This window comes from Psychrobacter sp. ANT206 (genome assembly GCF_056880555.1).
Genome location: NZ_CP096271.1, coordinates 346,029 through 403,699, shown reverse-complemented (window position 1 = coordinate 403,699; position 57,671 = coordinate 346,029). Strand labels below are relative to the sequence as shown.

Sequence of the window (57,671 nt, the reverse complement as noted above, 5' to 3'; positions counted from 1 at the left end):
TAACAACCAGCCAAGACCAGTAATCATCCAATGGATATACAGCTCGCTACCGATACCGGTCTGCTCAAAGAGCACACCCCAGTTCCAGCTATAATTCATAATTGTCTCTCCGAGCAACGGTTAAAAAGCCCACGCTTTCAGACTGCTATCAAACTATTTGACAAACAATCTGAACGCGTAAGCATGCTATGTTGAGGGACAAGGAGCGTTATTGCGCAGTCGCTACTTTTGGCTGATCGCTATCATGTGGATTGGCAATCAACGCTTTTAAGTTATCTGACATCTCAAACTTTAGATTGACATTTTTTGGTGGAATTGGATTTAAGAACCATTTGTCATAGATGCTATTGATCTCGCCTGACTTAAAGACATTGGCTAATGCTTCATCGACCACCGCTTTAAATTCTGGATCGTCTTTACGCATCATACAACCATAGATCTCAAACGATTGTGGCTCACCAACAATGACCCATTCATCTGGATTTTTTGCTTTGGCTTTTTCGCCTGCTAGCAATACATCATCCATCATAAAGGCATCGGCACGACCGTTCTCTAGCATCAAGAAACCTTCGCCATGGTCTTTTGCTGAGATAACATTGATATCCATCTTTTTGTCATCGTTGTATTCACGAATATAACGCTCTGAAGTTGTACCTGCAGTCGTGACCAAGGTTTTACCCTTTAAATCATCGAAACCTTGGATACCTGAATCTTTTTTGGTCAGTAAACGCGTACCGATTTCAAAGAAGCCGTTAGAGAAAGCGACTTGTTTCTGACGCTCTTCATTATTGGTTGTTGAACCACACTCAAAATCCACTGTACCATTTTGTACTAATGGGATGCGTGTTTGTGAGGTAATAAGGTTATAGCGGATTTTTAGATCTGGCATATTCAGCTTTTGTTTGACAGCTTCTACCACTTTCATCTCTAAATCATGAGCATAGCCGATCGGCTGATTTGGATCATCAGCGATGTATGAGAACGGAATGGAAGAGTCACGGTGACCGACGACGATGGTGCCTGATTCTTTGATTTTATCTAAGGTACCGTTGGTATTTGCCGTCGCCTCAGTGGTTGCTCCATCTGCTGGCGTCGCCTCATTGCTGGTTTGGCTATTGTTGTTACAGCCTGCTAGAGCTAGTGCCATAAAGGCAACTAACGTTAATGGTTTGGATATAGAGGTAGAAAGAGAGTAAGTCATGAGATATGTCCTTTTATCACATTGCCACAAGATTGGAATGACATTTAAGTGCGATAGAAACCGTAGAAAAACGCTATAAATTTGCGTTTATGGGCCCTATTGCTATGCATCCGTGCTGTTGCTGTTGTTTATCACTATGCAACTTAATGTTACTGTACAACAAATTGACTGACGAGGGTAAACTTTTTTTACTCAGCTGACTATTTTTGGTTTTTAATTTGTTGGAGATGATAATCCCTAAATAAAACAAGCTCTAACGTCATTAATATAGGTACGTATTTGATAAGGCTAATAGAGAAATTCATTTTTTATAAACGGCATTCCTTACGTCAACAATCTACTATATTCAGTCATAAATAAAAGAAATACAAAAATTATAAGGTCTACTGGTATCAATTCTGCTTGCTGACCGTGCCTACGCAGAAAGAAGCTGCGAATAATTAATCCCAGTAGCACTGTATTTTTTTAAAAGTGTATCTACTATAGATACGATTGATAAATCCGAACCTATCCCCATAAAGCTAGCAACTTCTTAATCTTATAAATGACCTATGATCCAAGATACCCAAAATCCGAATGCCCCTGAACAAAATACTGATCTGATGCAAGATAACGACATTCGCCAACGCTTTTTTATTGAAGACTCTCCGGTGCGCGGTGATGTGGTGCGCCTATCGCGTAGCTATGCGACGACCATTGCGCAAAAGCCTTATCCTGAAGCACTAAAACGCTTACTCGGTGAGATGTTGACGGCTGCAAGTTTGCTGATTGGTACTGTTAAAATAAATGGTCGCTTGTCGATTCAATTGCAATCATCAGATAGCGATAGTTTGCTGAATTGGGCGATGGCTGAATGTGATCAAAACGGTATTATCCGCGCCCTTGCTAGCTGGAAAGATGATACTGACGAGCACGTACAAGCGTGGAATAATATGCTGCATGCTAAAGAAGCGTTTGCTGAACTGGGCGCTACTGGTCAAGGCGTATTATTTATCAATATCCAACCGGATGGCGGCGAGCCGTATCAAGGTATTGTTGAACGTAGCCATGACAATTTGGCAGATTGCTTGGCGCATTATCAAAAGCAATCGGCACAGATTCCAACGCTGATTAATTTGGCATCTGATGGTTTACAAGCGGGTGGCATCTTGGTGCAAATGCTGCCGCGTACCGCTCAAGAAACCTACGAAGTTGAGCAAAATGAAGATGCTGGTATTGATGATGACTTGTGGACACGCTTGTCTGTATTGACGCGTACACTGAAAGCAGAAGAATTGACCACGCTTGATACCAATGAGATTTTGTATCGCTTATATCATGAAGAAAAAGTCGTTGCTCCTGATCCTATCTCGTTATCGTTTGGTTGTACGTGTTCACGTGAAAAGTGTGAAATGGCAATCGAGCAAATTGGCGAAACAGAAGCATTGGATATCGTTGCAGAGCAAAACGGTACCTTTGAGATGGATTGCGGATTCTGCGGTGAGATTTATAAATTTAATAAAGACGATGTGGCAGCGATTTTTGCTGAGTAGTCTTTTATCTCATTTATTTAAGTATAGTCAATTCCAAATAAAACAGATACGTTATATTTCAACGCAGTACTGGTATAAATTTTTCTGGCGTGCTGTGCCTACGCCGACAGAGGCTGCGTAAAATTCATCCCAGTCCTACTGTATCGTTTTAATACTGAATTCACTATAGTCAGTCATAAAAAACCCTCAAGTATGATGCTTGAGGGTTTTTAGCATTAGTCTGATTATTTTGTATCTCTTATGCTAAACCTCATAGGTTTCTGGATAAGAATAAATACGCGGGTTCAGCGCATACTTTGCTTCATGTGCATCGCCTAATCTATCATCCAAGAGCCAAGCAATGATTTGCTGATGTACTCTATCGCTGTAGATTAAGTTCATATGGTTTATCCCATAAAAAATAGCTTTGTGTCCCTCTGGTACTGCCAGCGTATGCTCTTCGGTATGCTCACCCAGTGCTGACTCTACCGAAACTAGCCCATCGCCCAATAAACTTGTGGTCTTAAATTCAAAATGGGTCTCGACCATCACTGCTGCTACCAGATAGGTATTCACATGCAATGGCAAGTGAGTAGGATGCCGAAAATCTGCTGGTAGCACACTACGCCCCTCTAACGCTTGCCAGTCGGCATCTCGAATACTGCCGTAACGCAGATCAATGATACCCGCACTGCGCATATCACCAAGCTTTGCCAATGACCCAGCAAAGGGCAATTTAGCGATTTTATCTTGGACAAAATGCCCAATCTGCTCCAAACTTGCGCCATGATGCGGTGACCCTAAAGTCACCAGATTGCTCACCCTTTTGACCCAGCTAAAACCTTGCTCTTTGCCATAAAACAGCGCGCTACGGCTTACCAAACCGCCCATACTATGACCGACCAAATCAATCTGGGTGATGTCTGGGTTATTCTCAACCAAATCTTGCAACACTTGAGCAAAGCTACGTCCATTACTTGAGATACGTCGACCTGTATTATAGTTTAAGTACAAGACAGTCGATGATGGCAAGCTATACATAAGCACTTTTGCCAGATTATTCTCACCAGATACTTTCCAGCTTAAGTGGCTTAAACAAAGTCCATGGCATAGAATAATAACGCGCCCTGACAATACAGCGCTTTGCACCCGATTATTGGTATCATACAGCACCATCGATACTGCTAATGGATTTTGATGCGTAATCAGATGATCACCCATCACTCCGTTTAGGATATTGACCATGCGCCGCAAGTTCTTTGGTAATAGTCTGACCTTTTTGGGCTTTAAAACAGTATTATAAAGGTGCAGACCTGAGGCTAAATTATTACCAATCAGCTGCATCGCCTGACGTACCGTACCATAAATGCGTCCCGTGATACCCTGTTGCCAGCGCTCGACATTTCCTTTATTAAACCGCCCTAAAGGACGCAGTAATATCTCACGGTGGATGGCTTCTACAATATCAGTCACCTCGACCACACCCATAGTCGCAAGCTGTGCCAATCCTTCAAAAAAACCAACCAATGAGAGCGGTTGATACGGTTGAACATCACTATGATTCACGCTTTTTTCAGTCAGCTCATCCACATAGATATAGTCAAGCTTATCCAGTTCCTCATAGACATCGCCTTGAAATCCTATATCGATAGCAGATTGCTCATCAGAAGGACGCCGAGTCGTTGCAAATAAATCATGGATAGTTTCTAAAGGTTTTGGACTGAGCATAATGTTGACATATCAAACAGTTAAAGGGATTTTCCATACTATCCTGTAATGGTCATAAACAGAAGAGAATGATTTAACTATCAAGTATCTTTATTGTCAAAAAGCCATGTAATTATTCAATATCAAAAATTGCACACTAGTAACTACCGCCTAAAACACAAAAATCCCAAAGCCATGGCTTAGGATTTTTATGTTTGTTAAGACGCATCATTACTAATGCAAATGTTTAACTAGACAAATGACTCTGCCAGTATGACATCACCATCTTCGCGAGTAATCATGACGGTGGCTGAGCGTGGTGTACTACCTCCAGCAATAGCGCCCCACGTATTACCCGGATGCTGAATATTAATAAATAAGGTTTTAAAGTCTGGGGCCATCGTAATACCTGTGACTTCACAGCCCTCCGGACCGACGAAGAAACGTTTGATATTGTCATTAGTGGCAGGCATGCCGACTCGGGTTTGTTGCCCCGCTGACGTAGTAGTGAGGGTTCCATCGCTGACATTGCCCGGTAGCGCTGCTAGCAACATACAGCTGCTGGTATCGGTATAAGCACCGTCATCTGTTTGAATCCATAAGACGCCACGTGGATCAAAGTATAAGCCGTCGGGGGAAGAAAAGTCATTATTGTCATTTAATTGTGATAAGTTTTCTGCTGATAAATCACTCGGCGCAGCAAATAAATAAATATCCCATTCAAAACTGGTTGCCGCATGATCGCCCCCTGCTTCTGCCCAGCGAATAATATGACCATTGTCATTACCACGCGCTTTGCCGCCAGTATTATAGCTGCGCGGATTGGGCGCTGAAAGTGGCTGATCATCACGTACGCCGCGATATTTATTATTGGTCAATGTCACATATACATCGCCCGTTATAGGACTGACCGACACCCACTCTGGTCGATCCATTTTGGTGGCACCGACCACATCTGCTGCTGCACGAGCAAAGACCAACACCTCATCTTGTCCATGAAAAGGCAAGACCGTATTGGAGACATCCAGTCCATTTTGACCGTGAATCAACGCTTTCCATTCACCGCGGCCATTTTCATTAAAGATGGCAACATAGAGCGTACCCTCATTCAAATACTTATCACCTGCTTTTAATCCACCGCCGATATCAGCAATTGACCATGTGGCTTTGGAGACGAACTTATAGATATATTCGCCCCGAGCATCGTCACCCATATAAAAAACCACCGGTTTGCCTTGTTCAACAGGAGCATAGGCGCAATTTTCATGAGCAAAACGCCCTAGTGCCGTGCGCTTTTGCGGTATGGAATTCTGATCAAAAGGATCAATTTCGGTGATATAGCCAAAGGTATTAAAGCCATTTCTATAATCGTCAGCAGCGCTAGCACTAGCGGCGGTCATATCCCAGCGTGAAAACTCATCGCTTATCTTGGCATCTTTAGCATCAGGGGTATGCCATAAATATTCCCAACCAGGGAAGTTTTCCGTTGCCCCGTAGCGTTCGCGACCATAGTTATGCCCAGCGCTTAATTGGCTAGCATCTTGCCCACGGGCAAATACCCCTAAAAAGTTCTCTTCGGTGGTCAGATAAGTGCCCCAAGGTGATAAACCTGCACCGCAGTTATTATTGATACCGCGAGTCTGAAAGCCTGTCGGATCAAACTTAGTTTTGACCAAATCAGAGCCAGCAACGGGTCCTGTCAACTGCGCCGTACTACTACTCGTGAGACGGCGATTATATTTCGAATCAGCCACCATCTCATAGCCCATACCATCAGCGCGGCGTTTCATCTCGACCACCGCCACCCCATGACAATTAACCTCACGGCGCACGTCGCTAGCAAGTCGACGATTTTGAAAGATGGGCGCGGCGTTGTTATCTTGGATAACATGATAGCCAAACGGACTAAGCTCACTACTGTTTACGTATTCATGATTCATTACCAGCAGCCCATTCTCTGACGCTTTGGGGTCATAGGTACTGCCCTTTTTGCCAAAAAACCACATGCCATCATGATTATCACCCATGCGCCACTCGAATGACTCAGCCGACTGCTCTCGATTGTCTTTCCAGTCATCAATACCAGATATTAGCGGCGTACCAAGTGGTAATATCATCTCGGCTTTATAGCCTGCTGCCACGCTCATCGTTTCGGCAGTCGAATGCGCCACTGCGGTAAACTTCAAAGTTTCGGGACGTTTGAGATCACCTTGTGCAGGGACAGCAGCATCATTGCCATTATTTTTGGCAGGAATACTATCATCGTCATCGCTACAGCCGACTAAAGGTAGCGCGCCAAAAAACGCCGCCGCTGTTAATCCTGTGCCACCTTTTAGGATACTACGCCGATTTAAACGACGGCTAATAATGGTTTGAAAATCGATATTGTTGGTCGGATTAGAATCTTCAACGACTTCATGGGCAAGTGGTTGTTTGTTATTCAATAATGTCATTATCAGTCACCTTGCTGTTAGGCTTGATTGGCATGAGAGAGTTGATTACAGTCTTGTAATTGCAATCACCAAAATACGAATTATGCCTAAGTCTACTGAGTGTTTATGACAGTACGTTGAAAACCAAATGCCCATTTGATAATAAGGTGACGATAACCTCATGACAAATGGCTATTACTCCTGATAAACCAAAAAAATCCCAAGTATGAACTTGGGATTTTTTGATAGCGTTAATGCATTTAAAAACTTATATGATACTGCTGAGATAAAAAGTTATCGAACTTGCACCTGCCATTCATGAGTGCCAAGCTTGAATGTTAGCGTATCATCTGCTTGCAATATACCAACGCCGCTCGGCGTACCAGTCATAATCACATCGCCTGCTTGTAAGCTAAAGGCATGGCTAATCTCTGCCAGTAACTCATATACTGGAAATAGCATCAAGGCAGTATTACCATCTTGCTTCAGCTCATCATTAATATAAAGCTGATATTCAACATGGCAAAAATCACCAAACGCTTGCGGATCAATCCAATCGGCAAGCACACAAGCACCATCGAAACATTTAGCACGCTCCCATGGATGACCCTTATCTTTTAGCTTGCTTTGCAAGTCACGCAGGGTCAAATCAAGTCCCAAAGTCACGCCACCTATCGCTTGCTTTGCTTGTTCAATCGTTGCTGCCGATAAGTCGCCTACCAGCTGAATGCATAGCTCTGCTTCGTAATGAGTGTCGCCATACAGCGCTGGATTTGGACGGACAATCTCATTGTGTACGCTGACCACTGATGATGATGGCTTCATGAACAAGATAGGCGATTTTGGTATCTCATTGCCAAGCTCACGCGCGTGTTCTGCATAGTTACGGCCAACGCAAATGACCTTTCCGATGGACGCTCGTACGCTATCGTTAATGGTGGCAATACTCGCGTCATCCTTGACGCTGGCAGCAATTGTATCGACTAAGGATATAGATGGTGATTGGCTCATACTAGGCACTCACAACAGATGATTAATATTTTAAAAAGCGAAACATACTGCACTATTTATCATAACGTTAATGATAAGTTTTATTCATGATAATTCACTAGCCGACGGTATGCGTAGTCACATCTGGTGGCACATAGCTTGCGTGACGATTCATGCGCTTTTCAAACATTCTAAAGCTAAACAGAATCACCCACGATAACAACAGATAAACGATACCGGCAGCGAAGAACAACTCCATCAAGGTATAGGTCCGCGCACTAATGGTACGGGCAACGCCCGTGATATCCATCAAAGCAATCGTTGACGCTAGCGCACTACCTTTCAGCATAAAGATTACTTCGTTGCTGTATGCCGGAATCACAATACCAAAGGCACGCGGTAACGTAATACGGGTCAGTTTCTGCCACTTTGACATCCCAATTGCATCGGCAGCTTCAAGCTCACCGACCGGAATATTTTGAATCGCACCGCGGATAATCTCGGCTAAATAAGCACTGGTATTTAGGGTAAAGGCAATGATAGCACACCAGTAAGCTTGGCTAAGAACTGGCTCCCACAAGAACGAATTACGTACCGCTTCGAACTGCCCAAGACCATAGTAAATCAAAAATATCTGTACCAGTAGCGGTGTGCCACGGAAAAAGAAGATATACAGAAAAGGGAGTATCTGTACCACCCAATTTTTGGACAGACGTAACAGCGCTAAAACCAAACCAAAAAATAAGCCAATAATACCCGAGAACAAAACCAACTGTACGGTCAATACCGCGCCACTGAGTAAGTCTGGGATATGATCAAAAATAACCTGCCAATTCCAATCCATAGTATCTTCCCCTTTATCCTATGGTCGATTGACGGTGAGTGGTTTGACGGCTGAGCTTTTTAGCATAACGCGCCGCCGGATTGGCACGCCATTCAAGCCACATCATAAAGCCAGTAATCAGCATGGTCAAACCTAAATAAATTATTGCCGCTGCCATATAAAAGGTAAATGGCTGCTGTGTTGATTGCGCGGCACGCGAGGACTGATACATGATATCTTTGAGACCTACGACCGACACCAGTGCCGTATCTTTAAGCAAAACCAAAAATAGATTACCCAAACCTGGCAATGCAATCTGCCATACTTGAGGTAAGGTTATGCGATAAAAAGTCTGAAAAGGACGCATACCAATCGCTTGCGCCGCTTCTCGCTGTCCTATAGGAATCTCTTGAATCGACATACGGAAGATTTCAGTCGCATAAGCACCAAAAGCAATAGAAAGTGCCATCACGCCGCCCCAAAAAGCGCTAATCTCGACATAGTCGTTATAGCCGAACTTTTTGAGAATGCTCATTAGCAATATAGAGCCGCCATAGTAGATAAACAGTACCAATAGCAGCTCAGGAATACCGCGCATCGTGGCGGTATAGACAGTCGCAATTTTGCGCAGCAGCCAGATATTAGATAGCTTTGCTGTGGCACCGAGCAAACCTAAGAACATGCCGATGATCAGACTGGTCATGGCAAGCTGTATGGTGACGGTAGCGCCGCTCAATAAAAGCGCGCCAAATCCTTGTAAGTCAAACACGATTATCCACTCAGTCTCTTTATATTAGCAAATTGCAAAATATGAGTTAAAAAAATCAGCATCAATAGCTGAATACAGTTAATAAACGTACTTTAGACCCAAGAAATATGAGCCATTTGCGTCATAGACTGACGCTAGATTAATACGATTACTGCCGCGATAATTGACACAGTAGAAATGAGCGCTGATTTTATCATATTCATTCGCCGCTATGTTAATACTGACGTGTAAAAGCACCGCCTAAATAGATATCTCTCTCCTTAAAAGGCCGATAATTTAGTTAAAGAACAGCAAATCTGTTGGTTAATAATGCCTACAATAATAGCGTGACTGTAAATAAGGACACAAGAAAAAGGACATCACTATAATGGTGATGTCCTCATGCTTATTAACACAATATGAATGCAGTCGTGAAAACAGTAATACTACTGAGCCTTTACTGTGTAGCACTATCTATAGCTGGTGCTTCTGTTAGTGTCGCACTTGCTGGCACAGCAAAGTATTTTTGATTGATCTTATCATAAGTGCCATTGGCTTTAATATTGCTCAATGAGGTATTAATTTTTGCTTGTAGAGCTTCATCATTCGGACGGACGGCAATCGCAAAGTTATCATTGATATCAATCTCCGCGCCCTTTAACACATAATTATTACCGGACGTCGAGCTGAGCCATTCAATCGCTGGCAGTTTATCCGATATCATGGCATCGACGCGACCAGCACCCAAATCTAAAAACGCATTACTTAATGTATCATATAGCTTCATATCCGCTTTTGGATAAGTGTTTTCTAGCCACTGTGATGAGATGGTGGAGCGCTGAGCGGCGATAGAGTGGGCATTAATATCAGTCACCTTAGCAGGGTCAAAGGTGCTATCTTTTTTGGCTAAAAACACTAGCGCATTGCTAAAATACGGATCCGTAAAAGCGACTTGTTGAGCGCGCTCAGGGGTGACTGACATCGCAGCGACGATAGCATCATATTTACCAGCCTTGAGACCGGGGATGATACCGTCCCAATCTTGCGCCACAATCTCACAAGTTACTTGCATATCAGCACAGATAGCATTGGCAATTTCGATATCAAAACCGCCGAGCGTGCCATCTGCATTGGTATAGTTAAAGGGCGCATAAGCACCCTCAGTACCGATACGCAGCACATTACCCTCTGTCGCATCTGATTTTTTCTGAGCTGTCTCCGCAGTATTATTAGCGTCTGAGTTAGTACTTTCAGCCCCTTTATCTTGACCGTTACTACAACCAACCAAGGCTAAAAATGCTGCCACTGCTAGCATAGGTTTTAAAAACCGCTGATTGGTCATTGAATTTGAGCCTATGAGAAGATAGTTACTCATAATCATCCTTGAAGTTATTACGTCGTGAAATTTTGACAAGTGCTGGCAAATATGCATTCCTCAAAACTTAGGATCAATACATATTTGTCATCACAGATATTAGTTTGCTGTCGCTTGCTCTTCTTTAGCAATCGCCGTATCAACATCGACACTAGCTTTATCCATGACTACTACTTCTTTGATATCACTAGTAGCGACTGCTTTTTGAGCAGCAGTGGTTGAGCTGGTACCAAAATAGCTACCCGTGATTTGATCATAAGTGCCATTGTCTTTTAGCTCAGCCAAGGCTTTATTGAATTTGGCAACCAATGGATCGCCTTTACGGAAAGCGATACCCATCGCATCATCATTGGTGCTGATTTCTTGACCTTTGACCTCATAGTCTTTACCAGCTTCTGTTTTTAGCCAGTCAATACCAGTCACTTTATCAGACATCATCGCCCGCACACGACCTGACGTTAGATCCAGATACGCATTGTCTTGGGTATCATAAAGTTTGATATCAGCATCAGCATGTTTATCTTGTAGATATTGCGAGGCAACAGTTGAACGCTGTGAGGCAATTGGCTGACCTTTTAGAGCGTCAACACTAACATCGTCGCCTTTTTTACCGATTAAGATAATGCCGCTATGAAAGTAAGGTTCGCTAAATTCGACCACTTCTTTGCGCTCAGGGGTGATTGACATACCAGCGATGGCAGCGTCAAACTTCTGCGCATTTAAGCCTGGAATCAAGCCATCCCAATCCTGGGAGATCACTTCGCATTTGGCTTTCATTTGCGCACATAGTGCGTCAACCAATTCAATCTCATAGCCGATTAACTTGCCATCAGCATCGGTATAACTAAAAGGTTTATAGCTTGATTCTGTCGCGATTTTGATATTTAAAGGCGTATCAGTTGCAGCAGCTGTTTCAGTGCTTTCTGTCGGTGTAGAGCTGTTGTTACAGCCAGCTAGCATCAGCATGGCAGCGCTTAATGGCGCTAACCACAAGGCTTTTTTGGTCATTGACGAGGTCATTGACGAGGTCATTGAAATGATCATAGTGTTTATTCCTTAATATATTTACTAGCCGTATATATATCCGCCACTTGAGAAGGATATAAACAATCGACGCTAATGATTACAGATTATTGACCAAAGTTTTGCTGCTCAAGACGGGCAAGCTCACCGTTACTGCGAATTTCACTCAGCGCTTTATTAAAGTCTTCTTTAATAGCATCGCCTTTACGAACAGCAATCGCAATATTGTCATCATTGTCAATCTCATCACCCACGATACCGAAGCCTTCAGGGTTGTCTGCTAACCATGATTTTGCTGATACTTTTTCAGCCAATACAACATCACTACGACCAGACTTTAGGTCCAAATAAGCATTGTCATAATTGTCATAAAGCTTAACGGTATTGCCGTCTTTGCCTTCATAATTGTCTTGTAAATAAGCACCCGGCGTCGTTGAACGTTGACCACCAAGCGTCAGATTTTTGATGACTTTAGGATCAAAACTGCCTTTGGTATCGGTCAGCCAAACCATCGTATTGGCAAAGTAAGGCTCGCTGAAATCAACTTTTTCTTGACGTTCAGCGGTAATAGACATACCAGCGATAACCGCATCGTATTTTTGCGCCAATAAACCCGGAATAATACCGTCCCAATCTTGAGCGACAATTTCACATTTGGCTTGCATCTGCTTACATAGAGCATTGGCAACGTCGATATCGAAACCCGCCAAACTGCCATCGGCATTGGTATAGTTAAAAGGAGGGTATGCGCCTTCAGTTGCAATACGAATGGTCTTGCCAGCGGTTCCTGCTGCCGGTGCATCTGCATTGGTATCAGCAGCGTCATTGGCAGGTTGGCTACAAGCCCCTAACATGAGCGCGGCAGTAACGGTCATCGATGACCACAATAGGCGAGAATTCGACATCATACGTTCCTTAAATTCTGATGGATTTTTAAGATGATTTTTAATCTCTAATTTTTGATACAGTGTTCTGGTATATTTTCTCTGACGTCCCTGCCAGATAAGTTACTCAGATTCAGGCAACTGGATATTCAGGCTGTGAGATATTTAGGTATATGGAGAAGTGCTATGCATACCCGCTCACAAGTCTTTTGATAATACCTGAGTGGAATATCAAAAACAAACGTTTTGCATACCGACTGTGATTATTGAGTAATAAAGGCACGAATAGACTTACTGATGTGCAATCTTAGCGTTTTAAACAATTATTGCTAAGATTGCGATTTTACTAAATTTAAGCAATGGATTAATTTTGACGATGTGAAGCCATAAAGTCTCTAACGCGCTCAGACTTAGGGTTATCAAAGACCTGCTCAGGCGTACCAATCTCTTCAATCACGCCTTGGTGTAAAAACACCACTTTACTAGAAACTTCACGTGCAAAACGCATCTCATGGGTCACAATCAACATCGTGCGTCCCTCGGCTGCTAGCTCTCGCATCACCGCAAGCACTTCATTGACCAGCTCAGGATCTAAAGCAGAAGTCGGTTCATCAAATAATAATACCTGTGGCTGCATAGCAAGGGCGCGTGCAATAGCAACACGCTGACGCTGACCACCAGACAGATTAGCAGGATAAGCGTCTTTTTTATCAAGCAAACCGACTTTATCGAGCAGCTTTTCAGCATCGCTAATGGCTTGGTCTTTTTTTATTTTTAAGACTTGTATTGGCCCTTCGATGATATTGTCAATAATCGTTTTATGTGGCCATAGATTGAAATTCTGAAAGACAAAGCCCACGCGTGCGCGCAAGTGTTCTAGCTGTTTGATATCAGCCGCTTGCAATTCGCCTGACTTAGCTGGCTTTAGCATCAGCTCATCTTTACCGATAATAATGCGACCGTGATTGGGCTTTTCGAGCAAATTGATACAGCGCAGCAGGGTCGACTTACCTGAGCCAGACGAGCCTAAAATAGAGATAACATCGCCGTCATAGGCAGTTAGAGATACGCCTTTCAGTACGGCCAATGAGCCGAAACTTTTATGGATATCTTGTAAATCTAAAGCGATAGGTCGAGTCGGATTATTTGCAGTATCAAGCATGGTTTAGCAGACTTCCAATAAATATGAATGAAAACATGACGTAAAAAGGCGCTTAGCATTAAAAAGGCGTTTGGCATTAAATTACCTTTATAAAATAAGGCCCATAATATACAGTCAATTATGGGCCTTATTTTATCATCTTAATAGCGTGAGCGCTGTTTTATCTGCCACATTAGTAGCTTGAGACGTGCTCTTCGCTTTCAGTACCGTCCATCATCTCTGCATCATCCGCAGTTGCTACGGCCACATCATCCGTGCTACTTACTGCCATATCATTGTCAGCAGTTGCTACCGCAACATCGTCAGCACTGCCGGCAGTAGCCATACCCGTTGATTCATCTTCTACCGCAGTCTGCGCATCGACTGCTGGCGCCGTCTCTACCGGTGGCTCATCTTTCTTACCACAGGCACTTAGCGTCAATGCCGCTGCAACCAATCCAACGCCCAACCAGTTTTTGTAAGCACCAGATTTTTGAATTTGTTGTTGGTCAATGGTCATATTTATTCTCCAATATTTTTATTTACTATCATTAATTTTACTATGAATAGCTATTATGTAGCCGAGCGAGTTTAAAAATAATGTGTTAAAGCTAAAATGAATCTCTTGTTGCTTAGCGCTCACTATACGGACGATTCATAGCGACTACCTTAGTAATTGCAGTCTATTTCTGTTAAAAATACGTAACCATCAATCCAATGCCCAATCATGACTATCATATAAAGACAAGTGACTTCTATTCACAAAATCGGCTTTACTATCGACCTAATCTCCTCTATGTTAAATAGCAGAGTGCCATTAGAGCGCTAAAGAACACTGATTGTTTTCTATTTATAACTATAAGGAAGAATATTTATGAGTCAAACCAATACCACAGACGTAACCGCTTATATGCAAAATGTTGGTAAAGAAGCGCGCGCTGCATCCAGAGCACTGGCTGCTGCCAATACGGGTGACAAAAATGCTGCACTGATGGCTATTCACGATGTATTAAAGAACGCTAAGCAAGATATCTTAGCCGCCAATACAGTCGATATGGACAATGGGGCAAAGAACGACCTAGATGCTGCTCTGCTTGATCGCTTGGAGTTAAATGACGCCCGTTTTGATGGCATGCTACAAGGTCTAAAAGACGTTGCGGCATTGCCTGACCCTATTGGTGAGGTTACAGACATGACGTATCGTCCGTCGGGTATTCATCTGGGCAAAATGCGCGTGCCACTTGGTGTAGTCGGTATGATCTATGAGTCGCGTCCCAATGTCACTTTGGAAGCAGCCTCGCTCGCACTAAAGTCAGGTAATGCCATCATTTTACGTGGCGGCTCTGAAGCATTTGAGTCTAATCAAGCGATTGCCAAATGTATTTTAGAAGGACTAAAAAACGTTGGTATGTCTGAGTATAGTGTCCAAGTACTAGAGACCACTGACCGTGCTGCCGTCGGTGAGCTTATCACTATGACAGAGTATGTTGATGTTATCGTACCACGCGGCGGTAAAGGGCTGATTGAACGTATCAGCCGCGATGCACGCGTGCCTGTTATTAAGCACTTAGATGGCAACTGTCATACCTTTATCGACAGTGATGCTGATCCTGAGATTGCCATTAACGTGAGTGTCAATGCCAAAACCCATCGCTATGGTACTTGTAATACCATGGAAACCTTGTTGGTCGATGAAGCCATCGCTGATGAGCTGTTACCAAAAATTGCCGAAGCCATCGTTGAGGCCGATAATGCGATGCAACTACGCCTTGATGATAAAGCGCAGGCTATTCTGAACGATAACACTACCCTTAAAGGCCATTTATCAGCCGCCACCGCTGAAGATTGGGATACCGAATATCTCGCCCCTATCCTCGCGATTAAAATCTTATCCGGCATTGATGAGGCGATTGAGCATATCAACACCCATGGCAGTCATCATACCGATGTCATCATTACGGATAACTATACCAAGTCACAGCGATTTATTCGCGAAGTCGACTCGGCAAGCGTGATGATTAACGCCTCTAGCCGTTTTGCCGATGGTTTTGAATATGGTCTTGGTGCCGAAATTGGTATCTCAACTGACAAGATTCATGCGCGTGGACCTGTCGGACTTGAAGGCTTAACTTCACAAAAGTGGATCGTTTATGGTCATGGCGAAACACGTGCCTAATTTATTACGTCTTCACTACAATCTATAATGTCGTCTGCAGTATAATTGTTACAGAACGTCAGCTTAATTGCTGGCGTTTTTTTATTATTAATAACTATATTATGTATGACATAAAGCCATTATTTTACGTGATAAAAATCTATCGATAGGACGAGGATGCCCATGCAAAGTGGCAAAATTAAGCATTGGAATTCTGATAAAGGCTATGGCTTTATCGATGTCGACAATCAGAGTGAAGATGTGTTTTTTCACATAAAATCCGTGCGAATGGCGCAGCCTATCAGCAAAGGGCAACGTGTCTATTTTAATAGTGAACGCAATGACAAAAACCAATTGCGCGCCACCGAAGTCACATCGGATGAATTGAGTATTTTAGAGACGCCAGCATCCAATTCAGTGGCAAATTCAATGCATCGTAGCTCAGATAATGTTAGTCAGAAAAACAATCGAAACCGCATTAGCAAAAATAATCGTAGCAGCCAAAATAAGAAAAGCAGCTTCTCTACCCTATTCAGTTTGATTGCCATTATCGCTGTTGCGGTCTATTTCTTTGCTGATTTGAAATCCAGTTTTTTTGCCGATAGCGCGCCATCTACTACTCTATCGCAAAATCATATTGAATCTGCCAGTAATTCAAATGCAGCGGCTATCACTGATGATGCGCAAATAGATCAGACGCTTATGCTTATTCAGCAAGGTGGACCCTTCCCTTATCCTAACAAAGACGGAACCACTTTCTATAATCGCGAAGGCAAGTTACCGGAGCAGTCGCAAGGCTACTATCGCGAATATACTGTACCCACACCTGCCGTTTCGCATCGCGGTGCACGACGTATTGTCACTGGCGGTCACCCACCAACCATTTATTATTTGACCCTTGATCATTACGACAGCTTTCAAGAACTGGAGGTGAAATAACATGACTCAAGCTATTTACTATGTAAATCCAAGCAGCATTGATCAAAACCTTGTTAAAGGTAAAAGCAGCAGAACGTCTGCTACTATTCCTAAACAAGCAATCGCTATACCTATAGAAGAGCGATTAGATAAAGAAACACTCTTAAGTAGCTTAGCGAAAGCATGCGATTTCCCAAGTTGGTTTGGTCATAACTGGGATGCAGCGTGGGACTGCTTAACAGACAGTGATATCGAGCATTTGGTACTTGATTTAACAGCGGTTAAAAATATTAACACCGAAGATTTTAATGTCTTCAAAAGTATTATAGAAGATGCTTTTAAAGAATTTGGCAAACCACAGCTGTGGATTGTCGTGGCGTCTGATGATTTGTCTTAGTCGCCAGTAAGAGAAGAATCTAAATTCGAGATAAAAACAGATTTATCCCGAATTCAGGTTAATTTATATCTATAGAAAGGATTAACATATGGAAATCACCCTAAACGGCTATTACACCCTGATATTAGCCACATTAGTACTTTTGCTTGGACGCTTCTTAGTCAAAAGAATTAAGTTTTTAGAAGATTTCAATATTCCAGAACCAGTCGCAGGCGGTTTGGTCGCAGCGATTGTCGTTTATATTCTTAATATTGTTTGGGGCTATAGCTTTAATTTCCATCAAGGACTGCAAACAGCAACTATGCTGATGTTTTTTGCCTCTATCGGGCTTAGCGCTGATTTTGGTCGGTTAAAAGCAGGTGGCTCACCCTTGCTGATTTTCACCATTATCGTGTCTGTTTTTATCATTTTGCAAGACATCCTTGGTGTTGCAATGGCAAGCGCACTTGGGCTTGATCCTTTGCTTGGCTTGGTGACCGGTTCAATCGCTTTGACTGGTGGTCATGGTACTGCTGGTGCTTGGGGCATTACTTTAGAGGAGCAGTATGGTGTGGTTGGCGCGACGACGCTGGGTATCGCAGTTGCCACTTATGGTTTAGTGGCAGGCGGTATTATCGGTGGTCCTGTTGCTCGTCGCTTGATTAAAAAGCTTGGTCTCAAGCCCACAGCAATCAATCCAAACCCAAGTGATGTTGAAAAACTGGCAAGTGAGCAGTCGCTCTATAGCACCAAGCATAGCGAAGAGGAAGTTCATAGCAATAAGGAGATGTTTGAAAAGCCGGATAATATCCGTCTGATTACGGCATCGTCTACCATTGAATCATTGGCACTGTTTGCCGCAGCATTGGCGTTCGCTGATCTCATGACTTTGGTAGCGCAGGATACATGGTTTGAGTTACCGACCTTTGTATGGGCATTAGCAGGTGGTGTGATTTTGCGTAATACCTTAACCATGGTATTTAACTTTGATATGTTTGACCGTGCGATTGACGTCATCGGTAACGCTTCTTTGAGTCTTTTCTTAGCGATGGCTTTATTGTCATTAAAGCTGTGGCAATTGACAGATTTGGCAGGTCCGGTATTGATCATCTTATTGTCACAAACTGTTCTAATGATTGGCTATGCTTACTTTGTGACCTTCAAACTCATGGGAAAAGACTATGATGCAGCTGTCTTGTCAGCAGGACACTGTGGTTTCGGTATGGGTGCAACTCCTACAGCGATTGCCAATATGCAGGCGGTCACCGATCGTTACTTACCATCACATAAGGCATTTTTGATTGTACCTATGGTTGGTGCATTCTTCGTTGATATCGTTAACGCCACTATCCTGCAGATATTTACCAAATTGCCGTTTATGTGATTTGATAAATTAAAAAACTGATTTATATACTCACAAAAAAACCGCCTAGCCAAAGCTAAGCGGTTTTTTTATATCTGACTTATAAAACCAATTAATCAGAAATTACTGGTTTTTAGCGTATACAGGAAGCTCTTTACAGATCGCTTCGACTTTGCCACGGACTTCAGCAGTTACTGCTTCATCGCCACGGCTGTCAAGAACATCACAAATCCAACCTGCCAAATCACCTGCTTGTGCTTCGTTGAAGCCGCGAGTGGTAATCGCTGGTGTACCAATACGGATACCAGAAGTCACAAACGGAGATTTTGGATCGTTTGGTACGGCGTTTTTATTGACCGTAATGTGTGCGTCACCCAACCATTTATCCGCTTCTTTACCGGTCATCTCTTGCTTAACTAAGCTGATAAGCATCAGATGGTTTTCAGTGCCACCAGAGATAATTTCATAGCCGCGATCTTGAATGACTTTTGCCATGGCTTGAGCGTTTTTAACCACTTGCTGCTGATAGGTTTTGAAGTTCTCTTCTAATGCTTCTTTAAAGCAAACTGCTTTTGCCGCGATGACATGCATCAACGGGCCACCTTGGTTGCCTGGGAATACGGCAGAATTGAGCTTTTTAGCAAGCTTCTCATCACGAGCAAGAATCATACCTGAACGTGGGCCACGTAAGGTTTTGTGCGTAGTCGTGGTCACCACATCAGCAAATGGTACTGGGCTTGGGTAAACACCGCCAGCGATAAGACCAGCAACGTGAGCCATATCGACTAGTAAGTAAGCGCCTACTTCGTCAGCGATTTCACGGAAACGCGCCCAATCAACTACTTGTGAGTATGCTGAGAAACCAGCGATGATCATTTTTGGCTTATGCTCTTTTGCTAAACTCTCAACTTGGTCATAATCGATAAGACCAGTGCCTTCGACCAAACCATACTGTACTGCGTTATAGTTCAGACCTGAGAAGTTGATGTGCGCGCCATGAGTCAAGTGACCGCCAGCATCTAAGCTCATGCCAAGTACGGTATCATTGGCTTCAAGCAATGCTAAAAAGACAGCAGAGTTTGCTTGGCTACCAGAGTGTGGCTGTACGTTCACATATTCTGCACCAAACAATTCTTTCGCACGGTCGATAGCTAGTTGCTCAACGACGTCAACATGCTCACAACCACCGTAATAGCGCTTACCAGGATAGCCTTCAGCGTATTTGTTGGTCAAATCAGTACCCTGCGCTTCCATCACTGCTTGTGAGCAGTAGTTTTCTGAAGCGATAAGCTCAATATGGTTCTCTTGACGAACGCTTTCAGCAGCCATAGCTTCAGCAAGTACTGGATCAAAATCTTTGATAGAGATATCTTTAAACATAGTAAAGTCCTAAGTGGTGACGTTTATTAGTAATAACGGTCGTTGAAAGAAGCGAGTAGCAAAAGAAGTTTGAAATAGGCAAGCAAAAGGCATGAGCTTATCATTAGCTTGCAGTTTTAAGGATAAATTCGATACTCTTTTGCATCGATATTCTCGCTAAAGTTTAAGTGTAACATGAAACTTTATGTTGCGAGCGCAAAAAAATATCAGCTTATTTTGAGTAGACGACAGGGCAAAATTCTCTATATTTAAATCTATTTTTTTCAGTAACTTATCAATATATCCTCTAAATAGAAGTAGTAAATTCATTAAAATTTATTCACTAAAAACTTATCTGAACAATAAAGTGGAAAATAGTTGGCTAATTAATTGGTTGTTTTAATTTTCTGATGAAGTACTTAAATATCCAATTGTTTTTCACAGAACCGTGGCAAAAAGTTCTCACTAATAAGTAAAGAACGACCGTACCAATCATAAAGCGTCTGCCGTTGCCAGCCATCTGCCGTATATTTGATACAGCGCTGATTGGGCAAGGTACGACTGCGATTAAACAATACATAACCTATGGGTGTGCTTTTTAGTTGCTGTAGACGTCTGGCACTGCCTTTTAGACTTGATAACGGAAACAGGCTTTGCGCCTGTACCCATGGTAGCTCGTCATTCCCGTATAAATATACCTCACGGACCCATGCCAGCCGTGGATGACTAAGCGCTGCCCCTTTGATACCCAGTTGTTTTTTTTGTGCTAAAGACAATAACCGATAGCCCTCAAATCTGCGTTCTACAAGTAACGGCCGCCCAGCTTTTACCTCTAGCAAGGCAGTAAGAGAGCCTTCGGTATTTAGCCAAGGCAATAGCTCAGTTGGAGGTAATGAATTGGTTACGCAAGAAAGATGAGAGGTCATAGTTTACGGCTAATATGTACTTTATTAAGTAGAAGATGGTTAAAAGATAAGGTTATTCATTGTTATTGAACATTGGCATATTATCAATATTAAACGGCAAAGCTTCAAATGCTTGCTCTCGATATTGCGACATCTGTAGCCGATCTTTGCGGCAAAAATCAGCAATCGCTGGCACAAAACGCGCATCATAAATACGGTGCAGTGAGTGGGTAGCTGTTGGAATAAAGCCACGAATCAGCTTATGCTCGCCTTGCGTTCCTGGGTCGAAATAATGCAAGCCTTGCTCGATGGCAAACTCAATACCTTGATAATAGCACAGCTCAAAATGCAAGCTATCATACTCACCAAGAGCGCCCCAATAACGACCGTACAAAGTTGCCGTTTTATTGTCAGGCTTATCACATAAAAACAGACTGCTCGCGATAATCTCATCGTTGGCATCAAGTGCTTGTGCAAGCATTAAATGCTCAGCCATATGTTGCGCTAATGCTTTAAAAAAATCCATGGTCAAATAAGGCTGCTGCCCACGTACCGCATAAGTCATTACATAGCAATGATAAAAAGTCTTCCAGTCAGACTCGGTAATGTCATCACCGCATTTTCGCTGGCACGTAATACCTTGCTCAGCAACTTTTCTGCGCTCAGCCCGAATGGTTTTGCGTTTTTTGGCTTTGAGCGTGGTCAAAAATGCTTCAAAATCTGTAAATGGCTGATCATCTTGAGTTAGATTTTTATTTTGCCATAAAAATTGGCAACCTTGACGCTCAAGTATCGGTAACTCAATCGGTTTTGCCGCTACACCATTTGCTTGGGTTTTAAGCGCCATTTCTATATCAATATCAGTCGGCAGCGATGCGTTAGCCATAGCAGCCATTTCAGGTGTGACAAATAGCCCATGCCAGCCAGATGCATCTACTTGCTGCGCAATATCATCCACCCCTGCAATAGCGGTCTTTATAATGTCAGCATCGAGCGTCTCACCTGCTGCCAGCCATAAACGCTGCCCAGTAATAGGCGTATAAGGGGCGCTCGTTACCAAACGCGGATAATAGTCGAGACCATACTGCGCATAAGCTTGCGCCCATGAATGGTCAAATACAAATTCCCCTTGATGATGACCTTTAATAAATACGGGCATCACGGCAACCGGCTGCTTCACCTTTATAGAAGCTTCTACAGAAGACAAATTTTGCTGTACTGCAAAATCGTCATCGGCATCTACACGGTGCACCAATATATAAATAGGTAACCAGCCAGCCTCTTCGCCAATCGCGCCAGTGTCACTAAGCGCTTGCCAAAAGGCAAATGACATAAAAGGGGTGTCTGGCGTTTGCCACTCGCTTAGGCTTTGCCAACTGGTATCGTTCAGTAACGCATATTGTAAATTCATAATCAGCACACTGTTTTTTTTGATGACTTTTCTTGATCATATAGCCTATCAAATTGGCATTTTTTTGCTGTCACAATTTGCAAGAATTTTATATAACCGTTATAGGATTATTGATACCGTTTAAGAAATGATGCCGTACTAGTGTGATAGAAACAAAACTTTGATGCCATACGTAATAAAAACTGCCATTAAAAACAGGCAAATTACATGGAAAAGATGATATCAATCTTGATGACTGATAGAATAAGAGTATTATTAGCTTAATATAATTCATATAGATGAGATATGAGCGAAATAGTATACTTAGTTCAACATACGAGATTGACATCATATCGGATTTATAGTGGATGAACTATAATATATCGACTGTCATGTATCGTCAGGCAGTGTTACCCAATCGTTCAACCCCTCTTTTGGCGGTAAGTTTGTCATAAAGGTTAAAACAGCTTCCAAAAGATAGTTTTGCAAAATAAGGTCAACAGGCAGTCTCAAAACTATTTAAATGCGTCAAACTGTTTAAATATATTTTTGTATGATTGCAAAAGTGACACTTGATGTGCTTAATTTAGCGCCATCACTCATTATGGTATGAAGGCTATATAAAGCGATTAAATAAGATCCAAGCCTTACTCCCCTTATTAATGACAACATAAAGGAATACTCTACTACAATGTCAAAAATTATTTATACAAAAACCGACGAAGCCCCAGCGCTTGCAACCGTATCATTCTTGCCTATTGTCAAAGCATTTACTCACACAGCAGGCATTGAAGTTGACACCAGTGATATCTCAGTTGCTGCCCGTGTATTGGCTGAATTCCCTGAGTTTTTAAGTGAAGAGCAACGCGTTCCTGATAATTTAGCTGAGCTAGGTCGTCTGACACAAGATCCAAACACCAACATCATCAAATTGCCAAATATCAGTGCTTCTGTTCAACAGTTGAAAGCAGCTATTAAAGAGCTACAAGGTAAAGGCTACGCTATTCCTGATTTTCCAGATGACCCAAAAACTGACGAAGAAAAATCGATTCGTCTGCGTTATGGCAAAAGTTTAGGCAGCTCGGTAAACCCTGTACTTCGTGAAGGTAACTCAGATCGCCGCGCACCAAAAGCGGTCAAAAACTACGCACGCAAACATCCGCATTCTATGGGTGAATGGAAACAATGGTCACAAACGCATGTATCACATATGCACAGCGGCGACTTCTATGATGGCGAGCAATCTATCACTTTAGATAAAGCACGTACTGTACGTATGGAACGCTTAGCGGACGATGGCACTGTAAATGTATTCAAAACAGGCATCGCTTTGCTTGATAAAGAAGTCATCGATCTTATGTTTATGAGCAAAAAATCACTGCTTGATTTTTATGAGCGTGAAATGGAAGACTGCCGTGAAGCTGGTATCTTATTCTCATTGCATGTAAAAGCGACCATGATGAAAGTATCACACCCTATCGTCTTCGGTCATGCGGTCAGAATCTACTATAAAGATGCTTTCCAAAAGCATGGCGCATTATTTGACGAGCTAGGTGTCAATGTTAATAACGGCATGGCAAGTTTGTATGAAAAAATTGCCGAGTTGCCAGCCAGTTTGCGTGAAGAGATTGAGCGTGATTTACATGCTTGCCAAGTCCACCGTCCACGTTTGGCGATGGTTGATTCATCAAAAGGCATCACCAACTTCCATTCGCCAAGTGACATCATCGTTGATGCATCCATGCCTGCTATGATACGTAATGGCGGCAAAATGTGGGGTGCTGATGGTAAACTATATGACTGTAAAGCCGTCATGCCAGAATCTACCTTTGCCCGCATTTATCAAGAAATGATCAATTTCTGCAAATGGCATGGCAACTTTGATCCAACAACGATGGGTACAGTACCTAACGTCGGTCTAATGGCTCAAAAAGCGGAAGAATATGGCTCACACGACAAGACTTTTGAAGCGAGCGATAACGGTATTGCTCGTATTGTTGACGAAGAAACAAATGAAATCTTGCTTGAGCAGCGTGTTGAAAAAGGTGATATCTGGCGCATGTGTCAGGTTAAAGATGAGCCTATCCAAGATTGGGTCAAGCTTGCAGTACGCCGTGCACGCGAATCGAATACACCAGTTATCTTTTGGTTAGACCCGTATCGTCCACACGAAAACGAGCTGATCAAAAAGGTAAAAATGTATCTAAAAGATCATGATACCACTGGTCTACATATCGAAACCATGTCACAAGTTCGTGCCATGCGTTATACCTTAGAGCGCGTTGCTCGTGGTCTTGATACGATTTCTGCTACTGGTAATATCTTACGTGATTATCTCACTGACTTATTCCCGATTTTAGAATTGGGCACCAGTGCTAAGATGTTGTCAGTGGTTCCATTAATGAAGGGCGGCGGTTTGTTTGAAACAGGCGCTGGCGGTTCAGCACCAAAGCATGTACAACAATTGGTTGAAGAAAACCACTTACGTTGGGATTCTTTGGGTGAGTTCTTGGCATTGACCGTGTCGTTAGAGCATTTAGCACAGAATGACAACAACCCTAAAGCTCAAGTATTGGCTGATACCTTAGATAGAGCAACTGAAAAGCTGTTATTGAATGACAAGTCTCCATCACGCAAAACCGGTGAGCTTGACAATCGTGGCAGTCATTTCTATCTTGCTATGTATTGGGCACAAGAGCTCGCTGCTCAAGATCAAGACAGCGAGCTAAAAGCGCAATTTACCGCACTTGCGCAGAACCTTGAGAGCAATGAAGCAGCTATTATCAAAGAGCTAAATGATGCTCAAGGTAAGCCTATGGATCTTAAAGGCTATTACCTAGCGGATGAAGCATTGGCTGAGCAAGCAATGCGTCCTAGCACTTTGTTCAATAACGCCATTGCTTCATTATAATTAACTCATCTTATAAAAGTTAATTTATAGAAGTGACATTAGCGCAAACAAAACACCCCAAATATCTTAGATTTTGGGGTGTTTTTTTGTCTTTTATTAATGAGTGATTTTTATGTCAGAAACTATTTACAAGACATTATGTAAAAGACATCATTTTCTTACGCATTCATATGTTTGATGATTGCTTTACCAAACTCAGAGGTATTTAATAAGATGGCATCCGGCATTAGGCGTTCAAAATCGTAGGTCACGGTCTTATTTTTGATAGCACCTTGGATACCTTCGATGACCAAGTCAGCGGCCTTTGTCCAGCCCATATCACGTAACATCATCTCAGCTGATAAAATAAGCGAACCCGGATTGACTTTGTTTTGTCCGGCGTACTTTGGCGCTGTACCATGTGTTGCTTCATATACGGCAATAGCAACTCCTTTATTAGCACCCGGAGCAATACCGATACCACCGACTTGCGCGGCTAGCGCGTCAGAGATGTAGTCGCCGTTTAGGTTTAATGTCGCAATCACTGAGTAGTCAGCTGGACGCATGAGGATTTGCTGCAAAAACGCATCCGCAATCACATCTTTAATCACAATCTTATGACCCGTCTTAGGATTTGTTATCGTCATCCAAGGGCCACCATCTAGTAATTGAGCACCAAAGCACTCAGTAGCAACTTCATATCCCCACTCTTTAAAAGCGCCTTCAGTGAACTTCATAATATTGCCTTTATGTACAAGCGTCACATTGGGCAAGTCATTGTCGATGGCGTGCTGAATCGCTTTACAAATCAAGCGCTGTGAGCCCTCTTTTGATACTGGCTTGATACCAATGCCACAATCTTCTGAAAAGCGAATCTGTGTCACGCCCATCTCTTCTTTTAAAAACTTAATGACTTTTTTGGCATCCTCACTGCCTGCTTTCCACTCGATACCGGCATAGATATCTTCTGAGTTTTCGCGGAAAATAATCATATCAGTCAACTCAGGATGCTGGACAGGACTTGGAACGCCTTCGAACCAACGTACAGGACGCTGACAAACGTACAAATCAAGCTCTTGTCGCATTGCCACGTTCAGCGAGCGCATACCGCCGCCAACTGGTGTGGTCAGCGGACCTTTTATACTGATGACATAATCACGCAACACATCAAGCGTCTCTTCTGGCATAAATTCGCCGTCATAAATTTTAGACGCTTTTTCACCGCAATAGGTCTCCATCCAAACGATGGACTTTTTGCCTTTATAAGCTTTTTCAACTGCCGCATCAATCACTTCAATCATGACAGGTGTGATATCAACGCCGATGCCATCGCCTTCGATAAAGGGAATGATCGGATGATTTGGAATATTGAAGGATAAATCAGCATTTACGGTTATTTTTTCGCCGTTTATTGGTACGATAACCTTGTTATATGACATGAGGTGATACTCCTTGATAGGTATTATGTGTTTTAAGCGTCCTTGGCATTCTGTTATGCTAGCTGTTTTATCATGGTGATGACAGCATTATAAATGTTTGTACAATACGATAAACTTAAGGTAAAACACGCCTCTACCTTTAGGCTTTACTCGTATATTAATTCTTATAGTATATGTCCTGCTATCCGCCATTTTATTTTTGGGAAACGCTATTTTATGTCCAGCTCTAGCCTGATTTTGTTTAATAAGCCTTACGGAGTACAAAGTCAATTCCGTGATGACAGCAATAATGACCATACTACTCTATCAGAATATTTCACGGACAAGTCACTCCGTATCGCTGGTCGGCTTGATGCTACCTCAGAGGGGCTGCTGATTTTGACCAGTGATGGACGTATCAATAAAGCCATTACGCAGCCACCATCTACAAAAGGTTTTGCGCAAAACAAACAAAAACAAGGTAAGACTTATTTGGTACAAGTAGAAGGCATGGTCACTTCTGTCCAATTAAAGGCGCTGGCGTCAGGCGTGGTCTTGAAAGACGGTAAGACATTGCCTGCCTCTGCAGTATTGGTGGATGAAGTCGACTTGCCGATTACATTATGGGAGCGTGATCCGCCTATTCGTGAGCGTAAAAATATCCCAACGTCATGGTTGATGCTGACTATTTATGAAGGCAAAAATCGCCAAGTGAGGCGTATGACTGCGCATGTAGGGCTGCCTTGCTTACGCTTGATACGCTGGTCAGTGGCAGGATTTGAGCTTGGAGAGTTGGGCGTTGGTGAGTTTGTACGCATTCATTTAAATAGTGAGCAATGCCGAAAACTTGGCGTCATAGGTTAGCTATAATAATACCTGAGTAAAGCTGTACTTAAGATAGCTTTTTTATTTAAGATCACTATATTACGACATCTTAAACATAGCGTCTCGAAAGAGTAAGATTTATCTGTTAACATTTAGCTATGTGCTCTATATGATTCATATGCTTTTTTGCTAAGCTTCTTGTTCAATTTATGGTAAGGATATGTCATGACTGCTTTTCATCGTTTTGCCTTGTTTGCTACTGGTGTGTCTGCTGCGCTATTAATAAGTGCTTGCCAGCCAGCATCAGATGATGTTGAGGTGAATGCAGTGCAAGACGATGCACCAGTCGTATCAGAGCAAGTTGACAGCCATGAAGATATGGATGCTCACGATATGATGACTGCTGATACTACGCCAGATGAGATGCCAATAACGGACATATTTAAAGACTATACGAAGTCTATGACTGATATGCATAATGAGATGATGGTAGGTATGGCTTATAACGATCCTGATACAGCCTTTGCAAAAAGTATGCTTGGGCATCATCATGGTGCAGTAGATATGGCAAAGATTGAGCTTAAATACGGTACTGATGAGACGATGCGTAAGCTGGCAAGAGATATCATTGACTCACAGCAGCTTGAGATTGATATTATAAATAAATGGCTTGCTAGCCACCCTGATGCGCCCAAGCCGAAGCCCAATACCCAAGTAATGCAACAAGCTTATACGGCAGGCATGCAAGCCATGCATGACGACATGATGACTGGCATCGCAAACCCTATACCAGACATGGCATTTGCACGTGGTATGCTGCCTCATCATCGCGGCGCGGTAGATATGGCAATGATACAGCTCCAATATGGTACTGATAAAGAAATGCGTAAATTGGCACAAGACATCATTGATGCCCAGCAGCCTGAAATTATATGGTTACAAGAGTGGATTGCAAAAACGTTAGTTAATTCAGAAAAAGATGCAAGCAATGCTACCGATCAAGATACTTCTGCAAACCAGAAAGAAGCCGTAGAGGTTGCCAAAACCACAAAACCTAATGCTTAAATTTTAAGCGTATAACATAAAGCCCATACTAAGCATCATTGTTTAGTATGGGCTTTTTAATAGCTGCTAATCTTATAGTATCCACTGTCTTTGTAGAGCACTCAACTACTTGTGATAGCCAAATCACTATGACTGGGCACCGTTCATCACATCTAACCAAGCACTTTCTGTTTTTAATTCATTTATCTTATTTTCATCATCTGTATTAGCCTTTGCTAAACGCAAGCTAATGCTATGTGGAAAGACTTTATCTAAACCATCACTCTCATCTGTATCGACTTTCGGTACAACCTTAACCGTCATCAGCTCATCACGGCGAAACAAATGGCATTCAATGTCGTGTGATGCATCATTGAATAGTGCTAGTTGTTTGTTATCTGCTTTGATACCATCAATTGCGATAATAACATCATGTGCTGAGAGTCCAGCTTTTGCCGCGGCGCTCGCGCGCGCTACCTTACTGACCTTAAGTCCCATTGGCGTTTCAGTACATCTCATGCCCCACGGTACATGTTTATCAGCGGTCTCTTTGGTATTGCTATGTAACTGAATACCGTTAGCGGCTAATAACGGTTTCAGAGGCAATTCTTTAACGCCATTAACATAGCAGCGCTCAAACTCTTCCCAATCCGCTACTGGCATAAACTGCCCAATGACAGTCCCCATATCGGCACTACTGATCCCGACGCGCTGATTATCATTTTGCTTCGCTTGTTCATAAAAAGCTTTGACCACATCAAATAAACGATAACGTCCCGCGCTCTTTTCTAGTAACGTTAAATCCAGACATAATGCCACTAAAGCTCCTTTATTGTAGTAACTGATACCCGCATTACCAGTATTTTCATCGTTGCGATACAGCTTAATCCACGCATCAAAGCTCGATTCTGCCACACTTTGCTGTGCGCGACCCGGCGTTTGGTGATAGCGATTAATTTGTTCTGCCAATAACTTTAGATAGCTTGCCTTATCAATAACCCCTGAGGCTTGCAGCATAAAATCATCAATATACGAGGTAAAGCCTTCAAATACCCATAGCAAAGGTGTAAAAGCTTCGCGGCGTAAATCCACATCTAGCATCACATCGGGACGAACTGTCTTGACCCACCACGCATGAAAATACTCATGACTACATAAGCCTAAAAATCGCTGATAATCACTACTTGGCATTGTTGGTTCATTGATACGAGGTAAATCACGGCGTGGGGTAATCAAACTGGTCGAATTGATGTGCTCCAAGCCGCCATAATCTTGCCCACTAGCATAAGTCATAAAAGTATAATCATTAAATGGCGCGTCACCCAACCAATTGAGATACGTCTGGCAGATCCGAGTTAGGTCTTGCTGCAATCGTCCCATATTGGCATTATGCTTACCTGCGAGGAAAAATTGATGGCTCAGCGTCTGATGCTGATTATCTTGAATAATAAAATCAAATTTCTCTTGTATCGCAATCTCAAACGGATAATCAATCAGTTCGTGATAGCTGTCCGCTTGCAAACTATATAAATTTTGCTCATCGCTTTGTAAGTATGTAGCTTTAAGTCCACACGCCAGTAATACTTCTTCTTTATTTTTATCAATAAAAAAGGCTTCGGGTACCATCAATCTAACTTGGATTGGTGATTGCTCTTGCCCAGCAACTGCCAATGCCAAAGACGTAAAATTACCGTACAAGCGCTGCTGATCGACATAAGCCGTGCGCACCGATAAATCATAACAATATACTTCGTAATATACGCTTATTGTTTGCCCTGCTTTTGCATGTGGCAATTGCCATGTGTGCTTATCAGTTTTTTGCGCGCGATAACACTTAGGATTTTTATTATTCGCAATCCGGTTATCCGATAACTCTTTATCCAATATCTCGTAATGTACAGCGGTGATATTTCGAGCAAATTCACGCATCAAATAACTACCCGGTATCCATGCCGGCAGCCATAAGCTTGGCGCGTCTGTATCTGCTGTAAACCTAAGCGTGACATCAACCAGATGCTCTAAAAAACGCTCAAAGTCGAATTGGTAGTTAATATTAGATGGTTGATTATCGGCAGCATGAGAGAGTGAAGTCATATTTTTTATCCTTATAATTATTGCTATGGTAGAAGTCATTGCTCAAAAACGCAACTGGCGAACCTAAAACCAGCAAAGCAGTATTTGGTTAATATGCTAAAAACATGGATTATTCTGCCCAATTACACGATTAATTGGCATTTTTTGTTGTTTTAACCTTGAAAGTGATGGGAGTTATCGCAATTAAAGAGGCTAACTGCTAAAGTTACCCTAATAAACTGATGATAATTAACTGATGACGTGGCTATTTGGCTGGCTGATTGGCTTTTTTAGGTTTATTGCAACCGTATTTAATTTTTAATATCAACATATTTAGGATAATTTATGACTACTATCGCAAAAGACACTGCCGTCAAGTTCAACTACACGCTAAAAGACGACGAAGGTAATATCCTTGACCAATCTCCAGAAGGTCAACCACTTGCTTATTTGCATGGTCACAGTAATATCATCCCAGGTCTAGAGCAACAACTAGAAGGTAAATCTGCTGGCGAAAGAGTTAATGCTGTTGTTGAGCCTGCTGACGGTTACGGCGAATACCAAGAACAAGCGGTACAGCATGTACCACGTGACAACTTCCAAGGCGTTGAAGATATCCAGCCTGGTATGCAGTTTCAGTCAGAAGCTGGTGGTCAAGTGATGCTAGTTACTGTGACTGCCGTCAGTGACAAAGAAGTGACTGTTGATGCAAACCATCCACTAGCTGGCAAGCGTTTGACTTTTGATGTTGAAATCCAAGAAGTACGTGCTGCTACTGAAGATGAACTAAACCACGGTCATGTACATGGCGCAGGTGGCGTTGAACACTAATCTCTTAGAGATTATTGTGCTAGATGCATAAGCAATGAGTGATGAAGCCCATCCTTTGTTGCAAGGGGTCAGTAGATTTTTCTATTGACCTTTTTTATGAGCAAATTTAAAGGTTTTCATCTGCACTTACTTGAAATTAAGACCTTTAAAATATCACAAAGCCCAGACGTAACAAAGCCGCATAATGACTAGCATTATGCGGCTTTTATTACCAACCATCCATGTTACTGTCATTCAATACTTAATCCCGAAGTATTTTATAACGGTCGGGCATCCAGCCCTATCATCCCTAATCAGCAAACTACCTATCCCTTATGCGACTTTCCAGATACCAATCCCTAGTACCTCTGAACCTTTCAGTTCAATCGTGCCGTAGATGTATAATCGCAGATTGACCCATACTAAGTAAGAGGTCTAAACGTCAATCCTTGTAAGCATATGCTTACGTACAATTTTCGTAGAGTTTGGGCAGCTGAATAAATAATAGTCTACAATAATTTTTATAGCTTTTCTTCAGGGCTGCTCAGCTTTGTTGGCTCAGCACTGAGCATAATATAAGCCGCTTCATTAATGAAAGCTTCATCTTCTGGTAGCTCTGGACGCTCAGCAGCCTTCATCTGACTACGCTCTTCAAACTTAGCATCCATTGCTGCTTGATAAGTATTCCAGTTGGCATAAGGACGCTCACCAGTTGCAATCTGACGCTTGTTCTCAGCCTGTAGAGAGCGTTTTTCTATTAGCTGCATTTTGGCACGGCGTTTATTGATATCGAGCGCAACTGGTTTTTTCTCATCTTCCATATTACGGATATCATTGAGCGTTGATAAATAAACGAACTGCGGATTTTTTTGTTGGCGGATTTTCGACTGTTGGTTGAGAGTCGCCAAGGTATTCGACGTGAATTTACCTTCGGGCTTATACGGTGCAGTCTTAATTGTATCCCAAGGCAGCGCCTTTTTCTGTGCGCGCTCGCCAAAGGTTGCATCGTCATAGATGTTGACCAATTCAATATCAGGGACCACGCCTTTATTCTGCGTACTACCACCGGTGATACGATAGAATTTACGCTGCGTTAACGTCGCAGAACCAAGCGCCAAGCTGTCTAATTGGATTTGCGCTGAGCCTTTACCTGTTGTAGTACTACCGACTATCAAGCCACGTCCATAATCCTGAATAGCGGCGGCAAAAATCTCACTTGCTGACGCAGAGGCAAGATTGGTCAAAACGACTACCTTACCATCATATAGCTGCTCACCACCGTCATCATCACGGTAAACTTGAATATTGCCACGATTATCACGAATCTGTACTAGCGGACCACTCTTAATAAAGAAGCCAAGCATCTTGGCAACTTCATCTAGTGAGCCACCTGGATTATTGCGCAAATCAACGACCAAGCCATCGATATTCTTTTTATTTAACTCTTTCAATGCTTTTTCGGTATCGATACTGACACTACGATAATCTTCACCATTACGGCGGGCTCGGTAGTTCAAATAAAAGCTTGGTATTTCAAGAACACCGATACGTTTTGGAGTTTTATCGATATTTGGACGCTGAACTTCAACGACACGCTGAGTGACGCCTGATTCTTCTTGTGCAATAATATCTCGAACCACAGTCACATTACGAGCACTGGCATCAGGGGTATTAGGCTGACGAACTTTAATCGTCACCGATGTACCGCGCTTACCACGAATCAGACTGACGATTTCTCGCGTTGACCAGCCAACCACATCAGTCATAGTCTCGCCATCTTTGGCAATACCAATAATTAAATCGTTGGGCTTAATTTGACCGGATTTAGCTGCCGGACCGCCATCGACTAAGGTCACAATACGGGTATAGTCTGGGTTTTTACGGTCAGGGCGGATAGATACCCCAATCCCTTCTAATTGTAGGCTAGATTGTATTTGCAGCTCATTGGCTTGAATTGGCGCGTAATAATTACTATGAGGATCGTAGGTCAGCATCGCCGTGTTTAAGATGGTTTCCATAATCTCATCATCTTTGAGACGGGTAAACTGCTCTTGCTGACGAGACAATCGGTTTAGTAAAATCTCACTTGGCGTGCGCTCATCATTACGGACCAAATCTTGACCGCGCGTGATATCTGGGTTGTCTAAAAAGACTTTTTCTTTTGCTTTTTCGTCTTCCTTACCCAAAGTAATACTCATCAACTGAAACTTTAACTGACTTGCCCAATAGTCGCGCTGCTCTTTTTTGGTTTTAAAATGATTGAGTTTTTCACGGTCAAGGACAATGTTATCCTTGCTGGTCAAATTAATATCCGTTTTTAGCATCTTTTTTGCCATGGCAAAATACTCATTTGAGCGTTTACGATAGCGCTCAAATACTTCTACCCCAGCAGACAAATCACCACGCTTTAAACGCGCACCGAACTCATCGGCATACTTTTTCTTAAACTCATCGACATCAGATTGCAAAAACAACGTATGGTTTGGATCGAGACTATCGATATACATAGACAAAATCTCGCGACCAGTCGCTGTATCCAGTGGCTGATTAAGATAATGACTGCGATCCAGCAATGCCGCTACTTGGCGCGTGGTAACCTGTTGCTCAGGCGTCTGTTTAAAACCTTCGGTATTGGTGTCAGCTACTGCGGTGCCGTAGCTCTGGGTAAGAATTAAACCTGCGATGCCCACTGACGCTGCACTGAGTAACCACTGTGCTGGTTGTTTTTTCATCATATCTACCTAATTGTTTTAAGTGAAAAGTATGCTCTGTTTTTAGCAAAATCAAAAAATATCTATAAATGGCTGTCCATAAAATCTAGCTATTTTTACTCTCTTATATTTAACACTAAACCATGCGTTACGCTAGCACTAAAAGCTTATATCTGCGTAAGGATTATGTTGGTTTTATCGTTAAAAAACCAATCAATACTAGCATGGGCATGAATATAGCTCTGTCTCAAACTGTATAAACAATCTTACACGCTGCGCGCGCTCATACCAAGTTTCCTACTACATAAACCAGACGTATCCATTTAACGAATATCGGTCAATGTATTAAAATGCCTTCAAATGAATTCCCGTGATACATTATGCTGGACTCGCAATTACTGTCATAATAAGCCCCTGATAGCGATGAATAATAGATGTCATTTCTTATGACTTTTTAGTTTACCGTAGCATATAACAATATATAACCTCATAAGGATCACGCAATGTATGGCGTTTTAATGATTGATATCGATAGTACCGCGCTGACGGCTGAAGATGTCAGCTTAATTAGACAAGCACAAGTTGGTGGGGTCATATTATTCGCCAGAAACGTCACCGATGCCGCCCAAGTGCGCGCGCTGTGTGACGACATACGTTGTCACAACGCTGACATTCTGATTGGGGTCGATCAAGAAGGCGGACGCGTTGCCAGATTGCGTAACGGTTTTACGCCACTGCCAGCGATGGGTAGGCTTGGTGAGTTATTTAACCAAGACCCCAATCGTGCTCTAGACTGTGCATATGATTGTGGTTATTTGATGGCATCAGAAGTATTAGCAGTGGGCATTGATTTGAGCTTTGCACCGGTGCTCGATAGAGATGGTATCAGCCAAGTGATCGGTGATCGCAGCTTCCACCATGAGACGCAAGCTATCACTGCTTTAGCAAGCCAGTTTATGCGTGGTATGAAAGCCGCTGGCATGGCAACGACGGGCAAGCATTTCCCTGGTCACGGTGCAATAGCCCCCGACTCGCATGTTGCAGAAGCCATCGATGATCGTAGCTTAGATGAGATTATGAACAGTGATATGCAGCCATTTGCGCAAACGTTGCCTTGGCTTGATGCTTTGATGCCAGCACATGTGATTTTTTCGCAAGTAGATAATAAACCAGCGGGTTTTTCTAAGATTTGGCTCAAAGACATTATTCGTGAGCAGCTGAATTTTGATGGGGTGTTATTTTCTGATGACTTGTCTATGGCAGGGGCAAAAGCTGCGGGTGATGTCAGTGCGCGCGTCAAAGCAGCGATTAACGCTGGCTGTGATATTGCTTTGGTCTGTAATGACCGTGTCGCGGCTCATGAAGCAGCAAAAGCGGCGCAAGAGCTACCCTATCCCAATCAAAAACGTATCAAAACCATGTGTGGACAGATACCCGCTTGGCAAGGCGACCTTGAATCGACTTGTCAGCAGTTTGATTATTGGCAACAAGCAAAAGAGAATATCTCACAGACGTTTTTTCCTACTCAATTAGACTCTAAGGCATCCGCTAATCTTGAGTTAAAAGACCCGACTAGCTATAGTCAGTGAAAAGTAATATCGACACATTATGTACTGCTGGTATCAATTTTTCTTGCTTGCTGTGCCCATGCAGACAGAGGCTGCAAAAAATTTGTACCAGCAGTACCGTAGCGTTTTTAGAGTATTTTGACTATACATCTAATAAATGGCAATCAAGTTAATTCGATATAGAAGAATAGATAAGACAAAAACCGCACCTTGATTAAGATGCGGTTTTTCTGATTTATAGTTTAATTCAATGTATCTTAACGCTTCGCTTAATTGGTTGAAGCTGGATCCAATGCCGTACCACGGCTAGCATCATCAGCATCTGGCATTAAATCATCGTTGTCGCTGTCTAATGGATTCAGGTCTGGATCAAGCGCATCACTATTAATCGCTAAGCCATCATTGGCTGTAGTCGTTTCGTCATAGACCACAAACTCGATACGGCGGTTAAGGAAACGACCTTGGTCTGTCGTATTGTCCGCTATTGGATCGGTCTCACCCATACCTTTGGTCATAAGCTTGCTAGGATCAACACCTTGCGCGACCAAATACGCCTTCATAGCCTGCGCACGCTCTTCTGATAGCTTTAGATTATAAGCAGCATCCGCTGTTTTATCGGTGTGACCAATAATCATCAGTGTCATATTGGGCAATTGCTCCATTAGCTTCACAGCGCGATCTAATAGCGCTTTATTGGCGTCAGGAATCACCGCTTTATCTACTTCAAAATTGACCACTTGTAGACTTAAGGCGCGAGCGACATCACGAGGATCGGGGTTCTGACCCAAGTTATCCATTGCCGCCTCAGACGCTGTTAAGCTATCAGCAATCTCAGTTTGCTCATTAAGGGGACCTTCAGCAATAACTGTCATCGCTGGCGCAGCAGCTTGTAAATCAGATACCAATTTGGTTAAAGCGGCAGTATCAGCAGCATTGACCGTAATCGTATCGCCTTTGACCAACATACTGGCATTTGGGACATTTTTAAAAATAGGTAAAATAGTGGCAAGCTGCGCAGTCGCTGGCATATCTATTGAGAAATTATCATCGACATCTGCACGGCAATTATTGGCGGCATCACCAAACACGCCAGTCAGCGCAGTCATGACATTGCTCTGTAGCGTGTCATTACCCACATCCATACGGCATGCATATAGCTCACTATTTTCACTAGTAGCAATACGCAAGGATGCTGGTGTAATATCACCTGCAACTACCTGCCCATCACTATCCGCTGCTTGTTGCTCTGTCACAACAGGCTTGCCGACTGGCTCAGGCTTATCTTGACAGCCTCTCAATAGCGCCCAAGCTAAAGCCCCTAAAATAATCAATCCAATAATAGGTAACAGCGCCTTCATAAAGCTGCCATCTTTTTCTGCTTCGCGCTGTAGCGGCGCGGTGCTCACAGTATCTGATATATGCGTACCAGTAGAAACAGGAGCAGCAGCAATCACGCCAACAGGCAATACAGCCGTTGCCCATACGGGAATATGGCGCTGATAACTGTCAATATTTTCGTTTAAAAATTGCGGTACTGGAGTCTTACCTGCCAAACTTTTGATTTCATGATAAGCAAGCGGGGCTGCCATGGCAATTAAGCCACGAGCAGCCGTAACATCGACGTTATGCTTACCGGCAAGCTCGCGAGCGATTTGATCGCGATGTGCGTCTTCTGTCCATACACGATCATAAAAACCTTGATCATCACGAGCAATCGTTTCATTGGCAAAACGGTCATGGGTCTGATTGTCTGCTAGACGCGCCGCAAAAATAGCATAGAACTGTTCAAGTAAGTTTTTCTTGGCAGGATTGTGATCGTCTCCAAGTACCGCTGGACTGACTGTCCGTGTCAAATGACTGATAATATCCATAGCATCCTTCCTCAATTCATCATTATTTTATGTGACTTGTTTTATATCGTTTACGCGCTCAAAAATTTAATCGTCTGAAATAACACCTAGCCACGCTATAAAGTGGGCAATGACCAGATTCAGCTTTCGTCATTATAAAAGTATTAAGAAGGCGTTCACAATCAACGCGCTGTTGTGCAAATGCTACAATAAGTAATATTTCAGTTGTTACTCGTAACTATGATGCCTATAAAGTAAAAATTGCGAATCTATATTCAGCTCAACGTTAAATTGCAATATTAGAACAGTATCAATCAAATATTGCCTAAAAAACTGCTTATTAGTGGAAACAAAAAAGTGCCTTATAAAATATAAGACACTTTTTAACGTTTTATAGTCTTTAAAAATGTTAGTGACTTATCTTCTGACTTGAGCAGGTTCAACCACAATGACATTGTTTGCCATGTCGTCAACTTCAGATAAAGAGATAGAGCCATTTGAACCTGAAGGCGCGTTATTAAAATTATTAGTATTATTATTTCTGACAGGTGCTGGCATCACACTATCGTTGGTCTCATCGTCTGGTGCTTGATATTCCACATTATTAGCGCTGTTGTTAGCATTGTTATTGACAGGCGCATTCTCAAATTGATTATTAAAATTATTGGTCGCCATACCTTGTTGCTCCACGATACCATTATTCATATCATTAGGGTTACTAGGTAATGGTAGTGGTGCAGTACTCTCAATCATCATCGATGGTAGCAATGTACGCATATCTGTCATTAAGCGCTGTAGCTGCATAGCATCTGGCGCCTCTACCGTGATGCGATCATTTTGCAATTGTAAGCGCGCAAACGGCGTTGCTTTCAATAATGTCAGCACATTCGGTAATACCTCTATTGGTATATTGGCAACGCTGCTTGCAACGCCTTCTTTGACAGTTAACTGACACATCCCTGCCTGCTCACCAAAGCTAGTATTGAGCGCCTGTTGTAATAGGCTTTGTAGCGCGACATCGCCCACTGACCCACTACAAGTATAAAGACTGCCATTGTTATCCACCCCAACTATGAGCTCAATTGGCGTTACCACTTGTACGGGCGGTTCAATCACAGGCGGCACGACAACTGGCGTTGTCACCGCAGTTTCTACTGGCGGCGTGTCATTTGGCTTGATTAATAATGCCCACACAAGTCCAATAGCGGTCACTGCCCCTAGTAATACAAATGTCCATAGCAACATATCATTACGTTGATTACGGGTACGTGTTTTTTCTCGGCGTAGGCTACTATTTTCTGCCAAATGATGCTCTGCTGGACTGACATGAATCGAATCAGTGCTGAGACGCTCATCTAAAGTTGGTATCGGCGATTCTGCTGTGAAAGTCGGTGAAGCGATAATATCGACAGTAGCGGGCTTGTAGTTATTTAAAGCAATAGCTGGTATCACAGTCCCTGCCAATACTCTCTGGCTCTGAAACAACTCGTCATCAGTATGCTGCGGCGCGCCAATGATAGGTGCGGACCATATCGGCAAATAAGGGCGCAATGAGGCTTGTTCACCTTGCAAAAAGGCTGGCAAAAATTGTCCATTTGCCAGTATTTTTAACTCTTGATAGGCCAGTGGCGCGGCATTCATCAGCAGCTGCATCGTCGTAAACTCGTCAATATGATGGGTCGATGCCAGCTCTTGAATCATCAACCGACGTAAGCTTGCGGTTTGCCAAAGTTGCTCAAATAATGGCGGTTGGGCGACATGTTCATTGATAACGGTGGCATCAATACGCAATAACTGTGAGTAGATATGTGGCAATGCCAAACGCGATGCCAAAATCGCATAAAATTGTTCCAATAAGCTGACATGGGAGACGCTACCATTGTTACCCAATATAGCTGGGGTCACCGTTTGCTCTAGTTGATCGATGATACTCATAAGTTACTGCCTCTGTCAGTGTTAATGTTACATATATAGTCGATATATTTTGATTGGTCATAGCATCAGTCGTTACTGTCAGTATACGAAGCATTACTCACTGTCACTCGTACGATGTTATATTATTCAATATAACCAAGCATTAAAGCACAATTTTGTCGCATATTGGTTTTTGTATGATAATCGCTGCTACTATTATTAAGATGAATACGTAACTGTTTATTATTCATATTTGGATGACAATAACCGACACAACCTATGTTATAAGTATTGCCTTACTTATCACTGCTATCTATCAGACCCAACCTAAGGACTATCCTTTGTTTAACCAGACGACGCTTATCATTATTATTACGGTTATTGTCAGTCTATTGGCGTGGCAAAACAAAGCAGTGTTTAATCGACTGATTTTTTATCCCCCAGCAGTGAACAATGGGCAATGGGATCGCTTTGTGACTCATGGATTTATCCATGCTGATAGCATGCACTTACTCTTTAATATGTTCACTTTATACTTTTTTGGTCGTGCCATTGAAGGCTTATACCAGAAGTTTTTGTTCGGTTATGGCTTTCTGCTTTTCTATGTACTGGCTATTATTGTCGCGATGATTCCAAGTTATATTAAGCACAAGCAAAGTGCCAGCTATTTAAGCCTTGGCGCATCAGGCGGTGTCTCTGCTGTATTGTTTGCGTTTATATTGCTTGCTCCTTGGGAAAAAATCTATCTGTTTGCGATCATTCCTATTCCCGCTATCTTATTTGCAGTAGCCTACGTCGCTTACAGTATCTATTCTGATAAACGCGGCGGCTCAAACATCAATCATATGGCCCATATGTGGGGCGGTGCATTTGGAGTCGTAGCTACGATTGTTCTAGAGCCACAAGTCCTGCCACATTTTCTAAATGCGCTGTTGTCACCTGGGTTTTGAAAAAATTGACTGAAAATAACAGTAACGAATCAAGAAAATACGGATAACAGTAAATATCATTTTCACAAAACCGCTTTTTACGCTCTTTTATATTTAAGATTTGAAACTTTATTATGATTATAGATGTTATCGGCGATATTCACGGCTATGCAGACAAACTGGTTGGATTATTACAGCAATTGGGTTATGTGCATAATGGTCAGTACTTTGTTCCGCCATCTGGTCATCGTGCGCTATTTATTGGGGATTTGATTGACCGCGGCTCACAGCAGATAGCGACGTTAGAAATCGTTTTTGCCATGCTGGATGCTGATGTCGCTGATGCAGTAATGGGCAATCATGAATATAATGCCCTTGCCTTTGCCACCTCTGATCCCGATGATACTAGCCAATATCTGCGCTCACATAACGAGATACATACCCGCCAGCATGAGGCGTTTTTGGCAGAAGTGGCATTTGGTTCAGAAGCCCATCAGTACTGGCTACGACGCCTATATGAGATTCCTTTGTGGCTTGAAACCGATTATGCCTGCTTTGTACATGCTTGTTGGGATGTCGACAGCATGGCGATATTGCAGCCGTTATTGACAGAGAGTAATTGCCTGACAGTCCATGGGTTGATCTCGACCTCTAGAGAAGATACTGTAGAATTTGATGCATTAGAGCGCGTGTTAAAAGGCGTTGAAACGCCACTGCCTAAAGGCTTAGTGATGGTCGATAAAGAAGGCACTAAGCGCACGCGCGTACGAGTACGCTGGTGGCTTGATAAGTTGAATACACGCAGTCTTTATGAAGTAGCGCGCGCACCTTTATCGGCATTGGCACAAATCCCTAAAGATGTATTGGCTGACAATATTGACTTCACTCTAAAAACCCACAAACCTGTATTTGTCGGACATTATTGGCTAACGGGTGACCCTGAGCCGCTCAGTCCACAAGTGGTCTGTACCGATTATTCGGCAGCCGTCGATAGCGGTTATTTGACCTGTTATCAGCTCGATAGTGAGCAGCCTTTACCGTTGAAGACCAGCCGTTTTATCCAATATCATCATGATTAAGAGGCTCGCATACTTGGCTATCTTTGAGATGTATGATGTTTTATATGCGTGATTTGGCATTAAAGCGCAAACTTGACTTTACGAATACAGCAAAATTTTTGTATGATGGTCTTTTTGAGGATATCAAAGCATGAGCATTATCTCAGCGACGGTTAACGCTACTGATCAGAACGCACCTATCACCTCCCCTGTTGGTCAACCAAAAGTTGGCATTATCATGGGTTCGCAGTCTGATTGGGCAACCATGAGCGCAGCAGCACAATTGCTTGCAGACTTTGATATCGCCTTTGAATGTGAAGTGGTTTCAGCACATCGTACGCCTGACAGATTATTCGATTATGCTAAAAGCGCAAAAGGTAACGGCTTGCAAGTGATTATCGCTGGCGCTGGCGGAGCAGCCCATCTGCCCGGTATGTGTGCCAGTCAAACGCCATTACCTGTCTTTGGTGTCCCTGTAAAATCCTCTATGCTGAGTGGTTGGGACAGCTTACTGTCTATCGTTCAGATGCCCAAAGGCGTGGCAGTTGGCACATTAGCTATTGGCTCAGCAGGTGCTTATAATGCGGCACTGCTTGCGATTCAAGTGTTAGCATTACATGATAAGTCGATTGCAACTAAGCTGGATAATATGCGTCAAGCGCAAACTGACACCATTCTTGCCAGTCCAACGCCCGGTATTATTAATACTTAGTATTTAAGTTGAGCGACTGGAAAATAATTATTATATTTACCATTTTTATCGTTCATTTTAAATATAAGCGGGTTTACTTGATATTTATTTTTAGATAAGTTTTATTAAATATAAGGTGCATACAATGCACCTTTTCCTATTTTAACTCGTTAGACTTTTATACCCTTTATAGCCATATGCATTTATATTTTCATATATTGAAGCATTTAACCCCTTGTTTATCTGAATCAAAGAGCCTGCCATGACCATAGCGAACGCTTACCCTGTTACTCAAACCATCCGCACCATCGGTATTTTAGGCGGTGGTCAGCTTGGCATGATGCTGGCACAAGCGGCTATGCCATTGGGCTATCACTGTGTGTTTTTGGAAGACAGCGCTGACTGTCCGGCCAGTCTATATGGGCGCGTTTTTAGCAGCGAGCAATTAGATGCCTTTATTGAAGCAGCTGACGTCTTCACTTTGGAGTTTGAAAATACCCCAACTGCTACCGTTCAGCAACTAGCAAATCTATCAAAATCTGGCAGCAAACAAGGCATGTTCCCGCCAACGATTGCCCTAGATATTGCGCAAGATCGCTTAAAAGAAAAGCAGATGTTTAATTCGCTTGATATCGCAACGGTACCTTTTGTGTCTGTTAGTTCAGAGGCGGAATTACAGCAAGCTTGTCATGATCTTGGATTACCTATCGTCCTAAAAACTAGCCGAGGCGGTTATGATGGCAAAGGTCAGTTTGTGATTAGACAAGACAGCGAGATCAAAGCAGCTTGGCAAGAACTAAAGGATGCAGTTACGGGTAAAGGCACGCTTACACAAACGCCAGCGCCATTGATTGCTGAAGGTTTTATTCACTTTAGTCGTGAGCTTTCTATCATCGCCGCACGAGGTCAAAACGGTCAGGTACGCTGTTATGATTTGGTCGAAAACCATCATCATCAGGGTATCTTGGCCAAAACCCAAGCACCAGCTATTGGTACCAGTCATTTACTCAAACAAGCAACTGATGCTATTACCAACGTCATGAATCATTTGGGCTATGTTGGGGTGATGGCGCTTGAGCTATTTGTAACCAAAGACGCTCGTGGCAATGATACTCTACTTGCCAACGAAATAGCGCCACGCGTGCATAATTCTGGTCATTGGAGTATTGAAGGTGCTGTCACCAGCCAATTTGAAAATCACATTCGTGCCGTAGTCAATCTGCCACTAGGCGATACTGACAATGTCTATCCAGCAATTATGATTAATGTCTTGGGGCAATATCCTGATATCAGTGAAGTGCTCAATATCGATGGCGTGCATTATCACAGCTATCATAAAGCGGAGCGCGATGACCGTAAAATTGCCCATATTACCTTGATGCCCAATGATGTCGCAGACTTAGAGCCTGCATTGGCAAAGCTGGTCGCCGTACTGCCTAATAAAGTTGGTCTTGATAAAAAGGTAACGCCCATCAATAACCCGATAACAGCAGAAGATGATCTAATTACTGCTAAAGTAAAGGCTGACGCTGAAAATAGAGAAAGCTTAGCAAATGATGATAATGAGCAACAAATTTTTGAGTCAGCCAACTCTAAAGTAGAGAAGGCTAAGAAATAATGCAGATTTGGGTAGATGCAGATTCAGTGCCTTTGATTGCCAAAGACTTGATTATTAAGACCGCTGAGCGCACACAGACGATGGCAATATTTGTCGCCAATCAGCCAATCAAGCTGCGTAAATCGCCGCTGCTTACGATGACTGTCGTGCCCTCTGGCTTTGATAAAGCCGATGATTATATTATTGAGCAGATTCAGCCGGGTGATTTGGCGATTACCAGTGACATCCCTTTGGCCAATGACATTTTGGACAAAGGTGGCATGGTACTGACAACACGCGGCGTAGTCTATGACAAAAACAATATCAAGCAGAAGCTCAATATGCGTGATTTTATGGACACCATGCGTGGTACTGGCGTGCTTGAGCTGCAAGAAATGAGCGGGCAAAAACCTTATGGCGATCGTGATAAAAAAGCCTTTGCTGATGGGCTAAATAAATTGGTACGCTAATCTTTTATAAATAACGTTCTCTCTATTATTTCAAAATCACTATACGCGTTTTGCTTCCTTGCAAACCGTATACACTCCATAACCAAACACTATGCAATCGGCACGCTTCATAACGAAGCGTGCCGATTTTTCTTGTTACGCTATATTCGATGTGTAAAAAAATCCGTTTTTCAAACGACGATAACGTAAATAAAAACAGGAATGATTATGAAAATTTTAGTAATTGGCGCAAGTGGTCGAGTGGGTACTGATTTGGTTAAGCAACTATTAGCAGATAACCATCAAGTGATCGGCACCACCCGTCAGGAAGAAAGATTATTCAATGACGATAACTATAGCCAACTAGATTTAGATATCACTGCAAACAAGGATGCAATTCAACAGCAAATTGATCAAGATATCGATGCTGTCTATTTCGTCGCCGGTTCTGGTGGTAAAGATGTGTTAGAAGTCGATTTACATGGGGCGGTTAAGACCATGCAAGCCGTACAAGGTAAAGGTATCAAACGCTATATTATGCTAAGTACCGTCTTTTCGTTAGACACCAGTAAATGGGACAGTTCAGCTATTGAAAATTTAAAAGAATACTATATCTGCAAGCATTACGCCGATCAGTGGTTAATCAATAACAGCAGTCTTGATTACACCATCGTACAAGCAGGAGCGTTAAAAGAGCGAACTGCCACTGGAAAAATTACGATCAATGATGATAATTCTGGTGAGAACTCAATCGAAGATGTCGCAACTACGCTAGCTGCTGTACTTAATGCAGACAATAGCATTAACACCGTATTTAGTATGCATAATGGTGAGACAAACATTGCTGAGGCTATTGCAAAATTATAATGGCGCCTCGTACTAATTAGTTATAAATAAAATGACAGACAAAAAAGCGAGTAAGTCAAAAGGCTTACTCGCTTTCTTAGTATAGGCTTGTAAAATAAGGAGCGACTATGTTAAATCTGTCGAAGAGCGATTAAGCCGAACCACTAGGAAATGAGATAACTTCTTCTAAGCTCGTTGCATCTGTCAACACCATCAGCAGCCTATCTAAACCAACAGCAATCCCGCTACAAGGTATCAAATCATCAGACGCTGCTATTAAGTGCTCATCAATAGGCATTTGTGGTAGATTATGACGCCCTCTCAATTGGTTGTCCTGCTCAAACCGCTCTCTTAACGCCTGCCCGTCTGCTAGCTCATCATAAGCGTTGGCAATCTCGATTCCTTTGATATACAGCTCAAAGCGTTTGGCAACTTTATTACCTTCTTTATCAACAGCGGTTTTAGCCAAAGCAGCTGTCGCAGGCGGATATTCAATCACTAACGTCGGTAAATCGTGACCCAAGTGTGGCTCGACTGCATGGCTAAATAGTAAATCCAGCCAGCTTTGACGACGGTCTTGTTCGCTATCGCAGCTCTCTGCACTATTAAAATCAAATCCTATCAGACCTTTGTCTTCTGCCACGGCTTGTAATGCTGCTAGACTGGCGGTCAGCGGGTGAATACCAACAAAATCCATAAAAGCATCAACGTAGCGATAATGACTCATGATTATCGGATGACCATAGAGCGCTTCCAATAGCTCACCAAGCTCTGCTGCTAGATCATCCAGACTATAATTTGGCTGATACCATTCAAGCATCGTGAATTCAATATTGTGCCGCGCCCCGATCTCATTATCTCGAAAGACTGGACAGATTTGATAAATGGGCACCTGCCAGCTGGCAAGCAAACGCTTCATGGCAAATTCAGGTGACGTATGCAGATAATAAGTATAAGGCTTGTCTTGATACGTGACCTGTGCGGCTACGGATTGCAAAAAGGTATCGGTATTGCCTGCTTGCGATAATAGCGGCGTCTGCACTTCTAACACTTGACGCATGGCAAAGAACTGACGAATGACACTCATTAATTTTGCACGCTGCTGCGCCATTGCAAGGGTCATCGTTGGGGCATAGCTTAGATTAGATAAAGGCTGATTATTGGCTTTACTCATGACTGGTTACAGTGCCTCATAAATCGTAAAAACAGATAATTAAATAGTCACACTGATTGTTTGTGCTTGCCATTCACGACGCAGATGGTAATCACGGCGTAATTGATCAAAATCTGAACCTTTAACTTTACCGTTGGTTATTTTATTTCTTAATGCCGCATCGTCTTTTCTAATATCATAAAACTTTTGCAATCTGTCTGGGTGTTCTTTTAGCTCAAACCATAGATAAGTATTGAGTGGTAGTAACTGATGCATCGATAATACAGGTAGTACTGCCAATTTTTCACATAAGGCGTCATAAATAATTTGCGTGCCACGCAGCTTGCCTTCTAAGGTATAACCAGCAATATGCGGAGTGGCAATAGCAAGCTTAGAGAGCAAACTCTCAGAAATCTGCGGCTCATGTTCAAACACATCCAATACCACTTGGCGTTCAGTCGCATCGATATCGGCTTCTAGGGCAGCGGCATCAATCACAGGTCCGCGCGCACTATTAATCAGCATAGTATGCGGCGACATCAGTGTCAAAGTTTCTGCATTAATTAAATGACGCGTTGGACAGTCGCTGACATTATTGCTAATGCTGTTGCTGTTGCTAGTTGCCCCTTGCGCATCCGTATCTTTTTTATCCGTTAAAGGGACATGTAAACTTACTATGTCGCTTTGGCTCAATACCTGCTCAAGACTAGCGTTATTGATATCGGATGTGGCTAATAAAGGGTCATAACCCAATATTTTCCAGCCTAAATCATTGGCATACTGAGCAAGCGTACTACCAATATTACCAAGTCCGATGATACCCAATGTTAATGGCTTCGTGGATTGCTGCCAATACTGTGGGCGTAAAGTTAATATAGCAGTCACTACGTATTGTGCGACTGAATGCTTGCTACAGCCAGCGGCATTGGCAAAGGTAATATTGCGTTCTGCCAAATATTCTTGATCGACATGGTCAGTACCAATGGTCGCAGAACCAACGAATTTGACGCTATTATTATCACTTAATAGTGATTCATTTATTGAAGTGACAGAGCGTATCAACAAAACGTCAGGCTGCACATCTGCCATTAATTGTGCATTGATATCACGACCAGCAACACGTATGACCTGCACCTGTTGCTCAGTATTTTGACCCAGCGCTACAGGATTAAAGAACTCATCAAGGCTTGCGATATTACTATCAGCCACAATAGTGAGATTTTTCATCGTATCTACCTTGTTTTTCATAGTATTCGCTACCGTCTCATTGAATATAGATAATCTTATATATGACTTTAAGCGCTTTAGATGATTGCTTTACTATAAACGCGCTTATAAAAGTGTGTCTTGGCTCGGCTGATCCACTTTAATCAAACTTTTACCTTGATCCAGCTCTTCTTGTTGGGCAAACAGATCATTTTTATGCTGTGATATCCATTCACGCCATACCGCAAGTCCGATTGCTAGTACCACAGGACCAATAAATAAACCCACAAAACCAAAAGCCGTCAGACCGCCCAACACCCCAATAAAGATAATAATAAAAGGAATTTTGGTCGCACCACTAATAACGATCGGACGGATAAGGTTATCAACCCAGCTAATCACTAAAATACCCCAAAGTGCTAAGCCGATACCTTCAACCGTATGCCCTTGGCTCAATAACCAAAGTGAGACACCGCCCCAAACAAATGGCGTACCAAATGGAATGAGAGCAATGATAAACGTTACAATCGTCATTAAAATAGGACTCGGTGCACTGGCAAAATAATAGCCGATACCAGCAAGCAATGCCTGTGCTAATGCTGTCAGACCGATACCGTAAACCACCGCACGCGTGGTAGTACCGACAGAGTCAATATAACCGTCGATACGATTACCGATAATATTACGCAGCGCTTGTCGAATTTGGCGAACCAAACTGGTGCCATCGCGATAAAAGAAGAACAACGTCATAAGCGCCATACCAAGTTTTGCAAGACTGCTGAACACGACGTCAAAGGCAATTTTTCCGTAGTACAGATGCGACTGTACCCAAAGACGAAACGCCTCTAGCGTCCCTTCAGGGTTTTTATTGATGCGCCAAAGCACATCTTTGACCTGCTGTCCTATTATCGGCAAATCTTTGACAGAATCAGGCACGTCCAGATAACCCACTTTAATACGATAGACCAAATTACTGATCAGGCTTAACGCTTCTTGCTGTAAGATAAAAATACCGGCTACCAAGGGCACGCCTATCATCAAAGTAATACTGACGGTCATAATCGCTGCACTAAAATTTGAGCTAAATCTGACTCTTTGATGAAAAAAGTTATAAATAGGAAAAGTCACATATGCCAGAATCGCTGCCCACAATGCCGGTACAATAAAAAACTGCACCACTTGAAAACACAGCACAAACAGCACGACCAATAAGGTGATTGCCAGCAAGCGCTGAATAATAAATTCTTTTGTCCAGTTTTCAATCATAGCGTGCAAACCAAGGGTGACCAGCAGAAACCTAATACGGTTCTACTATAAAATTTATAAATGGGTTGTTTAAATCACAGATTATGTTTGTAATTTTCATCCATTAGCGAAGATTTTGAGCAGTACAGATTTGGATAAAATATCTGCTTCTATAAGGTTAATTAGGCTAACAGCAAAAAACTATTATGCAACAAGATTATCCAAATAAATAACGCTATGTTGTAACCTTTACTTACAACTTTCTTGGGAGCAAATTTGTTAGTGCCTGTATCGTCATTGAGGTTGATTGCCAAAACCTATGGAACATAATTATCTTAACAAAAACATCATCAATATGCGCTTTTTAAGCACTTTTATATCTGCCATCTAAAGGGCTAAATCACTGGCTGGTTCTATTAGTAACATCAATTGATGTTATACTAAAGGGATTGATTTACGCTTTCAAATGACGCTCTGTTGGTTTGGCTTTATTACTTTTATTGAGGTAAGCCCTTAGCGTCTATAAAACACCTCTCGTCTGTGATCTTACTCTAGATGGTATTTAGCATTATTTTTAGAGCAGTGCTGCATAAATTGAGAGGGCACATCTGCATGACATTCATGCCTATACATGTTTGATGCTCATGATATTGATGCACTATTTAAACATCTTATTTTGAGTAAATGATTTTAAATACATATTTTGAGTCGTTTTCGGAAACATATTTTCATTTGGTTTTATTTGAAACCAAGAAATATATAACAGATTTAAATAACCTATTGATAGGAACAATAACAATGTCAAAAGACACTGCAAAAGATACCGATAACCCCAACCTTACCGCTTCCAATAAGGGCAACCAAGCTTCAAAATCGCAAGATAGCGTTACGTTTGCCCTAGCCCAATCTCACTTTTTAGTTGGCGATATCAAAGCCAATGCTGAAAAAATGCGCACCCTAGCACTGCAAGCACGCGAGCAAGGTGCTGATGTCATTATTTTCCCAGAGCTGGCCTTATTGGGCTATCCGCCGCAAGATTTGTTGCTACGTCCTAGTCTTTCAGGACGTATCAAAAGTGCGTTGTCTACCCTAAGCGACATCGATGATATCGTCATGATTGTTGGCTATCCGCATGTTGATCATCATGGTACCTTTAACTCAGCCGCTATCTTGCATAATGGTCATCAAAAGGGCTTTTACCATAAGCAAATTTTGCCAAACTATGGCGTATTTGATGAGCGCCGTTACTTTGATAAAGGACGTAATCAAGTCTTATTTGATTATAAAGGCATCACCATTGGTCTGCTGATCTGTGAAGATTTATGGGAAAAAGGTCCTATTGCCGAGCTCAAAAAGCAAGGCGCTGACCTTATTGTGAGCTTAAACGCTTCACCATTTGAGATTGAAAAACAAGATACTCGCAAAACAATGCTGACCAAGCGTAGCCGTGAAAACAACTTACCTATCGTTTATCTTAATGCTGTTGGCGGTCAAGATGATTTGGTATTTGACGGTGGCTCTATGGCCATTCAAGCAGACGGCAGCGTCGCACATGAAGCCTCACGCTTTATGAATCAGTTACTACTGGCAAGCTTTGATGTAAAAACAGCAAAATTTGATACACAAGCAAAAGCGCCTTTATCATTAAGCCGTGAATCAGAGATGTACCAAGCATTGGTCGTAGGCTTACGCGATTATGTCAATCTTTCAGGGTTTACTGGCATCATCGTTGGTTTATCAGGCGGTATTGATTCAGCATTGACACTCTGTATCGCGGTCGACGCACTGGGTGCTGACAAGGTCTATGCAGTCATGATGCCTTATGAATACACTTCTCAAATCAGTTTAGAGGATGCGCAAGCCCAAGCACGCCGTCTCAATGTCTCTTATACCGTTTGTCCTATCTTTGATGCGGTCGAAGGTATCCGTCATACGCTTGCGCCACTATTCAACAAGTCGCCAGCTGATACCACCGAAGAGAACATCCAAGCACGTGCACGCGGTGTGATACTTATGGCATTGTCTAATAAATTTGGGCATTTGGTCATCACGACTGGTAATAAATCAGAGCTAGCTGTTGGCTATTCAACCTTATATGGCGATATGGCAGGCGGTTTTGACGTTTTAAAAGACGTGTATAAATCACAAGTTTATAAATTGGCCAGCTATCGTAACCGTTTAGAAGATACGCCTGTTATTCCTGAGCGCGTTATTACTCGTCCACCATCTGCTGAGCTACGTCCTGATCAAAAAGACCAAGACAGCTTGCCTGATTATGATGTTTTAGACGGTATCTTAATGTCTTATATCGATGAAGATATGGGCTATCAAGATATTATTAATAAAGGGTTTGATGCTGATTTGGTCGCCAAGGTTATCCAAATGGTCGACAATAGTGAATACAAGCGCTCGCAGGCACCAATTGGTACTAAGATTAGCCATAAAGCCTTTGGTCGTGAGCGCCGTTACCCGCTCGTCAATAAATGGTCAATAAAAGGCTAAGCCTTGATACTGAATTTATCAAAAACCTTTTAGAGCCATTTTTTAAAGGCTTGATAAATTTAAGTTTTTATCTAATATCATAAAATTGTTTTATAATTAGCTGGGTGCTTGCCCAGCTTTTTTAGTTTTTGTGCCTAACTAAATGCTAATAACTAAATGCCTTTGACCTCAAAACCTACCAATTATTATCTTCAATCATTACTGTAAATCTATCTACCTTACCTATTTCTATCCGAGTATGTCATGAGCTTGCTAACCGCTGGTGTGTTTATTTTTATATTAATTGCGCTAAGCGCTATCGTTTCTAGTTCGGAGCTGGCGCTTGCCTCCGCCCGCAAAATCAAGTTGCAAGTCATGGCCAAGGAAGGCGAAGTACGGGCACTCGATGTACTCAATATGCAAGAGCAACCCGGCAGCTTTATTACCGTGGTACAAGTGGCGCTCAACGCGGTGGCTATCTTAGCAGGGGTCATTGGCGAGTCAGCCATTAGTCCATATTTACAGCAGCTTTTTGGTAATGATACCGCAGCGTCGGTGGTCTCCTTTATTTTAGTCACCAGTGTGTTTGTGTTGTTTGCAGACCTGATGCCCAAGCGTTTGGCCATGTCCAACGCTGAACCTATCGCGGTCAAGATGGTACGCCCGATGATATTCTTTATTTTCATCTTTAAGCCGATTATTTGGGTGTTTGATGGGGCGGCAAATTTACTATTTAAACTCATAGGCGTGTCAACCGTACGCCAAGATGAAATGACGTCAGAGGATATTTATGCGGTGATGGATGCAGGTGCGGAAGCTGGTGTTATTAAGCATCAAGAGCATCATTTGATCGAAAATATCTTTGAGATGCAAGAGCGAACCGTAACCTCAGTCATGAATCCGCGCGAGCATATTGTCTATTTTGATACTAAAGCCAGCACCGAAGAAGTGGTTGCTGTGATGATTAAGCAGCCGCATAATAAATTCTTGGTCTGTAATGACGATGACTTAGAACATATCATCGGTTATGTAGAGTCGCGCAGCTTTTTAGCCTCAGTACTTGAGCAGCAAGAAGTGTGTTTAACAGATAAAGCGTTGCTAAAACCTGCTCTGTTTATTCCCGATACATTATCGTTGTTTGAAGTATTGGAAACATTTAAATCAACGGGTGCAGATTTTGCCGTCATTGTGAATGAGTATGCATTAGTGGTTGGGGTGATCACACTTAAAGACGTAATGAGCATCGTGATGGGTGAGTTGGTGACCTTAGAGGAGCAACCGATTGTCCAGCGTACAGATAACTCTTGGCTAATTGATGGCATGACGCCTATTGAAGATGTGATTCGCTCATTGGGCATGGTCAATTTACCACATAGCCAAAATTACGAAACCATTAGCGGTTTTATGATGTATATGCTGCGTAAAATTCCTAAAAAGACAGACTGTGTCGAGTATGCCAATTATCGTTTTGAGATTATCGCCACTGACAATCTTAAAATAACTCAGCTACTGGTGACAAAGTTTGAAGATGTGATTTAATTCATTTAATACGTAATGTAATTTATGAGTACTGTCAGGGTTGGCTTTATAATAATTTTTATCCTCAAGCGTGCGGACTATAGTCAATTTCAAATAAAACAGATACGTTATATTCCAACGCCGTACTGGTATAAATTTTTCTGGCATGCTGTGACTACGCTGACAGAGGCTGCGTAAAATTCATCCCAGTCCTACTGTATCGTTTTAATACTGAATTCACTATACATCAAGCACGCGCACCAAATATCGCAGTACCAACACGCACCATGGTAGTGCCACTAGCAATCGCATCAGTCATATCATCACTCATACCCATACTCAGCGTATCCCATTGACTCAGCTCAGGATGGGTACGCTTAATGTCGTCAAATAGTTGTTTGGTGCGCTTAAAAGCATCTGTATTTGCCTTAGCAGGAATAATCATCAACCCGCGCAATTGCAAACGCTCATAATTTTTAATTGTTTTTAACAATTCTGGAAGCTGCTCTGGCAGACATCCCGACTTACTGTCTTCATTATCAATATTAATTTGGATCAAGATGTTTAAAGGTAGCAGCTCAGCAGGACGTTGGTCGTTAAGACGCTTGGCAATAATGTCACGCTCAAGCGCTTGTACCCAATCAAAATTCTCAGCAATATCACGGGTTTTATTACGCTGAATGCTTCCAATATAGTGCCAGACAATATGCTTACATCCTACCTGCTCACGTAGCAACTGTATTTTTTCAATCGCTTCTTGTAGATAATTTTCACCAAAATCATGCTGACCTTGACGTGCCAATGTTGCCACCATCTCAGCAGGTTTGGTTTTGGACACCGCAAGCAAAGTTACACTGCTCGGCGCTCGCAACGTTTGTTCGCATGCCTGTACCACTTGCGTCTTTACCTGCTGCCAGTTCTCAGTTAGATGTTGAACTTCTGCTTCATCATTATTGCTAAGATCGATTGCGACATTTTTAAGTACTTGCTGAGAAGACATATTCATAAAAACTCTTGTTGATATAGTGAGTTCGAAATAAAAGAGAGCTGATTGTATCGATGCTTTATTACTATGCGAAAAACCAGTCAGTCTATTTTTGCATTTTATGCAGTTAGTAGATGGTTAAATCAGTACAGTCTTGTTATGATATTGTTACATGGTTTAACATATGCTACTAAAAGCTCTAGTAATAGTAACAATTATAGTGACGCCTAACCTATTTTAATGAGGTTAGCTCAAACAATGTCATAGAACCTTGCATATCGCCTGCTTTCTATGTTGATTTTGGCACACTTTATTTATTAATAGGAATATCCGATTATGGCTGAACAAAATTTAAGCATTGAAGACTTGCTGCGTTTTACTGTCAAGCATAAGGCTTCAGATTTACATATTTCAGCCGGTATGCCTGCGATGATTCGAGTTGATGGTGAGATGACTCGCATTAATATGCCAGAGATGAGCCATAAGGTAGTTCATCAGCTCATTTATGACATCATGAATGATAGACAACGTGCCGACTTTGAAGAGTTTTTTGAAACGGATTTTTCTTTTGAGATTCCAAATCTAGCCCGTTTTCGGGTAAACGCATTTAATCAAAATCGCGGTGCAGGCGCCGTCTTTCGTACGATTCCCTCCAAAGTTCTAACGATGGAAGATCTAGGTATGGGCGAAGTGTTTAAGCGTGTTTCAGACTTTAAACGTGGCGTGGTATTGGTCACTGGTCCAACCGGCTCAGGTAAGTCGACCACGCTAGCTGCCATGATTGATTATATCAATGAAACCCGTAAAGAGCATATCTTGACTATTGAAGACCCGATTGAATTTGTTCATGAGTCCAAAAAGAGTTTGATTAACCAGCGTGAAGTCCATCGCGATACCTTGGGGTTCGAGCCAGCATTGCGCTCAGCGTTACGTGAAGATCCAGACGTTATCCTGGTTGGTGAGCTACGAGATCTTGAGACCATACGCTTAGCGCTCACTGCCGCTGAAACCGGTCACTTAGTTTTCGGCACTTTGCACACCAGTTCCGCTGCCAAAACCATTGACCGTGTTATTGACGTCTTCCCTGCTGCTGAAAAAGACATGATTCGAGCGATGTTATCAGAGTCACTACAAGCCGTTATCTCGCAAACATTGTTACGTCGTCAAACAGGCGGGCGAATTGCCGCCCATGAGATTATGTTAGGTACGCCCGCTATTCGTAACTTAATACGAGAAAATAAAATCGCTCAAATGTACTCTTCTATCCAAACCGGTGCTGGTGATGGCATGATTACTCTTGATCAAACTCTTAAAAATCTTGTAGCGAGAGGCACAATTAGTAAAGACGTTGCACGACCTTACGCTAAACAGCCTGAAGCATTCTTATAATGTAAATGATATTAGTAATTCTTTCTAAACGAATATAGTACTAATTGCAGATTTGTGAGCAATCATCCTTCAACTTAACTGTCATTTTTCGCAAAAAAGTTTATTGAAGCAGGCTTCACTCTATTTATGGCACATTTTCTTGCACATATAGGTACGTTATGGACATTGATAAACTTTTACAATTGATGATTAACAAAAACGGCTCTGACCTTTTTATCACTGCTGATGTCGCCCCTTCCATGAAAATCAATGGCAAAATACTGCCGGTTGGTAAAACGCCTTTAACTGCTGAGCAGACTATGAGGCTGGTTAAAGGCGTCATGACAGTCAATCAGAAAAAAGAGTTTGATGAGACCAACGAGTGCCAGTTTGCGATTACTGATCAGGCGCAACAAGCACGTTTTAGGGTCAGTGCCTTTATACAACGTGATATGGCAGGGATGATTTTACGGAAAATCGAAAATAATATCCCTACTGTCGAGGAGCTACGCCTGCCCCCCTCTCTAAAAGAGCTGGCAATGAAAAAGCGTGGTATTATTTTATTAGTAGGCGCAACCGGCACGGGTAAATCAACCACCCTTGCGGCAATGATAGGACACCGCAATCAAAACTCGCATGGTCATATTATTACCATAGAAGATCCTATCGAGTTTGTCCATAAGCATCGTGGCTGTATTATTACCCAGCGCGAAGTCGGTATCGATACCCACTCTTTTGAAGCCGGTCTAAAAAACACCTTGCGCCAAGCGCCAGATGTGATTTTGATTGGTGAGATTCGCAATCGTGAAGTCATGAGTTACGCGATTCAATATGCTGAAACGGGGCATTTGGTATTTGCAACCTTGCACGCCAATAATGCCAACCAAGCAATCGACCGCATTATTCACTTTTTTGAGACCAGTCGCCATAATCAATTGTTTATGGATTTATCGCTTAACTTGCAAGCCATTATCGCGCAGCAGTTGATTCCAACGCCTGACGGTAAGGGACGCCGCGCTGCTATTGAAATTTTATTAAACTCACAGCTGATTAGCGATTATATTCGTAAAGGTGAGGTGCACGAAATCAAAGATGTCATGACACGCTCACGTGATAGCGGTATGCAGACATTTGACCAAGCACTGTTTGATCTATATGAAAACGGTGAGATTACTTATAAAGAAGCGATTCTTCATGCAGACTCTCCCAATGATTTGCGCTTAAAAATCAAACTCAGCAGCAAAAATGGCGTGGCAAACTTAGATGAAGGCGCGGATAGTTTATCGTTAGACATTACTTAATGATGTATTTTTAACGATAATTATTATTTTTTATGCCTAAGAAACCGTTATAAAAAAGCCCTCATCATATATAAGGGCTTTTTTAATTTTATCTCATCGATAAGTTGATGCTTACTTGACGCTGTCCTTACAGGCTTGGTCATCACAGATACCGTATAGTACCAATGAGTGACCTGATAACTTAAAGCCATGCTCTGCTGCTACTTTAAGCTGTTCTTCTTCAATCACTTCATTATGAAATTCGACAATCTTACCGCAATTATCACAAACCAGATGGTCGTGATGCTCTTCTTGGGTAATCTCAAACACGGATAAATTGTTTTCAAAGTTGTGACGCTCGACAATACCTGCCTGCTCAAACTGAGTCAGCACGCGATAAACGGTCGCTAAACCCACATCCTCGCCTTGCTCAATTAGCGCCTTGTAGACCTCCTCTGCGCTCATATGATGCAGCTTTGCGCTCTCAAGCAGCTCTAGGATTTTGATACGCGGTAACGTTACTTTTAGACCCGCTCTACGTAAGTCTTGATTGGTAAAAGAAGCCATAATATCCCTTCTGACTATGAAAGTCTTAGCAAATAAGTTCAAAAAACATAAGGTAAATAATCATTAGTAGTGATGAATAGTTAATTGTAAAAAATCATCCTCATACAAAATCAGTCACTATCAAATATATTTCCAGTACATTTTTTCTAAAAAATATGATTATAAGTATATGAATTTAAAATATTAATAATAAATGATGCAAGCGCACATTTGGTAAATAATGTCGTAAGTGGTAGGCAATTGCAAGTAAATGACGTATCATTTATCCAAGATTGTCGGTAAGACCAGCATCTACTGTGCTTAGCCGTACCTAACCCATTTTTTATGAGTCATCTTACCATGATAAAGACCCTAAATTTACGTCCGCTTCATTCTTCAAGCGTATTACGCAAGATTGTCATTACCAGCATATTGGGCGCCGCTGTTACCATGTCTGGCTGCTCGTTACTGAGTGTTTATAAGATTGATTTGCCACAAGGGACGCCTATTACTCAAACCCAAGCACAAAAATTACAAGTGGGTATGAATCAAAATCAGGTACTTTATCTTCTTGGTAGCCCAGCCATTAGAGATACCTTAGAGCCGAACCGTTGGGACTATATTTATGACTATCAAGCAGGGACTGAAGGTCAACGTAAAGGTATCACTGACGTTAAAAACGCCAGTCAGCATCTAAAAGTTTATTTTAATAATAATGGCATAGTGACTCGCATTCAGGGTTTAGAGTCTCTACCTAAATAATCGCTTCGATAGCGAGCTTTAATCCTCAGACTCGAGATTTACTTTTGCGCTGAGACATAGGATCAGCGCTTAAGCTTCTATATACCTCTATCCGATCAAAAGGCTGCAATTGATAGTTAAGTGGCTGTTTTTGCGCATAGATGCCAACGTGCC

General features: G+C 42.3%; 47 protein-coding genes (2 of these 47 cut by a window edge). 21 read left to right on the top strand and 26 right to left on the bottom strand.

The features are described from left to right. Both M0221_RS01710 and M0221_RS01705 read right to left on the bottom strand, forming a co-directional pair. Window positions 1-99, bottom strand: partial view of an amino acid ABC transporter permease gene (locus tag M0221_RS01710; RefSeq protein WP_011512705.1) — the beginning only. 648 nt of this gene lie to the left of the window's left edge; the window shows 99 of its 747 coding nt (coding positions 1-99); the start codon lies at window positions 97-99; its stop codon lies off the left edge, out of view. Between the two features lie 109 nt (window positions 100-208). Continuing rightward, on the bottom strand, window positions 209-1,201 hold the full coding sequence (locus M0221_RS01705; RefSeq protein WP_149493260.1) for a glutamate/aspartate ABC transporter substrate-binding protein: 993 nt from the start codon (window positions 1,199-1,201) through the stop codon (window positions 209-211). Window positions 1,202-1,752: 551 nt separating this feature from the next. Here M0221_RS01705 and hslO point away from each other — a divergent pair. Further along, on the top strand, window positions 1,753-2,733 hold the full coding sequence (gene hslO / locus M0221_RS01700) for an Hsp33 family molecular chaperone HslO (RefSeq protein ID WP_263240831.1): 981 nt from the start codon (window positions 1,753-1,755) through the stop codon (window positions 2,731-2,733). 243 nt (window positions 2,734-2,976) lie between these two features. On the opposite strand, the gene M0221_RS01695 is transcribed toward hslO, so the two are convergent. From M0221_RS01695 to M0221_RS01650, 10 genes are all read right to left on the bottom strand, one after another. Continuing rightward, a complete protein-coding gene (locus tag M0221_RS01695; RefSeq protein ID WP_483284177.1) occupies window positions 2,977-4,440 on the bottom strand; it encodes an alpha/beta fold hydrolase in 1,464 nt (487 codons plus the stop codon). Window positions 4,441-4,670: 230 nt separating this feature from the next. Next, window positions 4,671-6,872: a PhoX family protein gene (locus tag M0221_RS01690; protein WP_483284176.1), complete on the bottom strand. Its 2,202-nt coding sequence runs from the start codon at window positions 6,870-6,872 to the stop codon at window positions 4,671-4,673. Window positions 6,873-7,145: 273 nt separating this feature from the next. Beyond that, window positions 7,146-7,862, bottom strand: a complete 717-nt coding sequence (locus tag M0221_RS01685; protein ID WP_483284175.1) for a fumarylacetoacetate hydrolase family protein — start codon at window positions 7,860-7,862, stop codon at window positions 7,146-7,148. A gap of 97 nt (window positions 7,863-7,959) precedes the next feature. Beyond that, window positions 7,960-8,685 (bottom strand): ABC transporter permease, encoded by a 726-nt coding sequence (locus M0221_RS01680; protein WP_149408866.1) that lies wholly within the window; start codon window positions 8,683-8,685, stop codon window positions 7,960-7,962. A gap of 13 nt (window positions 8,686-8,698) precedes the next feature. Next, window positions 8,699-9,433, bottom strand: coding sequence for an ABC transporter permease (locus tag M0221_RS01675; RefSeq protein WP_020442682.1), 735 nt, complete (start codon window positions 9,431-9,433; stop codon window positions 8,699-8,701). Between the two features lie 436 nt (window positions 9,434-9,869). Then, on the bottom strand, window positions 9,870-10,787 hold the full coding sequence (locus M0221_RS01670; RefSeq protein ID WP_483284174.1) for an ABC transporter substrate-binding protein: 918 nt from the start codon (window positions 10,785-10,787) through the stop codon (window positions 9,870-9,872). A gap of 99 nt (window positions 10,788-10,886) precedes the next feature. Then, on the bottom strand, window positions 10,887-11,819 hold the full coding sequence (locus tag M0221_RS01665) for a transporter substrate-binding domain-containing protein (protein WP_483284741.1): 933 nt from the start codon (window positions 11,817-11,819) through the stop codon (window positions 10,887-10,889). A 98-nt stretch (window positions 11,820-11,917) separates the two neighbouring features. Further along, window positions 11,918-12,718 (bottom strand): transporter substrate-binding domain-containing protein, encoded by an 801-nt coding sequence (locus tag M0221_RS01660; RefSeq protein ID WP_188004062.1) that lies wholly within the window; start codon window positions 12,716-12,718, stop codon window positions 11,918-11,920. Between the two features lie 340 nt (window positions 12,719-13,058). Then, window positions 13,059-13,856, bottom strand: coding sequence for an ABC transporter ATP-binding protein (locus tag M0221_RS01655; protein ID WP_483284173.1), 798 nt, complete (start codon window positions 13,854-13,856; stop codon window positions 13,059-13,061). A 172-nt stretch (window positions 13,857-14,028) separates the two neighbouring features. After that, window positions 14,029-14,355 carry a hypothetical protein gene (locus tag M0221_RS01650; protein WP_483284172.1) on the bottom strand — a complete coding sequence of 109 codons (327 nt, stop codon included), beginning with the start codon at window positions 14,353-14,355 and terminating at the stop codon, window positions 14,029-14,031. A gap of 354 nt (window positions 14,356-14,709) precedes the next feature. Between M0221_RS01650 and M0221_RS01645 the strand changes: the two genes are divergently transcribed. The 4 genes from M0221_RS01645 (at window position 14,710) to gltS (ending at window position 18,668) form a co-directional block, all read left to right on the top strand. Then, window positions 14,710-16,011, top strand: a complete 1,302-nt coding sequence (locus M0221_RS01645) for a glutamate-5-semialdehyde dehydrogenase (protein ID WP_483284171.1) — start codon at window positions 14,710-14,712, stop codon at window positions 16,009-16,011. Between the two features lie 156 nt (window positions 16,012-16,167). After that, window positions 16,168-16,929 (top strand): ribonuclease domain-containing protein, encoded by a 762-nt coding sequence (locus M0221_RS01640; protein ID WP_483284170.1) that lies wholly within the window; start codon window positions 16,168-16,170, stop codon window positions 16,927-16,929. A gap of 1 nt (window position 16,930) precedes the next feature. Continuing rightward, a complete protein-coding gene (locus tag M0221_RS01635) occupies window positions 16,931-17,305 on the top strand; it encodes a barstar family protein (RefSeq protein ID WP_483284169.1) in 375 nt (124 codons plus the stop codon). An 88-nt stretch (window positions 17,306-17,393) separates the two neighbouring features. Beyond that, window positions 17,394-18,668: a sodium/glutamate symporter gene (gltS, locus tag M0221_RS01630; protein ID WP_181209522.1), complete on the top strand. Its 1,275-nt coding sequence runs from the start codon at window positions 17,394-17,396 to the stop codon at window positions 18,666-18,668. 102 nt (window positions 18,669-18,770) lie between these two features. On the opposite strand, the gene glyA is transcribed toward gltS, so the two are convergent. The 3 genes from glyA to M0221_RS01615 all read right to left on the bottom strand — a co-directional run bounded on the left by glyA (window position 18,771) and on the right by M0221_RS01615 (window position 22,322). After that, window positions 18,771-20,027 (bottom strand): serine hydroxymethyltransferase, encoded by a 1,257-nt coding sequence (gene glyA, locus M0221_RS01625; RefSeq protein ID WP_020442674.1) that lies wholly within the window; start codon window positions 20,025-20,027, stop codon window positions 18,771-18,773. Window positions 20,028-20,425: 398 nt separating this feature from the next. Then, on the bottom strand, window positions 20,426-20,932 hold the full coding sequence (locus tag M0221_RS01620) for a chorismate--pyruvate lyase family protein (protein WP_483284168.1): 507 nt from the start codon (window positions 20,930-20,932) through the stop codon (window positions 20,426-20,428). 52 nt (window positions 20,933-20,984) lie between these two features. Continuing rightward, window positions 20,985-22,322 carry a GNAT family N-acetyltransferase gene (locus tag M0221_RS01615; RefSeq protein WP_483284167.1) on the bottom strand — a complete coding sequence of 446 codons (1,338 nt, stop codon included), beginning with the start codon at window positions 22,320-22,322 and terminating at the stop codon, window positions 20,985-20,987. A gap of 670 nt (window positions 22,323-22,992) precedes the next feature. Between M0221_RS01615 and M0221_RS01610 the strand changes: the two genes are divergently transcribed. Continuing rightward, complete coding sequence (locus tag M0221_RS01610) at window positions 22,993-25,212, top strand: NADP-dependent isocitrate dehydrogenase (protein WP_181209518.1); 2,220 nt, start codon at window positions 22,993-22,995, stop codon at window positions 25,210-25,212. 158 nt (window positions 25,213-25,370) lie between these two features. Here M0221_RS01610 and icd read toward each other — a convergent pair whose 3' ends face one another. After that, window positions 25,371-26,630, bottom strand: a complete 1,260-nt coding sequence (gene icd, locus M0221_RS01605) for an NADP-dependent isocitrate dehydrogenase (RefSeq protein WP_483284166.1) — start codon at window positions 26,628-26,630, stop codon at window positions 25,371-25,373. A gap of 216 nt (window positions 26,631-26,846) precedes the next feature. On the opposite strand from icd, the gene M0221_RS01600 reads away from it, so the two are divergent. Continuing rightward, a complete protein-coding gene (locus M0221_RS01600; protein WP_483284165.1) occupies window positions 26,847-27,473 on the top strand; it encodes an rRNA large subunit pseudouridine synthase E in 627 nt (208 codons plus the stop codon). A gap of 186 nt (window positions 27,474-27,659) precedes the next feature. Further along, on the top strand, window positions 27,660-28,499 hold the full coding sequence (gene copM, locus M0221_RS01595; RefSeq protein ID WP_149408879.1) for a CopM family metallochaperone: 840 nt from the start codon (window positions 27,660-27,662) through the stop codon (window positions 28,497-28,499). A gap of 126 nt (window positions 28,500-28,625) precedes the next feature. On the opposite strand, the gene M0221_RS01590 is transcribed toward copM, so the two are convergent. Next, window positions 28,626-30,572 carry a M61 family metallopeptidase gene (locus tag M0221_RS01590; protein ID WP_483284164.1) on the bottom strand — a complete coding sequence of 649 codons (1,947 nt, stop codon included), beginning with the start codon at window positions 30,570-30,572 and terminating at the stop codon, window positions 28,626-28,628. A gap of 324 nt (window positions 30,573-30,896) precedes the next feature. On the opposite strand from M0221_RS01590, the gene M0221_RS01585 reads away from it, so the two are divergent. After that, on the top strand, window positions 30,897-31,382 hold the full coding sequence (locus tag M0221_RS01585) for an FKBP-type peptidyl-prolyl cis-trans isomerase (protein WP_011279591.1): 486 nt from the start codon (window positions 30,897-30,899) through the stop codon (window positions 31,380-31,382). Window positions 31,383-31,882: 500 nt separating this feature from the next. Here M0221_RS01585 and M0221_RS01580 read toward each other — a convergent pair whose 3' ends face one another. Further along, on the bottom strand, window positions 31,883-34,093 hold the full coding sequence (locus M0221_RS01580; RefSeq protein WP_483284163.1) for a carboxy terminal-processing peptidase: 2,211 nt from the start codon (window positions 34,091-34,093) through the stop codon (window positions 31,883-31,885). Between the two features lie 482 nt (window positions 34,094-34,575). Between M0221_RS01580 and nagZ the strand changes: the two genes are divergently transcribed. Further along, a complete protein-coding gene (gene nagZ, locus M0221_RS01575) occupies window positions 34,576-35,661 on the top strand; it encodes a beta-N-acetylhexosaminidase (protein ID WP_483284162.1) in 1,086 nt (361 codons plus the stop codon). Window positions 35,662-35,909: 248 nt separating this feature from the next. On the opposite strand, the gene M0221_RS01570 is transcribed toward nagZ, so the two are convergent. Together M0221_RS01570 and M0221_RS01565 are read right to left on the bottom strand one after the other, a co-directional pair. Continuing rightward, window positions 35,910-37,511: an OmpA family protein gene (locus tag M0221_RS01570; RefSeq protein WP_483284161.1), complete on the bottom strand. Its 1,602-nt coding sequence runs from the start codon at window positions 37,509-37,511 to the stop codon at window positions 35,910-35,912. 396 nt (window positions 37,512-37,907) lie between these two features. Beyond that, the gene (locus M0221_RS01565) at window positions 37,908-39,425 is read right to left on the bottom strand and encodes a hypothetical protein (protein WP_483284160.1); all 1,518 of its coding nucleotides are present in this window, start codon (window positions 39,423-39,425) and stop codon (window positions 37,908-37,910) included. A 320-nt stretch (window positions 39,426-39,745) separates the two neighbouring features. Between M0221_RS01565 and M0221_RS01560 the strand changes: the two genes are divergently transcribed. The 6 genes from M0221_RS01560 to M0221_RS01535 all read left to right on the top strand — a co-directional run bounded on the left by M0221_RS01560 (window position 39,746) and on the right by M0221_RS01535 (window position 44,995). Then, complete coding sequence (locus tag M0221_RS01560; RefSeq protein WP_483284159.1) at window positions 39,746-40,354, top strand: rhomboid family intramembrane serine protease; 609 nt, start codon at window positions 39,746-39,748, stop codon at window positions 40,352-40,354. 113 nt (window positions 40,355-40,467) lie between these two features. Beyond that, window positions 40,468-41,412, top strand: a complete 945-nt coding sequence (locus M0221_RS01555) for a metallophosphoesterase (RefSeq protein ID WP_483284158.1) — start codon at window positions 40,468-40,470, stop codon at window positions 41,410-41,412. 130 nt (window positions 41,413-41,542) lie between these two features. After that, entirely contained in the window at window positions 41,543-42,103 is a 561-nt protein-coding gene (gene purE / locus M0221_RS01550; protein WP_483284157.1) for a 5-(carboxyamino)imidazole ribonucleotide mutase, read from the top strand. Window positions 42,104-42,344: 241 nt separating this feature from the next. Continuing rightward, window positions 42,345-43,700: a 5-(carboxyamino)imidazole ribonucleotide synthase gene (locus M0221_RS01545; protein WP_483284156.1), complete on the top strand. Its 1,356-nt coding sequence runs from the start codon at window positions 42,345-42,347 to the stop codon at window positions 43,698-43,700. Then, window positions 43,700-44,149 carry a YaiI/YqxD family protein gene (locus tag M0221_RS01540; protein ID WP_483284155.1) on the top strand — a complete coding sequence of 150 codons (450 nt, stop codon included), beginning with the start codon at window positions 43,700-43,702 and terminating at the stop codon, window positions 44,147-44,149. Before M0221_RS01545 ends, M0221_RS01540 begins: the two co-directional genes overlap by 1 nt. A gap of 207 nt (window positions 44,150-44,356) precedes the next feature. Next, a complete protein-coding gene (locus M0221_RS01535) occupies window positions 44,357-44,995 on the top strand; it encodes an NAD(P)H-binding protein (protein WP_483284154.1) in 639 nt (212 codons plus the stop codon). 130 nt (window positions 44,996-45,125) lie between these two features. On the opposite strand, the gene epmA is transcribed toward M0221_RS01535, so the two are convergent. The 3 genes from epmA to M0221_RS01520 form a co-directional block, all read right to left on the bottom strand. Continuing rightward, window positions 45,126-46,148 (bottom strand): EF-P lysine aminoacylase EpmA, encoded by a 1,023-nt coding sequence (epmA, locus tag M0221_RS01530; protein ID WP_483284153.1) that lies wholly within the window; start codon window positions 46,146-46,148, stop codon window positions 45,126-45,128. A gap of 39 nt (window positions 46,149-46,187) precedes the next feature. Beyond that, the gene (locus M0221_RS01525; protein ID WP_483284152.1) at window positions 46,188-47,354 is read right to left on the bottom strand and encodes a 4-phosphoerythronate dehydrogenase; all 1,167 of its coding nucleotides are present in this window, start codon (window positions 47,352-47,354) and stop codon (window positions 46,188-46,190) included. A gap of 105 nt (window positions 47,355-47,459) precedes the next feature. After that, a complete protein-coding gene (locus M0221_RS01520; protein ID WP_011512669.1) occupies window positions 47,460-48,599 on the bottom strand; it encodes an AI-2E family transporter in 1,140 nt (379 codons plus the stop codon). Window positions 48,600-49,376: 777 nt separating this feature from the next. On the opposite strand from M0221_RS01520, the gene M0221_RS01515 reads away from it, so the two are divergent. Continuing rightward, window positions 49,377-51,080 (top strand): NAD+ synthase, encoded by a 1,704-nt coding sequence (locus M0221_RS01515; protein WP_483284151.1) that lies wholly within the window; start codon window positions 49,377-49,379, stop codon window positions 51,078-51,080. 243 nt (window positions 51,081-51,323) lie between these two features. After that, window positions 51,324-52,598 carry a polyamine export protein PaeA gene (gene paeA / locus M0221_RS01510; RefSeq protein WP_483284150.1) on the top strand — a complete coding sequence of 425 codons (1,275 nt, stop codon included), beginning with the start codon at window positions 51,324-51,326 and terminating at the stop codon, window positions 52,596-52,598. A 226-nt stretch (window positions 52,599-52,824) separates the two neighbouring features. Here the strand turns inward: paeA and M0221_RS01505 are convergent, their stop codons facing one another. Continuing rightward, window positions 52,825-53,583 (bottom strand): YggS family pyridoxal phosphate-dependent enzyme, encoded by a 759-nt coding sequence (locus tag M0221_RS01505; protein ID WP_483284149.1) that lies wholly within the window; start codon window positions 53,581-53,583, stop codon window positions 52,825-52,827. Between the two features lie 315 nt (window positions 53,584-53,898). Here M0221_RS01505 and M0221_RS01500 point away from each other — a divergent pair, with 315 nt between their 5' ends. Next, window positions 53,899-54,951 (top strand): type IV pilus twitching motility protein PilT, encoded by a 1,053-nt coding sequence (locus M0221_RS01500; RefSeq protein WP_020442648.1) that lies wholly within the window; start codon window positions 53,899-53,901, stop codon window positions 54,949-54,951. A gap of 158 nt (window positions 54,952-55,109) precedes the next feature. Next, the gene (locus M0221_RS01495) at window positions 55,110-56,231 is read left to right on the top strand and encodes a PilT/PilU family type 4a pilus ATPase (protein WP_483284148.1); all 1,122 of its coding nucleotides are present in this window, start codon (window positions 55,110-55,112) and stop codon (window positions 56,229-56,231) included. A gap of 111 nt (window positions 56,232-56,342) precedes the next feature. Here M0221_RS01495 and fur read toward each other — a convergent pair whose 3' ends face one another. Then, a complete protein-coding gene (fur, locus tag M0221_RS01490) occupies window positions 56,343-56,777 on the bottom strand; it encodes a ferric iron uptake transcriptional regulator (RefSeq protein ID WP_011512663.1) in 435 nt (144 codons plus the stop codon). A gap of 324 nt (window positions 56,778-57,101) precedes the next feature. Here fur and M0221_RS01485 point away from each other — a divergent pair, with 324 nt between their 5' ends. Beyond that, complete coding sequence (locus M0221_RS01485; protein ID WP_149408891.1) at window positions 57,102-57,518, top strand: outer membrane protein assembly factor BamE; 417 nt, start codon at window positions 57,102-57,104, stop codon at window positions 57,516-57,518. A 25-nt stretch (window positions 57,519-57,543) separates the two neighbouring features. Here M0221_RS01485 and M0221_RS01480 read toward each other — a convergent pair whose 3' ends face one another. Next, on the bottom strand, window positions 57,544-57,671 hold the final stretch of the coding sequence (locus M0221_RS01480; protein ID WP_483284147.1) for an RnfH family protein. It continues 292 nt past the right edge of the window; only the last 128 of its 420 coding nucleotides appear in the window; its start codon lies beyond the right edge, outside the window; its stop codon occupies window positions 57,544-57,546.

Bases quoted from the DNA above. Each gene is read 5' to 3' on its own strand.
- M0221_RS01705 (WP_149493260.1), bottom strand. From the start codon at position 1,201: ATGACTTACTCTCTTTCTACCTCTATATCCAAACCATTAACGTTAGTT.
- hslO (WP_263240831.1), top strand. From the start codon at position 1,753: ATGATCCAAGATACCCAAAATCCGAATGCCCCTGAACAAAATACTGAT.
- M0221_RS01695 (WP_483284177.1), bottom strand. From the start codon at position 4,440: ATGCTCAGTCCAAAACCTTTAGAAACTATCCATGATTTATTTGCAACG.
- M0221_RS01690 (WP_483284176.1), bottom strand. From the start codon at position 6,872: ATGACATTATTGAATAACAAACAACCACTTGCCCATGAAGTCGTTGAA.
- M0221_RS01685 (WP_483284175.1), bottom strand. From the start codon at position 7,862: ATGAGCCAATCACCATCTATATCCTTAGTCGATACAATTGCTGCCAGC.
- M0221_RS01680 (WP_149408866.1), bottom strand. From the start codon at position 8,685: ATGGATTGGAATTGGCAGGTTATTTTTGATCATATCCCAGACTTACTC.
- M0221_RS01670 (WP_483284174.1), bottom strand. From the start codon at position 10,787: ATGAGTAACTATCTTCTCATAGGCTCAAATTCAATGACCAATCAGCGG.
- M0221_RS01665 (WP_483284741.1), bottom strand. From the start codon at position 11,819: ATGACCTCGTCAATGACCTCGTCAATGACCAAAAAAGCCTTGTGGTTA.
- M0221_RS01660 (WP_188004062.1), bottom strand. From the start codon at position 12,718: ATGATGTCGAATTCTCGCCTATTGTGGTCATCGATGACCGTTACTGCC.
- M0221_RS01655 (WP_483284173.1), bottom strand. From the start codon at position 13,856: ATGCTTGATACTGCAAATAATCCGACTCGACCTATCGCTTTAGATTTA.
- M0221_RS01650 (WP_483284172.1), bottom strand. From the start codon at position 14,355: ATGACCATTGACCAACAACAAATTCAAAAATCTGGTGCTTACAAAAAC.
- M0221_RS01645 (WP_483284171.1), top strand. From the start codon at position 14,710: ATGAGTCAAACCAATACCACAGACGTAACCGCTTATATGCAAAATGTT.
- M0221_RS01640 (WP_483284170.1), top strand. From the start codon at position 16,168: ATGCCCATGCAAAGTGGCAAAATTAAGCATTGGAATTCTGATAAAGGC.
- M0221_RS01635 (WP_483284169.1), top strand. From the start codon at position 16,931: ATGACTCAAGCTATTTACTATGTAAATCCAAGCAGCATTGATCAAAAC.
- gltS (WP_181209522.1), top strand. From the start codon at position 17,394: ATGGAAATCACCCTAAACGGCTATTACACCCTGATATTAGCCACATTA.
- glyA (WP_020442674.1), bottom strand. From the start codon at position 20,027: ATGTTTAAAGATATCTCTATCAAAGATTTTGATCCAGTACTTGCTGAA.
- M0221_RS01620 (WP_483284168.1), bottom strand. From the start codon at position 20,932: ATGACCTCTCATCTTTCTTGCGTAACCAATTCATTACCTCCAACTGAG.
- M0221_RS01615 (WP_483284167.1), bottom strand. From the start codon at position 22,322: ATGAATTTACAATATGCGTTACTGAACGATACCAGTTGGCAAAGCCTA.
- M0221_RS01610 (WP_181209518.1), top strand. From the start codon at position 22,993: ATGTCAAAAATTATTTATACAAAAACCGACGAAGCCCCAGCGCTTGCA.
- icd (WP_483284166.1), bottom strand. From the start codon at position 26,630: ATGTCATATAACAAGGTTATCGTACCAATAAACGGCGAAAAAATAACC.
- M0221_RS01600 (WP_483284165.1), top strand. From the start codon at position 26,847: ATGTCCAGCTCTAGCCTGATTTTGTTTAATAAGCCTTACGGAGTACAA.
- copM (WP_149408879.1), top strand. From the start codon at position 27,660: ATGACTGCTTTTCATCGTTTTGCCTTGTTTGCTACTGGTGTGTCTGCT.
- M0221_RS01590 (WP_483284164.1), bottom strand. From the start codon at position 30,572: ATGACTTCACTCTCTCATGCTGCCGATAATCAACCATCTAATATTAAC.
- M0221_RS01585 (WP_011279591.1), top strand. From the start codon at position 30,897: ATGACTACTATCGCAAAAGACACTGCCGTCAAGTTCAACTACACGCTA.
- M0221_RS01580 (WP_483284163.1), bottom strand. From the start codon at position 34,093: ATGAAAAAACAACCAGCACAGTGGTTACTCAGTGCAGCGTCAGTGGGC.
- nagZ (WP_483284162.1), top strand. From the start codon at position 34,576: ATGTATGGCGTTTTAATGATTGATATCGATAGTACCGCGCTGACGGCT.
- M0221_RS01570 (WP_483284161.1), bottom strand. From the start codon at position 37,511: ATGGATATTATCAGTCATTTGACACGGACAGTCAGTCCAGCGGTACTT.
- M0221_RS01565 (WP_483284160.1), bottom strand. From the start codon at position 39,425: ATGAGTATCATCGATCAACTAGAGCAAACGGTGACCCCAGCTATATTG.
- M0221_RS01555 (WP_483284158.1), top strand. From the start codon at position 40,468: ATGATTATAGATGTTATCGGCGATATTCACGGCTATGCAGACAAACTG.
- purE (WP_483284157.1), top strand. From the start codon at position 41,543: ATGAGCATTATCTCAGCGACGGTTAACGCTACTGATCAGAACGCACCT.
- M0221_RS01545 (WP_483284156.1), top strand. From the start codon at position 42,345: ATGACCATAGCGAACGCTTACCCTGTTACTCAAACCATCCGCACCATC.
- M0221_RS01540 (WP_483284155.1), top strand. From the start codon at position 43,700: ATGCAGATTTGGGTAGATGCAGATTCAGTGCCTTTGATTGCCAAAGAC.
- M0221_RS01535 (WP_483284154.1), top strand. From the start codon at position 44,357: ATGAAAATTTTAGTAATTGGCGCAAGTGGTCGAGTGGGTACTGATTTG.
- epmA (WP_483284153.1), bottom strand. From the start codon at position 46,148: ATGAGTAAAGCCAATAATCAGCCTTTATCTAATCTAAGCTATGCCCCA.
- M0221_RS01525 (WP_483284152.1), bottom strand. From the start codon at position 47,354: ATGAAAAATCTCACTATTGTGGCTGATAGTAATATCGCAAGCCTTGAT.
- M0221_RS01520 (WP_011512669.1), bottom strand. From the start codon at position 48,599: ATGATTGAAAACTGGACAAAAGAATTTATTATTCAGCGCTTGCTGGCA.
- M0221_RS01515 (WP_483284151.1), top strand. From the start codon at position 49,377: ATGTCAAAAGACACTGCAAAAGATACCGATAACCCCAACCTTACCGCT.
- paeA (WP_483284150.1), top strand. From the start codon at position 51,324: ATGAGCTTGCTAACCGCTGGTGTGTTTATTTTTATATTAATTGCGCTA.
- M0221_RS01505 (WP_483284149.1), bottom strand. From the start codon at position 53,583: ATGAATATGTCTTCTCAGCAAGTACTTAAAAATGTCGCAATCGATCTT.
- M0221_RS01500 (WP_020442648.1), top strand. From the start codon at position 53,899: ATGGCTGAACAAAATTTAAGCATTGAAGACTTGCTGCGTTTTACTGTC.
- M0221_RS01495 (WP_483284148.1), top strand. From the start codon at position 55,110: ATGGACATTGATAAACTTTTACAATTGATGATTAACAAAAACGGCTCT.
- fur (WP_011512663.1), bottom strand. From the start codon at position 56,777: ATGGCTTCTTTTACCAATCAAGACTTACGTAGAGCGGGTCTAAAAGTA.
- M0221_RS01485 (WP_149408891.1), top strand. From the start codon at position 57,102: ATGAGTCATCTTACCATGATAAAGACCCTAAATTTACGTCCGCTTCAT.